The organism is Brucella ciceri (assembly GCF_041930145.1).
Lineage (GTDB): Bacteria > Pseudomonadota > Alphaproteobacteria > Rhizobiales > Rhizobiaceae > Brucella > Brucella intermedia.
The window spans coordinates 399035-454916 of sequence record NZ_JBHEEV010000003.1 but is presented as its reverse complement, the minus strand read 5'-3'; the positions used below and the strand labels follow the sequence as shown (position 1 = coordinate 454916).

Below are 55882 nucleotides of genomic sequence, written 5' to 3'. Positions count from 1 at the left end.
TGAAAACCGGAGCGGAATGTACTTGAAGGTACATGAGCACCGGAAGCGAAAACCGCGCCATTTGCAGGCCGTCAGAGACCGAATATCGACAGACCTTCACGGAGTTGGGCCGCAACGCGGCCATTGTCAACCCCTACTGGTCTTTCGATAACGCCACAGCCACGTCCCGACAACCCCTATCAAGGCCAGAGCAAGACCATACCATGTCGCGGCATATTGCAGATGGTTGTTGGGAAAATCGATGATCGTCACACCGCCGACCGGCAATCCCCCCGGATTGGGCTTGCTGTCGGCGTCGATGAAGAAGGGCACGACCTCATCCAGATTTGGCAGGTCGGCACTTTCCGCCATGGCCGTCCAATCCTTCCAGTAGAAAATATTCTTGGACGGATCATTATCGGGGAGAAAGAAGCCCGGCTTCGCCGACAAGGGATCGCGCGCCAGCCCGGTAACATTCACCGGGCCGTCAATCTGTCCTTCAATGCGCGTTGAAGGGTCTTTCTTCTCATATGGAACGAAGCCGCGATTAATCAGCACAAAACGTCCGTCTTCGAGCATCAGCGGCGTGTAGACATTATAGCCTGCGGCCCCCTCATGGGTGGCCAGAAAATGCCGCTCGCCCTGATGCATGAAAGTGCCGGAGACCCTTACCGGGCGATATTCGACAGAACCTTCCTGCTTGTAGACCTTTTCCATCTCCGACAAGGGCAGTGGTGGCTCGTGAATGCGCTGCTCGGTCGATGCAATCAGCGCTTCCTTCCACTGCAAACGCTCTACCTGCCATGTGCCGAGCGCCAGCAAAATGACGAGCGCTATGGCAGAGGCCATCACAATACCCCAGGGAAAGCGGTGTGACTGCTGTAGTTTGGTCATTTCCCGTCATCCTGCCGGCTGTCTATGCGGCCGGGGGCTGCCTTGTTGCGGTACTGCATATTGATGAGAATGCCCTTTGCCCACCGCATGGCCACGAGGCTGAGAATGATCGCAAGCGGCACCCACAGGATGAAATGCACCCAGAGCGGCGGTCCAAAGTTGACTTCCATCCATAGCGCAAGACCGACAACGATGAAACCGATGATGAGGATGACGAACGCCGCCGGACCGTCGCCGGAATCGGCAAAAGAATAGTCCAACCCGCAAGCCGAGCAGCGCGGAGCAACTTTCAGGAAACCATCGAACAGCTTCCCCTCGCCGCAACGCGGGCAGCGGCCAGCGACGCCGCTCTTGATGGGATCGACCGTGGGATAAGTATTCTGGTCCGGCATCCGATTTCCCCTTGCATCATTCAATAAACAAAAGGCGGCCATGTTGCCAAGGCCGCCTCCAAAACTGCTGATCCTACGGATTAGCCGCCGTGCATCGGCGCGCCCCAGCCACCCCATACGTAGATGGCAAAGAACAGGAACAGCCAGACCACGTCAACGAAGTGCCAGTACCAGGCAGCGGCTTCGAAACCGAAATGCTGCTTCGGCGTGAAGTCACCGCCAATGGCACGCACGAGGCAGACCAAAAGGAAGATCGTGCCGATGAGAACGTGAAAACCATGGAAACCCGTCGCCATGAAGAAGGTCGCGCCGTAGATCGAGTCCTTGAACGCAAACGGAGCGTGAATGTACTCATAGGCCTGCACGAAGGAGAACAGGACACCGAGAGCAACCGTGATCGCCAGACCGGTGATCATGCCCTTGCGGTCATTGTGCAGCAGAGCATGGTGTGCCCATGTCAGCGTCGTGCCCGACAGCAGCAGGATAACGGTGTTGTAAAGCGGCAGATGCAGGGGATCGAGAACCTCGATGCCCTTCGGAGGCCAGACACCACCGGTGAAGGTGGCGCGTGCTACCTGATGCGCTTCGTTCGGAAACAGGCTCGCATCGAAGAACGCCCAGAACCAGGCAACGAAGAACATGACTTCCGAAGCGATGAACATGATCATGCCGTAGCGCAGATGCAGCGATACGACACGGGTATGGTGCCCCTCATGTCCTTCCTTGATCGTATCCGACCACCAGCCGTACATGCAGTAGAGCACAATCGCGAGGCCGATGAAGAAAATCCATGGCGTCACCACGTTGAGGCCAAAGAACGGCAGCTCACCGGCATTGATGTAACGCATCCAGGCAATGCCGCCTACGGCAAGCACGAATGCACCCACGGAGCTCAGGAACGGCCAAGGGCTGGGCGCGATAATATGATAGTCGTGATTTTTCTGATGGACGTCAGCCATGTCTCTCCCCGTAAATCCCCTTAGGGGCTCCTCTCTCGTACCTTCATGCTTAAACCCCGGAAGGGGTTCCAAGCAAGTCTGTCTGTGACAAGCGGTATCTCGTATCAGAATAAAACCGCTTCATTCTTTTGTCTTTGCGGCATTATGCGCCGCGAGAGCGTTTCTCTTCATGAACCCTTCGAAACGCTCGATATTTTCAATTCTTCCCATCTTCCGAAAACCGTTTCACAATTTTCGGAATGCGCACCAGTGTCAGCTTCCGTTGGTTGAAGTTTCGGCCTTGGCATTTGCCACCGGCTTCGGCTTTTCGATCGGAAAGAATGTATAGGATAGCGTGATCGTCTTCACGTCCTTCAGATCGGGATCATTGACGATCTCAGGATCGACAAAGAACACAACCGGCATTTCCATGTCTTCGCCCGGCTTCAGAGTCGTGTCCGTGAAACAGAAGCATTCGACCTTGTTGAAATACGCTCCCGCCCGACCCGGCGCGACATTGAAGCTCGCGCGGCCATAGGTCGGCTCATCGAACAGGTTGCGCGCTTCATACTTGATCATCGTCGTTTCGCCGATGCGAACCGTGACCTCGCGCTGCACGGGCTTGAAATCCCATGGTAGCCCATTGGCTGTGTTGGCATCGAAACGCACCTTGATCGTCTTGTCGAGAATGGTATCGGAATATTGTTCCACGCGCTGCGTCGTGCCGCCATAGCCTGTCACCTGACAGAAAATGCGGTACAGCGGCACGGAGGCATAGGCTGCACCGATCATGCAGACAAAGAAAGACAGGCAAGCAAAAGCAATCGTCGCGTTGGAACGCTGTTGCTTCCTCAACTTTTGATCCTTCTCGCGCAGATCAGGCATATTCCCCTCCAATTTTCCTCCCGGAACAGCCAGTCAGAGAGGCCGCACCAGAATATTGGCTCCCAGTTTCGCAATCGTGCCGACATAGACAAGTAGCACGAACAGCGCCAGAGCGATTGCCAAGCCCCAAGAGCGATTGCGCTGGGCTTTCTTCTGCTGTTCCGTCGGAACGATCAGTTCCAATTCGCTGTCCACCGGCTTCTGTACGGCCTTATCCATTAGAGCACTCCAAAAGCAGCCAGTGCCTTGACCGCAAGTGTTTCAACAAGCAGCACCGCAAACAGTCCCGACAGGTAAAGCAGCGAGAAGCGAAACAGCTTGCGGGCGGCCGCCAGCATTGCAGGCTGCGATCCGGCAGCCCACAGGCGCCATGCATAATAAACGAAAGCCAGTCCGAGCAGCGTGGAAACCGCGCCACAGACAGGACCTGCAAAGCCGAGCACCCAAGGAAGAACGCCGACCGGAGCCATAATGATGGAATAGAACAGCGCCTGACGACGGGTTGAAAGCTCGCCCTTTACGTTCGGCATCATCGGAATACGCGCCGCTTCATAATCAGTAGACGAGAACAGGGACAGCGCCCAGAAATGCGGCGGCGTCCACAGGAAGATAATCATGAACAGGACGACGCTGTCCCAGGTGATTTCGCCGGTCGCAGCGGCCCAGCCGATCATCGGAGGAAATGCGCCAGCAGCACCGCCGATAACGATGTTCTGCGGCGTCGAGCGCTTCAGCCACATCGTATAGATGACGGCATAGAAGAAGATCGTGAACGCCAGCAATGCGCCCGCCAGCCAGTTGACCATGAGGCCGAGCGTGATGACGGAGAATGCGGAAAGCGTCAGCCCGAACGCCAGCACCTGATTGGGTGCTATAACGCCTGCAGGAATGGGGCGGTTACGCGTACGCTTCATCACCGCATCGATATCCGCGTCGTACCACATGTTCAGCGCACCGGATGCACCCGCACCAACCGCGATGCACAAGATGCTGATGGCGGCAAGGACAGGATTCATATGTCCCGGCGCGACCACAAGACCGACCAGCCCGGTGAAGACCACAAGGGACATCACGCGGGGCTTCAAAAGAACAAGGTAATCGCGCGCGGTCGCCTCTGAAAGAACGAGTGCGTCATCGGTACCTGCGTTTTTTTCCACCAGAGACATTTTAACTTAAAAACCTCGAGTTCACCGGTCCGAACCCGCGCCCCTACAGCGCAGACCGCACCATCATAACAATGTCCTCCCGGAAACCGTTCTGTTCCCGCCGGAAATGCCTTGCTTGATGGCCGACTTTGTCAGCTACCGGCGACGGGCGGAACAGAATGCCGCCCGCCCATAGCACATATTGTAAAGAAGGGCGAAGTCTTTTCCCGACTCCGCCCATCGCACGATTACTTGATGCGCGGCAGCTGTTCCCACTGGTGGAACGGAGGCGGCGACGACAGCTGCCATTCCAGCGTGGTTGCGCCCTCGCCCCATGGGTTTGCACCGGCTTCACGCTTCTTCGCGAATGCCTCGAAGACATTGTAGAGGAAGATCAGGACGGCGAAGCCCGAAATATAGGAGCCGTAGGAAGACACCATGTTCCAGCCTGCATAGGCATCCGGATAGTCGATGTAACGGCGCGGCATGCCAGCGAGACCAAGGAAGTGCTGCGGGAAGAAGACCAGGTTCACACCAACGAAGGTGACCCAGAAATGCAGCTTCGCCGTGAACTCATTGTACATGTAGCCGCTCATCTTCGGGAACCAGTAGTACCAGCCCGCGAAGATCGCAAACACCGCACCCAGCGACAGCACGTAATGGAAGTGAGCCACGACGTAGTAGGTGTCATGCAGCGCGCGGTCGAGACCGGCATTGGCGAGCTGAACGCCCGTCACGCCACCGACCGTGAACAGGAAGATGAAGCCGATCGCCCACAGCATCGGTGCGCGGAAGGTGATCGAGCCACCCCACATCGTCGCGATCCAGGAGAAGATCTTGATACCTGTCGGAACCGCGATGACCATCGTGGCGAACACGAAGTAACGCTGCGTGTCGAGCGAAAGGCCGACCGTATACATGTGGTGCGCCCAGACGACGAAACCGACGACACCGATGGCGACCATGGCGTAGGCCATGCCGAGGTAACCGAAGATAGGCTTGCGCGAGAAGGTCGACACGATGTGGCTGACGATGCCGAAGCCCGGCAGGATCAGAATATACACTTCCGGATGCCCGAAGAACCAGAACAGATGCTGGTAGAGGATCGGATCACCGCCGCCATCCGGCGTGAAGAAGGTCGTTCCGAAGTTGCGGTCGGTCAGCAGCATGGTGATGCCGCCTGCCAGAACCGGCAGCGAAAGCAGAAGCAGGAACGCCGTCACCAGCACGGCCCAGGCAAAGAGCGGCATCTTGTGCAGCGTCATGCCCGGTGCGCGCATGTTGAGGATCGTGGTGATGAAGTTGATCGCTCCGAGAATGGACGATGCGCCAGAGATGTGGATTGCCAGGATGGCGAAGTCCACGGCCGGTCCGGGCTGACCCGAAGTCGACAGAGGCGGATACAGCGTCCAGCCGCCGCCAGGACCCCAGCCGCCTGCCGGACCCGGCATGAACAGCGAGATGAGCAGCAGCAGCAGCGCAGGCGGCAGCAGCCAGAACGAAATGTTGTTCATGCGCGGGAAAGCCATGTCCGGCGCGCCGATCATCAGCGGCACCATCCAGTTGGCGAAACCGCCGATCAGCGCAGGCATGACCATGAAGAAAATCATGACCAGGGCATGTGCCGAGGTGAACACGTTGAACATATGCTTGCCGGCATCGAGAGCCGCATCGCCCTCAACACCGTAAACCATCTGTGCCAGACCGTGGAAGATCTGGATGCCCGGCTCCTGGAGTTCGGCGCGCATCGCGATGGACAGCGCGCCGCCGATGATACCGGCGATGATTGCAAAAATCAGGTACAGGGTACCGATGTCTTTATGATTGGTCGAGTATACCCAACGAACCCAGCCGTGAGGCTTGTGGTCGTCGTGGGCACCATGCTCGTGAGCTGCTGTGCCAGCCATGGAATTCGCTCCCGTTTTTCAACAGTCTTGGCGTTCGGGATCAGAGACCCGCCGCAGCCACCTTATCGTTTGCGCCACCTTCGACAGCGGCCTGAAGCGCCTTGTTGGCGCCATTCAGATCCGATCCCGCAGCGGCGATCCAGGTCTGATACTGCTCCTTGGAGACAACGCGCACGGCGATTGGCATGAAGCCGTGATCCTTGCCGCAAAGCTCCGAGCACTGACCGTAGTAAAGGCCTTCCCTGTCCGCCTTGAACCAGGCTTCGTTGATACGGCCCGGGACAGCGTCCATCTTCACGCCGAAGGCCGGGATCGTCCAAGAATGGATGACGTCGGCAGCAGTTACGAGAAGACGAACCGTTTCGCCAACCGGAACCACGACTTCGTTGTCGACGGCGAGAAGACGCGGATAGCGGGACTTGTCTTCCTTGCCGGCGGCGGCGCGATCACCATCCTTCAGAAGGAGGGAATCAAAGCTCACCGGATTATCGACCTGATACTCGTAACCCCAGTACCACTGGTATCCTGTGGCCTTCACCGTCAGCGTCGGATCTTCCGGCGAATATTGCGCCGTCAGAAGCTGGAAAGACGGGACCGCCAGGAACAGAAGAATGATCACGGGCCCGATGGTCCAGATCACTTCAATAGCGGTATTATGGCTGGTTTTGGACGGCTCGGGGTTTGCGCTTGCGCGAAAGCGAAGCACGACCCAAACCAGCAAAAACAGAACCAGCAGGGTAATCGGAATAATGAACCAGAGCGTATAACGCTCAAACCAATGAATCTGTTCGGCAATCCCAGTCGCTGCGTCCTGAAATCTCCATTCCCAGGGACGGGGCTGATCCGCAAAAGCGGCACCAGTCGTCCACAGCACTGCAAGAGCGCCGCCGAAGGCGCCCTTCGTTGTGGCAACAATCTTATCCACCAGAACTCTCTCCCTTTTCGCCCTTTCGAGCTGGACGCCGGACGCTAAAGACGGCCGCATCCCCCGTCGGCGTTCAAACCACACCTTAGCGCACACCGCAAGGAAGGCGAATATGTTCCTGTGCGGCATTTTTGCGCGCAGCCGCGCGAAGAATTGCGAATGTCCCGGATTATTCGGCCTGGCGGAGTTATTCCAGCCCACCATGAAAACTTTGGAAAACCGCACGAAACCCTTAATGAAGCCATGATTTGACAAGACGCTTCCTTTAACGTGCCGCGTGACAATCGATGCAACAGACGGTATCACCGTTGCTATGATGGCCAGGACAGAGAAACGCCGGTCGCGGCGCTTTTCATGGCCAATGCAGCGCGTTAACGTCCCGGTGATTCGATCTGGAGATTTCATGACTTTTCGCATGCTTGCCCGCCGCACGATCAGCCAGCGCCTCGCAACACTAGCAACGGGCGCCAGCATGGCGCTTGCCATTGCTACGCTTCCTTCGCTTGCCCAGCAGGCACCGGCGCAGTTACAAACCCCACAGGAGGCACCGGCTGCGCAGTCGCAGGCGGCTCCGTCCAGCCCGCAGCAGAGCGGCAAGCTCAAGTCGCAGCACGGCGCATGGTCCGTTCTCTGTGACACGCCCGCTGGCGCAAAGACGGAACAGTGTGCGCTGATCCAGAACGTGGTCGCTGCAAAGCGTCCGGAACTCGGCCTTTCGGTTGTCGTTCTCAAGACGGCTGACAACAAGGCCCGCATTCTTCGTGTTCTGGCGCCGCTTGGTGTCCTGCTTCCCAATGGCCTTGGCCTCAATGTCGACGGCAAGGACATCGGTCGCGCCTATTTCGTCCGCTGCTTCGAAGACGGCTGCTACGCCGAGGTGATCCTTGAGGATGATCTTCTCAAGACGTTGCGCTCCGGCAAGGCTGCGACCTTCATCGTCTTCCAGACACCGGAAGAAGGGGTTGGCATTCCCGTCGATCTGAAGGGCTTCGGCGAAGGCTTCGACGCCCTGCCCTGATCACAACTGCGATGACCGGTTGTTCTCAACCGATTTAGGGCTTACATCCTGCAGCAAACACATGCTGCAGGATTTATTTTTATGAAAAGCCTGATCGACAGTTTCGACGCCAGCCGCGATGATATCGAGCGCCTTGTCGCCCAAAGCCTGAAAGGCAGCGACGATGGCGAACTCTTCGTGGAATATCGCGAGGCGGAGGCTCTCGTTTTCGACAATGGTCGCCTCAAGACCGGCTCCTTCAATCAGGATCAGGGATTCGGGTTGCGATCGGTCGCTGGTGAAGCCATCGGCTATGCCCATGCGGGTGATCTGTCTATGGCCGCCTTGCGACGCGCTTCCGATGCGGTTTCCGCAACCCTCAAGGGCTACGGCGGGAGTTATTCGGCGGCGCCTGCTGGCACCAACCGTCATCTTTACACGGACGAAAATCCCATCGGTTCCCCGACATTCGACGCCAAGGTGCAACTGTTGCAGCAGATCGACGCCTATCTGCGCGCCAAGGACCCGAAGGTGAGACAGGTTTCCGTTTCGCTTGCAGGATCGTGGCAGCAGGTCGAAATATTGCGTGCCGATGGTCACTTCGTGCGCGATATACGGCCCATGGTCCGGTTGAGCGTGTCGGTGGTGGCGGGCAATGGCGACCGCCAGGAATCAGGTTCTCATACGGTTGGCGGACGCAAGGGATTTGGCGAATTCGTCACGACTGAAAGCTGGCAGCATGCCGCCGATGAGGCATTGCGGCAGGCGCTCGTCAATCTGGAGGCCATCCCCGCCCCGGCAGGCACATTCGACATCGTTCTGGCAAACGGGTGGCCGGGCGTGATGCTGCATGAAGCGGTTGGTCATGGGCTGGAAGGCGACTTCAATCGCAAGAAGACCTCCGCTTTTGCCGGTCTTCTCGGCCAGCAGGTTGCATCGAAAGGCGTGACCGTGGTCGACGACGGCACGATCGTCGAGCGTCGCGGCTCTCTCACCATCGACGATGAAGGCACGCCGACCAACCGCACCGTGCTGATCGAGGACGGCAAACTCGTCAACTACATGCAGGACCGCCAGAATGCGCGCCTGATGGGCATGGAAACAACCGGCAATGGGCGCCGTGAATCCTATGCTCATGCACCCATGCCACGCATGACCAACACCTACATGCTTTCGGGCGACAAGACGCCTGAGGAGATCATCGCCTCCATGAAGAAAGGCATCTACGCCGTTTCCTTCGGTGGCGGCCAGGTGGATATCACATCCGGCAAATTCGTGTTCGGCTGCACGGAGGCCTACATGATTGAGGACGGCAAGGTCGGCGCGCCGATCAAGGGTGCGATGCTGATCGGCAACGGCCCGGATGCCATGCAGCGTATTTCGATGATCGGCAACGATATGAAACTCGATACCGGCAGCGGCAATTGCGGGAAAGGTGGCCAATGGGTTCCCGTCGGCGTCGGTCAGCCGCATTTGCGCATGGATCAGGTAACGGTGGGCGGCACGGCTGTATAGCCATGCCCTCACGCCGTGCGAGCGCAGATATTTATTAGCTTCATCTTGCTTGCGGATAAGGGCGGTAAAGTGCAGGTTACGGATACGGCTGCATGGCGACTTTCAATGCCGCGCCGATCTGGAGAGAGAAATGCCTCAATCGCCCTACGACTGGACGGGCAAGCGAACGGAGAAGCGTGACCGGCAGAGACGGGTCCTGGTCGTGACAGCCATCGCCATGGGAGCGCTCATCCTCGTCCTTGGCATGGTGGATGGCCTATTGATCCTGCTAGGCTGATATGCTGCCCGTCTACATAATTGATTGCACAGGAATAGAGAGCGCTGACGAACTCTGGCGACGTTATCTTTCCGCCGTTCCTGCGGAAAATCCTGAAGCCTTCGGCTACACACTGGACTCGTTCTGGGACGCAGTGCAATGGCAAGGTCCCGGCTGGCCCGGAGAGTGCGAACTCGTTTTCCAGAATGTCGATGCGCTCGCCAAGTTGAAAACACGCGGCGGTCAACCGTTTCTCGAAGCGTTCATCCGGCTCGCAAACGAAACCGACAGAATAACCATCAGGCTTTCGTAAAAGCCGGTTCTCGTCTTAGACGCCCGGCTCTTCTTCCAGCAAACCGGTTACGAAATCGAACAGGCCCGGGCGGCGGTCGCGGCGAAGACGTTCGGCCTCGATAATCGACTTGATCGCGGCGAAGGAGCGGTCGAGGTCTTCATTGATGACGATGTAATCGTACTTCACCCATTTCTGGATCTCAAAACGGGCATTCTGCAAGCGCGTCTCAATGACATCCGCCGTATCTTCGGCCCGGCGGTTCAGGCGCTGTTGCAGTTCGCGCATGGTCGGCGGCAGGATGAAGATAGAGACCACATCTGCAGGCATCTTTGCCTGCAACTGGTCTGCGCCCTGCCAGTCGATGTCGAAGAGCATGTCCTGACCGTCGGCCAGCGCAATCTCGGCAGTTTCACGGAGCGTGCCGTAGAAATTGCCGTGAACTTCGGCCCATTCGATCAGTTCGTCATTGTCCCGCAGACGCTCGAATTCGCGTATGGTCTTGAAATGGTAGTGGACCCCCTCGATCTCGCTCGGGCGGCGCTGGCGCGTCGTCACACTGATCGACAAGGAGAGGTTCATCTTCTTGTCTTCCAGCAAAAGCCGGGCGATGGTCGACTTTCCCGCCCCCGAGGGCGATGAGATCACCACCATCAAGCCTCTGCGTGCGACGCCATTTTCAACCGAAGAGATGGCCATGATACCTGTTACTCCAGATTTTGTACTTGTTCGCGAAACTGATCCACGACCGCCTTCAGTTCCAGACCGATGGCTGTGATCGACGCCGCGTTCGATTTGGAACACAGTGTATTTGCTTCACGATTAAATTCCTGTGAAAGAAAATCGAGCTTGCGCCCGATGGGGCCGCCGTCAGCAAGAAGTTTGCGGGCGGACGCCACATGCGTTTCCAGCCGGTCAAGTTCTTCCTGAATATCGGCCTTGGTCGCCAGAAACGCCGCTTCCTGATAGAGCCGCGCTTCATCGAGTTCACGCGCGGCATCCAGCAGCAGGGCCACCTGCCCCGCGAGACGGGCCTTGATCGCATCGGTACTGCGCGAGGGGTCACGGCGGGCACTCTCGGTCAGTCGTTCAATAGTATCGACATGCGCGGACAGAATGGTGAAAAGAGCCTTGCCTTCCTGTTTGCGGGCGTCGGCAATTGCCTTGAGCGCCTCTTCAAAGCTCGAGACGATGGCCGCTTCCAGCACGCCGCGTTCATCTTCGTTGTCAGCCACCTGTACCTGATCGATGATGCCACGCAGCGAAAGAATGCCATCGACACTCGCAGGGGCGAGACCGTGCCTGGCCTGCAAATCCGCACCAAGCTTGAGGACCTCGGCGAGCATCGCCTGGTTGATGGTGAAACCGGCCTGAGCCTCACTGCGTTCTACGCTGAGGCTTGCCTGAAAATTCCCGCGTGAAAAATGGCGTGCCAGCATCGAGCGGACTGGGTGTTCCGCCGCTTCCAGACCTTGCGGCAGACGCAGCCGGAGGTCGAGCCCCTTGCCGTTGACGGAACGCACCTCCCAGACAATGCGCACGTCTCCGCCGTCCACGGTGTGCTGCACGGCGTGGCGTGCAAATCCGGTCATGCTTTGGAGCGCCATGCGTTCCATCCCCTCAACTCATGTCCGCAGAGGTGCGGACTTACTCAAAAACTGAACCGAAGCCGGCATCTGCCGCCGGCTTCGGTTAAAACAAACTCACCAGAGGCCGCTCTATTGTCCCGCGCTCTGATCTGGAACGTTGCCGCTATTCCTCTGCTGTTCCACGGAGCGCCACTTGCGAACATTGGCGTTGTGCTCCTGCAACGTCTTTGAGAACACGTGGCCACCGGTTCCGTCGGCGACGAAATAGAGGTCTTCCGTATCCAGCGGGTTGGCAACAGCTTCCAGCGCCGCCCTGCCCGGATTGGCAATCGGCGTCGGCGGCAGACCGTTGATCACATAGGTGTTGTAAGGCGTCGGCTTTTCGATGTCCGACTTGAAGATCGGGCGATCAGACGGCTTGCCGGCCCCACCGAACAGACCATAGATGATGGTCGGATCGGACTGGATGCGCATGCCCTTCTTCAGGCGGTTGACGAAGACCGAGGCCACATGCGGGCGCTCGGACGCGATCCCGGTTTCCTTTTCCACGATGGAAGCCAGCGTCACGAATTCGTTCTTGTCCTTGACCGGCAGGTCGGGATTACGCTTTGCCCAGGCTTCGTCCACGAGCTTCTTCTGGGAAGCGATCATACGGTCGATGATTTCGGAACGCGTCGTGCCGCGGGTGAAATTCAGCGTATCGGTGAAGAGCGAGCCTTCCGGCGGCATGTCCTTCGGCATGTCACCGACAAGAATCGGATCAACCGAAATACGGTCGAAAATCTGCTTCACCGTCAGGCCTTCCGGAATGGTCAGCGGATACATGATGGACTTGCCGCTGATGAGAATATTCATCACATCGCGCATCGTCGCACCGGCAGGGATGGCGTATTCGCCCGCCTTCAGATCATTTTCGTGTCCGAGCGTGCGCATACCATAGCGGAAGATGCGCGCATCGCTGACGATTTCACGGTTTTCGAGACTATTGGAGACTTCAGCAATGCCGGCGCCGCGCTTGACAAGAAATGTGGTCTCGGCAGCAAGAGGCCCCGGAGCATCGAACTGCATCTTGCCGAAATAGAACAAGGCGGACGCGCCGAGCAGAACCAGCACGACGAGCGACAGCATGAAGTTCATGAACACCACGATCTGGCTGCGCGCATGGCGTGAACGCTTGCGCGGCGGCGGCGTTCCCGGTTCGGGGCGCAGAGCTTCAGACGCAGATTTCGGCACGAACGGCTTTGAAGTCGCGTTCGTTTCCTGCGTCGCGCCCGTGGGCTGCTCGTCCGCGGGCGGTGTTCCGGATGGTGCCTCTGAATTCACTCAATCACCTCGGTCCAGAGCCCTGAATAGTTCAACCAAACTATACGAAAAGCTCCGTCTATCTATTTTGGCGCAGCTTCCGACATTTCCGTCGAATGGCCGCCCAGAACGGCTATGCACTTAATTTCGTCAGAGCGGATGAAACTCTTCGAAGTTGCGACCACACTAACCGCTGTTCACGATTTTAAACATCGCATCCGGTTATATTTTGGCAAAAACGCGGAGAAATCCCCGCGTTTTTTGATTCCGAGATTTATTTCAGCAATACCGATCAGGAATATCGGCGCAGGATCAGCGAAGCATTGGTTCCGCCGAACCCGAAGGAGTTCGACAGCGCCACATCGATCTTGCGTTCACGGGCCTTATGTGGAACCAGATCGATCTTCGTGGAGACCGCAGGATTGTCCAGATTGAGCGTCGCAGGCGCGATGTTATCGCGGATGGCAAGCGTCGAGAAAATCGCCTCGGCAGCACCAGCAGCACCCAGCAGGTGACCGATGGACGACTTGGTCGAAGACATCGAAACTTCCGACGCGGCGTCGCCAACCACGCGCTCGACAGCGCCCAGTTCGATGGTATCGGCCATGGTCGAAGTGCCATGCGCATTGATGTAGTCGATCTGGTCCGGGGTGATTCCGGCGCGCTTGATGGCCATTTCCATGCAGCGCTGCGCACCCTCGCCGTTCTCGCTTGGAGCGGTGATGTGGTAAGCATCGCCGGAAAGACCATAACCGATGACTTCGGCATAGATCTTCGCGCCGCGCGCCAAGGCGTGTTCAAGCTCCTCGAGAACCACTACGCCCGCACCTTCACCCATGACAAAGCCATCGCGGTCTTCATCATAAGGACGCGATGCCGCGGTCGGGTCATCATTGCGCTTCGTGGAGAGCGCCTTGCAGGCAGCGAAGCCTGCAAGCGAGATGCGGCTTACCGGGGATTCCGTACCGCCAGCAACCATCACATCCGCATCGCCGAAAGCGATCAGGCGGGCAGCGTCGCCAATGGCGTGCGCGCCGGTCGAGCAGGCGGTGACGACCGCGTGGTTCGGGCCGCGCAGCTTGTGCTTGATGGAAACGTGGCCGGAAGCCAGGTTGATCAGACGGCCGGGAATAAAGAATGGCGAGATGCGTCGCGGACCCTTGTCGCGCAGCGTATAGCCCGCTTCGACGATGCCTTCGATGCCGCCGATGCCGGAACCGATAAGAACGCCGGTGCGAACCTGGTCTTCGTCGCTTTCTGGATGCCAGTCAGCATCGTCCAGCGCCTGATCGGCAGCGCCGACGGCATAGACGATGAAAGGATCAACCTTCCGCTGTTCCTTCGGCTCCATATGGAGGTCGGCATTGAAGGTGCCATTGGTGCCATCGCCAACCGGGACGCGGCAGGCAATCTGGCAGGCCAGATCATCAACTTCAAATTCCGTGATGCGGCGAGCACCGCTTTCACCGGCAATAAGACGCTTCCAGGTCTCTTCGACACCGCTGGCAAGCGGCGACACCAGACCAAGACCGGTGATGACGACACGCCTCATATCCACCCCTTAAAATTCTGTTATGTCACAAGCACCGCGCCCCGCAGGCTTTAACCGGCAGAAAATATGTCCGGGCCTGACTGAAAGGGATGGTGCTCCAATTGTTAAAACCGGAGCCTGCCATATCGAACGTGTTCTTGACCAGCGTTCGGGCAGATTCACAACAGGCCTCGAACGGACCTTTGTGCATGTGCGTTTCGACCGTGAATACGAAAGAAACAGCCAAAGACAAGCAGGGCCGGGATTCGCGAGAACCCCAGCCCAATGCCCAAGTTCAGATTAGGCAGAAGCCTTGTCGATGAACTTCACAGCGTCGCCGACCGTGAGGATCGTTTCGGCAGCGTCGTCAGGAATTTCAACGCCGAATTCTTCTTCGAAAGCCATGACCAGCTCGACCGTGTCGAGGCTGTCTGCGCCGAGGTCATCGATGAAGCTTGCGCCTTCCGTGACCTTGTCGGCATCTACGCCCAGATGTTCAACAACGATTTTCTTGACGCGCTCTGCGGTATCGCTCATGTCGGAACCTCGACCTGTGTGTTTGTTGCTCTGCCTTGGTTAGCGGCATGCAGGATTGTAATCAAGTTATAAGATGTCTGCCAAGTTTCGAGCGAAGCCGCCCGGACAGTCATCCTGTGGATATTCCTTTCGGAACAGGATCGCAGCGCTTCTACTCAGAATGCCGCAATTCTCGATGGGCGCATTACCATGCTTCTTGAGCAAGGCAAAGCGCCTTTTCCTTCTCCACCCCCCGTATTAAGGCATTTTATACCATAATCGAGGGGAGAAGGAGGGTTAGATCATGGCCATGCCACCATTGACGTGCAGGGTCTGGCCGGTCACATAAGCTGCCTCATCGCTTGCCAGATAGACAACGGCAGCAGCAATATCGCCCCCAACACCCATGCGCTTCATGGGGATATTGCTCATGATCGCATCCTTCTGCTTTTCGTTCAGCTTGTCGGTCATGGCCGATTCGATGAAGCCCGGAGCGATGCAGTTCACTGTAACATTGCGGCTTGCGATTTCCTGCGCCAGCGACTTGGAGAAGCCGATCAGCCCTGCCTTCGATGCACAGTAATTCGCCTGACCGGGGTTACCGGTGACGCCGACGATGGAGGTGATGTTGATGATGCGGCCATTGCGGCGGCGCATCATGGGATGGGTCAGTTCACGCGTCAGGTTGAAGACGGACGTCAGGTTGACGTTCAACACGGCATCCCAGTCCTCATCGCTCATGCGAACGAAGAGCCCGTCGCGGGTAATCCCGGCATTGTTGACGAGAATGTCGACGCCGCCCATCTCTTCTTCGGCCTTCTGGCCGAGGGCCTTTACAGCTTCTCGGTCAGACAGATTGGCCGCAAAGATGAAGGTGCGATCGCCAAGTTCAGCGGCAAGCTCTTTCAGCTTTTCCTCACGCGTGCCGTGCAGGCCCACGATTGCGCCCTGCGCATGAAGTGCGCGGGCAATCGCTTCACCGAGGCCGCCGGTTGCGCCGGTTACCAGAGCCTTGCGGCCAGTCAGATCAAACATGCGAAGTCCCTTTTAAGCGTTGAGGGCGGCGAGCGCCGCTTCGATTTCTTCAGCCGAACCGACGGCCACGCCAGCCACATCCTTCGAGATGCGGCGCGCCAGACCGGTCAGAACCTTGCCCGAACCTACTTCATAAAGCGTGGTGACGCCATTGGTCGCAAACCATTCGACAGTTTCACGCCAGCGCACCTGACCCGTGACCTGCTCGACGAGTAGATCGGCAATCTCGTTGGCATCGGTGACGGGCGCTGCGCGCACATTGGCGATAAGCGGAACGATTGGATTGTGCTTTTCGACCGAAGCGAGCGCTTCGCGCATGGCGTCAGCGGCAGGCCCCATCAAAGTCGAATGGAAGGGTGCGGACACCGGCAGCATGATGGCGCGCTTGGCACCTTTTTCGGACGCCAGCCCGGCAGCCAGTTCGACCGCAGCCTTGGAGCCGGAAATAACGAGCTGACCACCGCCATTGTCATTGGCGATCTGGACCGAGCCCGAGGATTTTGCTTCTGCACAGACAGCTTCCACGTCGCCATGTTCCAGACCGATGATGGCCGCCATGGCGCCTTCGCCGACGGGAACGGCTTTCTGCATCGCGTTGCCTCGGATGCGCAGGAGACGTGCCGTATCGGCAAGCGAGAACGTTCCTGCCGCGCAAAGCGCGGAATATTCGCCAAGCGAATGCCCGGCGACGTAGGAAACCTTTTCCTTCAGGGAAAAGCCGCGCGCTTCCATGACCCGCAGCACGGCCATCGAGACCGCCATCAGCGCAGGCTGGGCATTAGCGGTCAGCGTCAGTACGTCTTCCGGTCCCTCGAACATGGTAGCGGAAAGCTTTTCGGCCAGTGCCGCGTCCACTTCCTCGAAAACAGCACGCGCTTCTGCAAACTGCTCTGCCAGAGCCTTGCCCATGCCTACAGCCTGGCTGCCCTGCCCTGGAAAAGTGAATGCTACCGCCATGAAAGCCTCTTTCATCTTTGCAATTAATTGCACAATTTGGCGCGATGTGCCCCAGCGCGGGCAGCAAAGTCAAGTATTTCCCGGTTTTAGTGCCGTTTGCGCCTTGCAAAGCCGGGGAAAAACACGTAATAGCCGCCCGTTCATTGCTCGGCACCAGCTGGGGGCTGAACGGAGGGCCGTTCTCCTAACTAATCATTTAGTGAGGAAACGTTGGAAGCCACAAGTGCTTCTGCCTCCCGTGTCTCCGCTCTCGACCGTCTCAAGTTGCGCGTCCTTTCTTCTCCGGTTTGCCGGATCAAGAGAAGTCGCAGAGGCTTAGCCGCTGGTGTCAGCATGTTGTAACAGAAGAAAGGCAAAGCCAATGGCTCTTTATGAACATGTGCTTCTTGCCCGCCAGGACATTTCCCAGCAGCAGGTCGACGCTCTCGTCGAACAGTACAAGGGTGTCCTCGAAGCTAATGGCGGCAAGGTCGGTAAGGTCGAAAGCTGGGGCCTGCGTCCCCTCACCTACCGCATCAAGAAGAATCGCAAGGCGTATTACACGCTCGTGAACATCGACGCTCCGGCTGCAGCCGTTGCCGAAATGGAACGCCAGATGCGCATCAACGAAGACGTTCTTCGTTTCCTCACCGTTCGCGTTGACGAACATGAAGAAGGCCAGTCGGCCATGCTCACCCGCCGTGACGACCGTCGCGAACGCGATGGTGATGATCGTCCGCGCCGCCGTGAAGGTGGTTTCGACCGTGGCGATCGCGGTGATCGCGGCCCGCGTCGCCCGCGCGACAACGAAGCTGGTGAAGGAGCATAATCATGGTTGATATCAATCAGATCCCGACCCGTCGTCCTTTCCATCGCCGTCGCAAGACGTGCCCGTTCTCCGGCGCGAACGCACCGAAGATCGACTACAAGGACATCAAGCTTCTGCAGCGTTACATTTCCGAACGCGGCAAGATCGTTCCTTCCCGTATTACGGCCGTCAGCCAGAAGAAGCAGCGTGAACTCGCCAAGGCGATCAAGCGCGCCCGTTTCCTCGGCCTGCTGCCTTACGTCGTGAAGTAAGAACACGAATTCGGGAGGTGGTTCGCCTCCTCCCGTTTCCTCCGTTGCGATGGGCGTAGCGGATGTACCAAAAACCCGAGTTGGGGCAGAGTCCTCTAACTGCACGAACCGGCCAGACCGGAGCAGGACAGCGAAACTGATGAAATTCAATGGAACCATTATCGGTATCGGCATATTGGCGGGGCTTGCCTCGGCCTTGATGTCGTCCGGCGTCATCATGCAAGGTGGCGCGATGGCAGCCGCCATGGCCATGGTTCTCTATTTCCTGACTCCGCTTCCCATCTTCGTCGTTGCCCTTGGCTGGGGGTCGAGCGCCGGTATCGTTGCCGCCGCCACAGCCACGGTTGCCGTCGGCGTAGTCGCTGTTCCCATCGCAGCACTCCTGATGGCGTTGACGAGCTTCGTTCCTGCGGCGACGGGAGCATATCTTTCCGGCCTCGCACGGCCAGCGGAAGAACTCGGCGGACCGAAGGATATTCTGGTCTGGTATCCGCTGTCGGACATCATCTTCCGGCTTGCCCTGATGGTGGCGCTCAGCTTCATCGTCATCGGCGCCATTCTTGGGTTCGGCCCGGACATGGCGCGCGAACTCGCTAGCACCCTTATCGACCGGGTTGCCGAAGCGGATCCCCAGTTCACGGCCAGCGAAGACATTCGGGACAATTTGACTGCGCTCCTGATGGTCGCCCTGCCTGCAATCCAGCCGGCAACCTGCCTCGCTATTCTCGTTGGCAATCTTTATCTGGCGCAGCGCCTGATCTCGATGTCGGGTCGCCTGCGCCGTCCGCGTGACGACTGGCCCGCGACGCTGCGCATGCCGCGCCCGGCTTTGCTTGTCTTCGCGGTCGCTCTTGCGGTCGCATTTCTTCCCGGCGGCGCCGGATTGATTGCGACCGTCATCGCCGGCGCTCTCAGCGCAGGCTTCATGATGTCAGGTCTTGCCATCATGCATTTTCGCACACGCGGCAAGGTCTGGCGCCCGGTGGCGCTATGGCTTGCCTACTTTGCGATCATACTTTTCGCATTCCTGCTTTTCATCTTCATGGTTCTCGGACTTTTCGACACTTCGCGCGGCGCGCCGGTTTCGAAAATGCCTGGCGCCGACAGTCAGTAAACCCGATCAGAAACTCGAAAGGAAACTCCAATGGAAGTCATTCTTCTGGAACGCATTGGCCGCCTCGGCCAGATGGGCGAAACCGTCAAGGTCAAGGACGGCTATGCCCGTAACTTCCTGCTCCCGCAGGGCAAGGCTCTTCGTGCCAATGAAGCCAACAAGAAGAAGTTCGAAGGCCAGCGCGCCCAGCTCGAAGCCCAGAACCTGGAACGCAAGAACGAAGCCAGCGCCGTTGCTGAAAAGCTCAATGGCGAAAGCTTCATCGTCGTGCGTTCGGCTGGTGAAACCGGCCAGCTCTACGGTTCCGTTTCGACCCGTGACATTGCCGAAATCATTTCGGCCAACGGCTTCACCCTGCACCGCAACCAGGTTGAACTGAACCACCCGATCAAGACGATCGGCCTGCACGAAGTCTCGATTTCGCTGCATCCGGAAGTTCAGGTTCAGGTAACCGTCAACATCGCCCGTTCGACTGAAGAAGCCGAACGTCAGGCAAAGGGTGAAGACCTGACCTCGATCGAAGCCATCTACGGCATCGAAGAACAGCCTCTGTCGGAAGAAGTTTTCGACGACGAAGACGAAGCTGAAGATCAGGCTTAATTAGCCACCTATTATCCGTGGGGATGCCCGGCCAAGAGTCGCTCATTCCCATCGTGGTAAACTTTATATGATCATGCCCGGCGGCCTTCGCCGGGCATTTTCTCTTTTCAGATCGGTAAAACTCCCTATTCTGTTCATTAGTGTTGGATTGCAGAGGGTGCCGACGGAAACGTCTGCGTTGCTTGGGCTTTCCCAAGGCCGATTGACCGACTGGGATATTGCCTGAAATCTGATGACAGAGCGGCTCTGATACCTTGCACCGCCGCCTGCCATGCAAACGCATGGACGTGCACTCGCTTCAATCCTGGAGAGGAGATGGGGCCGATGTATGGAATGTTGCGTACTGTTCTTTCGCATATGATTAAAACCGGTGACCTGACGGTCACCGATTCGGAGGGGTCGCGATTTCAGTATGGCGACAAGACCGGCACGCCGGTTCATGTTCAGTTCAAGACCAAGCACGCCGAGCGCGCCGTTGCGCTCGACCCGGAACTGAAACTCGCCGAATGCTTCATGGATGGCGAGATCGATTTCCTGGAAGGCGATATCTATACGCTGCTTCAGGTGGTGTTTGAAAATACCGGGCCGACGGCAGCGACCGAGCCGTGGATGAAAGCCGCCGGAAAACTGCGCGTGCTCTTCCGCCGCTTCCAGCAGATGAACACGATTTCGCGTTCGTCGAGCAATATCAAAAGTCACTACGATCTCTCGGGCGAGCTTTACGACCTGTTTCTCGATCCCGACAAGCAGTATTCCTGCGCCTATTTCGATCCGCCGAACGCCACGCTTGCCGAGGCGCAACTCGCCAAGAAACGCCACATCGCCGCCAAGATGCTGGTGAAGGAGGGCGACAGGGTGCTCGATATCGGCTGCGGCTGGGGCGGCATGGGGCTTTATCTGGCTCGCCACCTCAAGGCCAATGTCACAGGCGTAACCTTGTCCGAAGAGCAGCACGCCATCGCCAATCAGCGCGCAAAGGATGAGGGGCTGGCCGACAGGGCGAAATTCGAGCTGACCGATTATCGCAACATCGACGACAAGTTTGACAGGCTTGTTTCGGTGGGCATGTTCGAACATGTCGGCGTGGGGCATTTCGCGGAATATTTCCAGCATGTGGCGCGGCTGATGAAGCCGGATGGTGTTTTTCTGCTGCATGCCATCGGACGCGCCGATGGGCCGGGTGCGACCAATCCATTCATCCGCAAATACATCTTCCCCGGCGGTTATATTCCGGCACTTTCGGAAGTGCTGCCGCATATCGAGAAAGCTGGACTTTATGTCACCGACATAGAAATCCTGCGGCTGCATTACGCCGAAACACTGAAAGCATGGCGAGAGGCGTTCATGGCCAATCGCGACAAGGCCAAGGCGCTTTATGACGAGCGCTTCTGCCGGATGTGGGAATTCTATCTGGCAGCATCGGAAAGCGCGTTCCGCTGGCAGAATATGATGGTGTTCCACATCCAGATCGCCCACAAGCAGGAAGCCGTTCCGCTGACCCGCAACTATATCGAGGCCGAAGAAAAACGCCTCAAACGTCTCGACAGTGCTCCCAAAGGAGCCAATAGCGAGGTGCGGGCGGTCAAGAAAAGCATGAACGCCTGAAACCATTCCCGCCAATCGGAGCGTCGGTCCGCGTCAACAGCGGACTGACAAAACCGAGATCGAAACTGTGGATCAGTGTGAATCATGGTATAGCTTGTCTCTTCCAGCTGGAATCACCCGAAGCTTCGTTGCGTTTGGCATCGCTTGAGGGCTAGCTGGTTGCATCAGGGACAGGATTTGGAATCATGGCGGAAGCGGCGGTACGCAAACTCGACGACGCGCGGGAGCAGAAAGACGCGCTCTATCGCGAAGCACCCCACAATATTGAAGCGGAACAGGCGCTGCTCGGCGCCATTCTGATCAATAATGATGCGTTTTACCGGGTATCGGACTTCCTGAAGCCTACCCATTTCTTCGAGCCGCTGCATCGTCGCATCTATGAGATCACCACCGATCTCATCCGCGTTGGCAAGATGGCCAATCCGGTGACGATGAAGACCTTCCTGCCCACCGAAGGCAAGGTGGGCGATCTCACCATATTCCAGTATGTGACGCGCCTCGCCACCGAAGCCGTCACCATCATCAACGCCGAAGACTATGGTCGTGCGATTTACGATCTGGCGACGCGCCGCGCGCTGATCGGCATCGGCGAAGACATGGTGAACGTTGCCTATGACGCGCCGGTTGACATGGCGCCGCAGGAACAGATCGAAGATGCCGAGCGACGCCTGTTCGAACTGGCGGAGACGGGACGGTATGACGGTGGCTTCCTGCCCTTCAAGGACGCGGTGACGACTGCCGTGGACATGGCCAACGCCGCTTTCATGCGCGATGGCCATCTTTCCGGCGTTTCGACCGGCATTCATTCGCTTGACGCCAAGATGGGCGGCTTGCAACCCTCGGACTTGATCATCCTCGCTGGTCGTCCGGGCATGGGCAAGACCTCGCTTGCCACCAATATCGCCTTCAACATCGCCAACGCCTATGAAGGCGAACAGCAGGCCGACGGCTCGATGAAGGCCGTCAATGGCGGTGTCGTCGGGTTCTTCTCGCTCGAAATGTCGGCGGAACAGCTCGCAACCCGTATCATTTCCGAGCAGACGGAGGTTTCCTCCTCGAAAATCCGCCGCGGTGACATCACCGAAACCGATTTCGAAAAGCTGGTCGCGTGCTCGCAGGTGATGCAGAAAATCCCGCTGTATATCGATCAGACCGGCGGTATCTCGATCGCCCAGCTTGCAGCACGCGCGCGTCGCCTGAAGCGCCAGCGCGGCCTCGACGTTCTCGTCATCGACTATGTGCAGCTGATGACCGGCTCATCGAAAGCTTCCGCACAGAACCGCGTGCAGGAAATCACGGAAATCACTACCGGCCTCAAGGCGCTGGGCAAGGAACTCAACGTTCCCATCATCGCGCTCTCACAGCTCTCCCGTCAGGTGGAAAGCCGCGACGACAAGCGCCCCCAGCTCTCCGACCTTCGTGAATCGGGCTCCATCGAGCAGGACGCCGACGTGGTGCTCTTCGTGTTCCGTGAGGAATATTACGTCAAGAACCTCGAGCCGCGTGACGAGTTCGATCCGAAATACGAGGAATGGAAGCAGCATTTCGAAAAGGTGCGCGGCACCGCCGACGTGATTATCGCCAAGCAGCGTCATGGTCCGACCGGCACCGTCAAACTCGCCTTCCAGTCTGAATTCACGCGATTTGCAGATCTGGCCGAGGGTTCTTATCTGCCGGAGCAGTATGAATAAGTTTTCCCAAGTCAAAGGACGCGTCTGATGGCCAAGGCGCGCGTTCAATTCATCTGCCAGAACTGTGGCACGGTCCATTCGCGCTGGGCGGGCAAGTGCGACTCCTGCGGCGAGTGGAACACGCTTGTCGAGGAAGGCACCAATAGCGGCATCGGCTCCGGACCCGGCGCCATGTTGTCCAAGCGCAAGGGACGCGCCGTGGCGCTGACCTCGCTCTCCGGCGACATAGAAGACGCGCCACGCATCATTTCCGGCATAAGCGAGCTTGACCGCGTGACAGGCGGCGGTTTCGTGCGCGGTTCCGCTCTTCTCATCGGCGGCGATCCTGGGATCGGCAAATCCACCTTGCTGACGCAGGCAGCCGCCGCCCTTTCCAATCGCGGCCATCGCATCGTTTATGTTTCGGGCGAAGAAGCCGTCGCCCAGATCAGGCTGCGCGCGCAGCGTCTGGGTGTGGCATCGTCAGCGGTGGAGCTTGCCGCCGAAACCAATGTCGAGGACATTATCGCCACCATTTCAGACACCAAACGGCCCGATCTCGTCATCATCGATTCGATCCAGACGCTGTGGACCGACATGGCGGATTCCGCACCGGGAACCGTGACGCAGGTGCGTTCCTCCGCGCAGGCGCTGATCCGCTATGCCAAGCAGACGGGCGCCGCTGTGGTGCTTGTGGGCCATGTCACCAAGGAAGGCCAGATCGCCGGGCCTCGTGTGGTAGAACATATGGTCGATGGCGTTCTCTATTTCGAAGGCGAAGGCGGGCATCACTACCGCATCCTGCGCACGGTGAAGAACCGTTTCGGTCCGACCGACGAGATCGGCGTCTTCGAGATGTCCGACGGGGGCCTGCGCGAAGTGTCCAACCCGTCCGAACTCTTCCTTGGTGAGCGCAATGCGAAGGCTCCGGGTGCGGCGGTCTTCGCCGGCATGGAAGGCACGCGTCCGGTCCTGGTGGAAATACAGGCGCTTGTTGCCCCCTCCTCGCTCGGCACCCCCCGCCGTGCGGTCGTCGGCTGGGATGGCGGACGGCTTGCCATGATCCTCGCCGTTCTCGAATCGCATTGCGGCGTTCGTTTCGGCCAGCACGATGTCTACCTGAATGTTGCGGGCGGTTATCGTATCAGCGAGCCTGCTGCGGATATAGCTGTGGCTGCTGCACTTGTTTCATCCATGGCCGGTATTGCCCTTCCGCCAGATTGTGTTTATTTCGGCGAAATCAGCCTTTCCGGTGCTGTTCGTGCGGTAACGCATGCGGTACAGAGGCTCAAGGAAGCGGAGAAACTCGGCTTCCGGCAGGCAGAAGTGCCCGGTGGCAGTGGCGAACTCTGGAAAGATCGCAGCTTCCGCCTCATGGAAACTTCCGCCTTGCCCGATCTTGTTGCGCGCATCGCGGCTTCAGGCTCCGGAAAGAAGCAATAAATCTGGAGTTTTATGACTGGAAGAATCTGTCAACCTTCCGGTGATAAACTTCAGCATCTTTGACTGCCCTGCGCATGGATCATTTTGCGCATAATAACTGAGGACAGGCCAGAATGCCGATAACCATGCTTGATGGAATTCTGCTCGGGATAACGCTGGTTTCAGCCATTCTGGCGATGGTGCGCGGTTTTTCCCGCGAGGTGCTGTCGCTGGTGTCATGGGCTGCGGCTGCCGCTGCAGCTTATCTATTCTACCAACCAGTTCTGCCTTTCGTACAACCGTATATCAACAACGAAACCATCGCGAAGATTGCAGCCGCTGGCGCGGTTTTCCTCGTGGTGTTGATTGTCGTGTCATTGATTACGATGAAGATCGCCGATTTCATCATCGATAGCCGTATCGGTGCACTCGACCGCACGCTTGGCTTTCTGTTTGGCGGTGTACGCGGGGTGCTTCTCGTTGTCGTCGCCATGCTGTTCTTCAACTGGCTCGTCCCGACAAACCAGCCAGCTTGGGTAACGAATGCGAAATCAAAGCCGATGCTCGATTCGTTCGGCCAACAATTGATCGACCTTCTGCCAGCAAATCCCGACCAGATGATTGAAAAATTCAAGCCTCAACAGACTGCTCCCGCTTCCGGCGAGCAGGAAGAAGCGCCGGTTCCGGACGATACGCCTGCACAGCAATAAGCCGTTCCGAGATATGGAGAAGCCGCCAGCCCCGCTGACGGCTTTTTCAATTCCGGAAATAAACATGGTCAATGCAAAACAGCCATATCGACGTTCAGACATTGTCATTTTGCATCCGCGATCATATTTCAGGCGGGAATTTGCGAGATTATTCGTGAGCGTCATGCGATACTGATGTTCATGAGATCATATCGACGCATCGATGAACTCTTCGCTTTTAACAAAAAGCCATCTTGTGATAGAGAGGCGCCTGAAGTCTTTACGCATGTCGTAAATCGGAAAACCGGTTTTCCCTTTTCCGGAACATGCTTTAGTTGCCTCTGCAATCGAAAGGCCTTGCGGCAATGACCAGCCATTCTTCTGAAAATGCCTCCTTCATGCTGGATGAAGATACCCTGCATGAAGAGTGCGGCGTATTTGGCATTCTTGGCCACGAGGACGCTGCCGCGCTGACGGCGCTGGGCCTGCATGCCCTCCAGCATCGCGGGCAGGAAGCCGCCGGCATTGTTTCCTATCACAACCGCCGTTTTCATTCCGAACGCCACATGGGCCTCGTCGGCGATCATTTCACCGACGCGGCAACGCTGAACCGCCTGCCGGGCGACCGCGCCATCGGCCATGTGCGCTATTCCACCACCGGCGAGACGATCCTGCGCAACGTGCAGCCATTGTTCGCGGAACTGGAAGTCGGCGGCATCGCCATTGCCCACAACGGCAACTTCACCAACGGCATTACGCTGCGCAAGCAGTTGATCGCTTCGGGCGCGATCTTCCAGGCGACCTCCGACACCGAAGTCGTGCTGCATATGATTGCCCGCTCGCGCCACTCATCCTCCTCCGACCGTTTCGTCGATGCCATCCGGCAGGTCGAAGGCGGCTATGCCATGCTGGCGCTGACCCGCACAAAACTGATCGCCGCGCGCGATCCCATCGGCATCCGTCCGCTCGTCATGGGCGAGCTTGATGGCAAGCCTATCTTCTGCTCGGAAACCTGCGCCCTCGATATCATCGGTGCGAAATATATTCGCGATGTCGAAAACGGCGAAGTCATCATCTGCGAGATCCAGAAGGACGGCTCCATAACCACGGAATCCATCAAGCCCGAGAACCCGCAGCCGGAACGGCTCTGCCTGTTTGAGTATGTCTATTTCGCCCGCCCCGACTCCGTCGTCGGCGGTCGCAGCGTCTATGTCGCGCGCAAGAACATGGGCATGGAGCTTGCCAAGGAAGCCGGTATCGAAGCCGACGTGATCGTGCCGGTGCCCGATGGTGGCACGCCTGCCGCTCTTGGTTTCGCGCAGGCCAGCGGCATTCCGTTCGAATATGGAATTATCCGCAACCATTATGTGGGCCGCACCTTCATCGAGCCGACGCAGCAAATTCGTGCGCTTGGCGTCAAGCTGAAGCACTCGGCCAATCGCGCCATGATCGAAGGCAAGCGCGTCGTGCTGGTGGATGATTCCATCGTGCGCGGCACCACTTCCGTCAAGATCGTGCAGATGATCCGCGATGCAGGCGCCAAGGAAGTGCATATCCGCGTGGCAAGTCCAATGATTTACCATCCGGATTTCTACGGTATCGACACCCCCCATGCCGATAAGCTGTTGGCAAACCAGCACAAGGACCTCGAATCCATGTGTCGCTATATCGGCGCGGATTCCCTTGCGTTCCTTTCCATCGACGGGTTGTACAAGGCTGTCGGCGGCAAACCACGTGATCCGAAGGCACCTGCCTTTACCGATCACTACTTCACGGGTGAATATCCGACCCGTCTCCTCGATCAGGAAGGCGAGAGCAACGTCCATACGCTGTCTCTCCTCGCCAGCAACGGCTGATCGCAAAATCCTTCCACTCAGGCGGCTCAAAAGGCCGCCTGTTTCTTGTGTTTGAATGACATATGGGGACTAGATGAGTATCGACCTTACGGGCCGCATCGCACTGGTGACAGGCGCATCGCGCGGTATTGGCTATTTTCTTTCGCTCGAACTGGCAAAACGCGGCGCGCATGTCATCGCGGTCGCACGCACGGTCGGCGGACTGGAAGAGCTGGACGATGATATCCGTAAACTCGGAGGCAGCGCCACGCTGGTGCCTCTCGACATTACCGACATGGAAGCCATCGATCGCCTCGGCGGCTCCATTCATGAGCGCTGGGGCAAGCTCGACATAATGGTTGCCAATGCGGGCGTGTTGGGCACGATTTCCCCGATCGGGCACGTCGAAGCCAAGACTTTCGAGAAGGTCATGAACGTCAATGTCACCAGCGTCTGGCGCCTCATCCGTTCCACCGATCCGCTTCTGCGTGCTTCGGATGCGGGACGGGCCATTCTGCTTTCATCCGGCGTGGCGCACACCTGCCGGGCCTTCTGGGGACCTTACGCTGCCTCGAAAGCTGCCGTCGAAGTCATGGCGCGCAGTTGGGCCGAAGAAACGAAGCAGATGAAGCTCAAGGTCAACTCCGTCAATCCGGGAGCGACCCGCACGGCAATGCGTGCGCAGGCCATGCCGGGCGAAGATCCGGAAACATTGCCGACGCCGCAGTCGGTGGCAGAGAAGATCGTCAAGCTTGCCGATCCTGCCCTGGATGTCACCGGCAAGCTCTTCGATGTGCGCCAGGATCGCTTCCTGGACTACCATCTGCCGAGCTGATTTCTTTTTCCGGCCTTGTTTCCCTGCAAGGCCGGTTCTATTTTGTTTATTGACCTACCGCGTCACGATCCGATTGAATCAGATCGGTGATTTTTTGACGTCCACCTTGCCCGAAAACCGTTTCACACTTTTCGGGACACGCGGTAGCCACCTGACGGCTCCTTTTTCAGCGGCCAATTCTCCCACTTTCAGACCCTTCGTCACGCGCGGACCGTCTTCGCGCGCATTCACTTTGCTATTGGAGGACTTATGATTAAAGATCACCAGCGTTTCATCATCATCAGCGGCGGACCGGGATCAGGCAAAAGCACACTGATCGATGCGCTCGAAAAGGGCGGTTTTTCCCGCACCGTTGAAGCCGGACGCGCCATTATCCAGGATCAGGTCGCAATCGGCGGCAGCGCCCTCCCGTGGAGTGATCGCGCACTCTTTGCAGAGTTGATGCTTTGTTGGGAGATGCGCTCTCACGCCATGGCAGAACAACAGGCTGGTACCGTTTTCTTCGACCGCGGCGTTCCCGATGTGATCGGCTATCTGACGCTGTGCGACCTGCCCGTGCCACAGCATATCGAGGAGGCCGCCCGCCGGATCAGATACAACAGTACCGTGTTCCTGGCACCGCCATGGGCCGAAATCTTCGGGCAGGATACGGAACGCAAGCAGGATTTCGATGAAGCCGTGCGTACGTTCGATGCAATGGACAAAACCTACAGGCGGCTCGGATATGAGATCGCGCTCCTCCCGAAATCACCGGTCGAGGAGCGCGTTCGTTTCATCAGACGGGCGTTGCCATCAGTTTTCCTCTGACGACGCGTCCTCTTCGTCGCTGGCCGCCTCAGCAGCCTTTCTGTCAGCAGCTTCACGCCTGTTCCACGCTGCCAGACTGAACGGAAGGAAAGCGAGATAGGCGAGCGCCGTGATGCTCAATGTCTGCCAGGTGAAGCTCATCAGGAACGCGACGTAAACAACCACGAACAGGATCAGCGGCATGACGATATCGCGTCGGACAAGGCTGCCGGCCGATTTGCCGTTATAAACCGGCAGGCGGCTTACCAGCAGAAACGCAATGGCCACGGTATAGACCGCCACACCGAAAGCGAGCGCCCGCGTCGGGGTCAGGCCGAGAAAACCGAGATAAACCGGCAGCAGGACGAGCATTGCGCCTGCAGGTGCGGGCACGCCTATGAAATAGTTGCTTTGCCAGGCCGGGCGGTTCGGGTCTTCCAGCATGACATTGAAACGTGCCAGCCGCAGGCAGCAGGCAATGGCGTAGAGAAGCGCCGCGATCCAGCCGAAGGAACGCGCCTGATCAAGCATGAAGGCATAGAGCACCAGAGCAGGCGCTACGCCGAAATTGACGATGTCGGCGAGCGAATCCATCTGGGCGCCGAACTTGGACGATCCCTTCATCATGCGGGCCACACGCCCGTCGATGCCGTCAAGAAAGGCTGCTACGAGCACCATCACGACGGCAAGCTCGAAACGGTTTTCAAAGGCCAGACGAATACCGGTCAGACCGGCACAGATGGCGAGAACTGTGATGACATTGGGAACGACGATACGCAGGGGTATCTGCGACAGCTTCGGGCCGCGCGATGAATCCACGCGGCCGTTGGGCTCAAAAGGCGGAAAAGGCGCTTCCATCGGCTTAAGCGATCCGCACCACTGGCTCACCGCGTCCGCTGCCATAATCGGCCAGCACGGTTTCACCGGCGACTGCCGTCTGGCCAACCGCGACACGAACGGTCGCATCTGCCGGCAGATAGACATCGACCCGCGATCCGAAGCGGATCAGGCCGAACCGTTCGCCAACGGACAGATCGTCATCCTCGTTCGACCAGCAAACAATGCGCCGGGCAACGAGGCCAGCGATCTGGACAACACCGATCTTGCCATGCGGGCTTTCGATCAGCACGCTATTGCGTTCGTTATCCGTGCTAGCCTTGTCCAGTTCCGCATTGAGGAATTTGCCCGGACGATGCACGACCTTCTCGATCTTGCCGCGCACGGGGGAACGGTTGATATGTACCGAGAACACATTCATGAAAACCGACACGCGCATACGCGGCTCGGCGCCAAGGTCCAGCTCGGCTGGCGGCACTGCGGGGCCGACAAAGGAAACCTTGCCATCGGCGGGACTGATGACCAGATCATCGTCCATTGGCGTCACGCGCTCGGGATCACGATAGAAATAGATGCACCAGACGGTCAGCACCATACCGATCCAGAACAGCGGGTCCCAGAGCCAGCCCAGAATGAGCGAAACCACGAAAAAGCCCGCGATAAACGGATAGCCTTCCCGATGGATCGGCACGAAAGTATTGCGGATAGTGTCAGTAAGGCTCATCGCTCTTCCTTTGAGTTTGGCCGTTATTTACCTCATCCTATCCGGAATCAAAATCCATTTCGCAAATTATTCACGGCTGTTAGGGCACGTGATCGCGCCCTAATATACCGAGCGACCCCGCGAACCGACTATTCCGCCGCCGGGACACCGCGCGTAACGACGCCCAGTTCGTCGCTTTGCCGCACCTGGCGCAGACGTTCTTCCGCCTCATCGGCCTCGCGCTGGCGAGCCCACATGGAAGCATAAAGCCCCTTGTGCTTGAGCAGCATGCGATGCGTGCCTCTTTCGGCGATCAGGCCATCCTTCAGGACGATGATTTCATCAGCGCCGATAACGGTCGACAGGCGATGCGCGATGACAAGCGTGGTGCGCCCCCGGCTGACAATGTCGAGCGCGGACTGGATTTCCTGTTCGGTTGCCGTATCGAGTGCCGAAGTCGCCTCATCGAGGATGAGGATGGGCGGAGCCTTCAGGATCGTGCGGGCAATGGCGACACGCTGTTTCTCACCGCCCGAAAGCTTGAGGCCGCGTTCACCGACCATCGACTTATAGCCCTCCGGCAAATGCTTGATGAAGCTGGAAATCTGCGCGAGTTCTGCCGCCTTTTCCACCTCTTCATTCGTTGCATCGGGGCGGCCATAGCGGATGTTATAGGCTATCGTATCGTTGAACAGCACGGTATCCTGCGGCACCATGCCGATGGCCTTGCGCAGGCTTTCCTGCGCGACATCACGGACATCCTGCCCGTCGATGGAAACCGTTCCTGACTGCACATCGTAGAAGCGGAACAGAAGCCGCGAGATCGTGGATTTGCCCGCACCCGACGGCCCGACAATCGCGACCGTCTTTCCTGCCGGAACTTCAAAACTGATCCCCTTTAGGATCGGGCGGTTCGCATCATAGGCGAAATGCACGTCTTCAAAGCGGATCGCGCCCTTGTCGATCTTCAATGCTGGCGCACCGGGTTTGTCGACGACTTCCTGCTTCACATCGAGAAGGTCGAACATCTGCTCGATATCGGTGAGGCCCTGACGGATTTCACGATAGATAAAGCCGATGAAGTTGAGCGGAATGGACAGTTGCATCAGCATGGCATTGATGAAAACGAAGTCGCCGATGGACTGCGTTCCGGCACGGACTTCCAGAGCGGACATGACCATGACAATTGCCATGCCGACACCGAAGATCACGGCCTGGCCGAAGTTCAGCCAGCCAAGCGAGGTCCAGGTCTGGGTAGCCGCCTTTTCATAACGCGCCATCGAAGCATCGAAGCGCTTGGCTTCCATGTTCTCGTTGCCGAAATATTTGACTGTTTCGAAATTGAGAAGCGAGTCGATCGCCTTGGTGTTGGCCTCCGTATCGGAATCGTTCATTTCCCGGCGGATACTGATGCGCCAGTCGCTCGCCTTGATCGTAAACCAGGTATAAAGCCAGACCGTTGCGGCAACGACAAGGAGATAGGAAATGCCGTAGGCGAAGGCGAAAATAACCGCCGTCAGCGCAAATTCCAGAATGGTAGGCAGCGTGTTGAGGATGGTGAAGCGGACAATCGTTTCAATCCCCTTGGTGCCGCGCTCAATGACGCGCGAAAGCCCGCCCGTGCGTCTTTCCAGATGGAAACGCAGAGACAGCTGGTGCATGTGCACAAAGGTCTTATAGGCCAGCTGGCGCACCGCATATTGGCCGACGCTCGCAAACAAGGCGTCGCGAAGCTGGTTGAGACCGGCCTGTATGATCTTGGCGCCGTTATAAGCCAGCACCAGCATCACCGCACCGACCAGAAACAGCGGAATATAATCCGGCGGGTTCAACTGGCCGGTCAAGGCATTCGTCACCCATTTGAAGAAATAGGGGACGAGGATGAGCACGATCTTGGAAATCACCAGATAGAACGTGGCCCAGACGACGCGCATGCGCAGATCCGGCCTGTCGGACGGCCACATATAGGGCCAGAGATTTCGCAATGTCTTGAACGTCTCGCCGGAATCGGCGGAAACCGTTTTGGGGGAACTCATGGTGCGTTCTTTCAAGTCGGTGGGCTCAAGCGATTTCGTACGAGATGAACTCCGTCATCGCTTTATCTGTTTGTTTGACACATCTTTTCCGAAAACCGGCTCCCGCTTCTCGGGATAGGTTCTAGCCGCAGCATGCGCCTTTGAACGAAGCAAAATGCGTGCGGACAGCGTTCATTTGCTGCCAGTTGACGCTGTAACGCGACGACTGGCGCTCAGGCCGATAATCGATAAGACCGGCCTGCACGAGAACCTTGAGGTGCTGGGAGACCGTCGATTGAGCAAGGTCGAGCTTGCCGACAATATCCTTGCAGCAGCAGGCATCCTCCATCATCAACTGCCGGATAATGCGAATACGGACAGGATGGCCGAGCGCCGCGCAAATGCGCGCCGCGGCTTCATCGTCAATCCCGATCTGCGCGAGATCGGAAACAGCCTCAGCTGAATTCTTGTCGAGAATTATCTTCATCGTATATCGACGATATACGATTATGCTCCAGACTTCAAGTTTTCGAGGCGTTCTTTCTCCAAAAGCGCGGCAATATGAAAACACACTATCGTGACCACCGCCCCCGCCGAAACCGGTTTGAAAACCATGGTCAGTTGGCGTGATCTTCCAACTGGCGCTTCACCTCATCCTCACCCAAAGGTTCCTTCGGCATATTGAAGACCTGCCCTGGCCAGATCAGGTCCGGATTGCGGATCTGCTCGCGATTGGCGAGATAGATAGTCGTGTATCGCGTGCCTTTACCATAGGTGCGCTTGGATATCGTCCAGAGATTATCTCCGCGCCGGATGATGACGGAGCCTTCCACTTTCTGCAGGGGAGCCGCAGCTTCACCATGCACTTCCGAAGGCGTGGTCGTCTGGCCTTCCGTATCGGAAGCAACTGCGGAGATATTCTCGCCAGCTTCGCGGCGGAACGGAACTCGTGCCGTCGCCAGAACGCGGTTGGCGTTGTCGAGCAGGTCGGCGCGAATGATATAGTCACCGACACTGAGCGGCTGTTTGCTCTGCACAAGGAAACGGCCATCCGGCGAAATGAGGCTTGCGCCAAGCAATGTATCGTTGGCGTGGACGATGACGCGATTGCCGCCATTGGCCTTGCCTGCCACGAAAACCGACTGGCCTTCGATCTCCACCGCCTCGATTGCAATCGGCAAAGCCTGCGCGGGCTTGGCTGCCGGCTTGTCGGCCTTGGAGGCAGCTTCGGGAGCGGCCTCCGTATTGTCCTGCGGCTTGGGCGCCGTTTCCGGCTTCGTAATCAGGCGGCTCGCCTGCCCCGGCTCCTCAACCAGCGCCAGCACCTGCCCCGACCTGGTTTCAGGCACCGATACGATGGCAGTCTGCGCGGAGGTGGCGACATTGTTGTCTGCGCCGGTCGAACGCAGGACCAACTGATGGTCTCCCGCCTTCAAGGGCTCATCCAGAACGATGGCGAAATCGCCATTGGGTCCCACCTTGGCCTTACCCACAACAGTCGCGCCTGCCACGACTTCGACATCGGCATTGGGAAGCGCCTTGCCTGCGATCACCACCGAACCATCTGGCTCGACCCGCAGGAGATCGAAAATCGGCGTGTTGTTCTGCTGTTGTGGGGAAGCGGCATGTGCCTGCGCGGCAGGTTCTTGGGTCGGCGTGGCCTGAGGCTTCGCATCGCCTGTCGCGGCCTCGCTCGCGGGCTTCGTCGCCGCGGATCCCTGCGCTTCTGGTGCTTTTGTCTCGGACGGCGCCGCCTGGGGCTGGGCTGGCGCATTGTTCGATGCTGGCGCGGCGACATCGGACTGCGGTGCCTCAACGCGAGATCGTGTCGCATTCCAATAAAGGCCGAGCCCGACGACGATCGCGACGAACCCGATACCGAGCAATCCTAAACTGTTCTTTTGCATTTCGTTTCGAAACCCACGCCAGAGACTTTAATGACGGGTTTATAGCTTTTGGCTTCCCCCCACAAGAAATCTGCACCGAAACAGCAAAAGGTACGAGGCTTTTTATTAGCAGGGTTATTGTTCTACACAGTTTGTCGGCTTCGACTGGTCCGGATCGTCCATAAGGTTATAAAGATCGGCCGTTTCGCCCTTGGTCCACCAGATGTAAACGCCGCCGGCATATTTGGCTCCAGAGCCGGAGATGACATTGGAGGCGATGACGGTTTCGTCTTCCAGCTCCAGTTCCGCAAGCGAAATATCACCGGCGTTGTAGTAGGTTACCGAGACATTTTTCTCGCCGCATTTGTAGAGAACGGAGTTGGTCGTCACTTCGGTGTCGTCCGGCAGCTTGATATTGATTTCGCCCGCCGACGCGGATGACGCGGCAAAGATGAGCCCGAGAAACACAACCCAGTTCTTCATATCCAATCCACTTCCCGATCTGAAACACATACCGATTGAGATATAACAATCTCCACAAATGTCCAACCGCGACCGCCGCCCGCCGCTAATCTTCTTCGCAAAATGAAACCGGAGGCGCTTGACGCTGAAAGACCAAAAGAGCACAAGAAATCATGTCTGAGATTCGATCCATCTGTGTTTATTGCGGCTCGTCTACGGGCCTGAATCCCATCTATCGCGATGCGGGCGTTGCGCTTGGCCGGTCCATTGCCGAACACGGTCTGCGCCTTGTTTATGGCGGCGGCACGCGCGGCATCATGGGCGCGGTTGCGCAAGGCGTGATGGAAGCTGGCGGCGAGGTTACCGGCATCATCCCGACCTTCCTGCTCGACAAGGAAGCAAGCCTTGAAAAGGCCGAACAGCTGACCGAACTTATCGTCGTCGGCGACATGCACGAGCGCAAGCATCTCATGTTCCAGAAATCGGACGCGTTCGTCACGCTGCCCGGCGGCATCGGCACGGTTGAGGAAATCGTGGAAATGATGACCTGGGCGCAGCTTGGCAAGCATCGCAAGCCGATGGTTTTCGCAAACATCAACAATTTCTGGCAGCCGATGCTCTCGCTACTTGAGCATATGATGGCGGAAGGCTTTCTGCACACCGCGCATCAGGTGAAACCGCTGGTCATCGACAAGGCGGAAGATATCGTTCCCGCCATCATCGCCGCCAATGGCAAGGCATATGAAGGCGACCAGAAGATCATCGAAAAGATGTGACGCGGCGGCTTTCACCAGAACATATGAGCATACGGCAGGGGCGGAGCGATCCGCCCTTAATCTTATCCGGGAGAGGTTGATGAAGACCATCGGTCTGATAGGCGGAATGAGTTGGGAAAGCTCGCAGGAATATTATCGGATCATCAATCAGGAAATCCGCGCACGGCTTGGCGGAACGCACTCCGCCAAAAGCCTGATGTGGTCCATGGATTTCGGTGAAATCGAGCGCCTCCAGCATGAAGGCCGATGGGATGAGCTGACCGCGCTCATGATCGAGGCCGCGCAGAACCTTGAACGGGGCGGGGCTGACTTCATCCTGATCTGCACCAACACCATGCACAAGATGGCTGACGACATCGAAAGCGCCACATCGATCCCCCTTGTGCATATCGCGGACCCCACGGCGGAAAAGATCAAGGCTGCAGGCCTCTCAAAAGTCGGGCTCCTCGGCACCGCCTTCACGATGGAACAGGATTTCTATAAGGGCCGTCTTGCGGCCAAACATGGGCTTGAGGTGCTAACGCCCGACGATGCCGACCGCAAGACCGTGCACGACATCATCTATCAGGAGCTGGTGGTTGGCGAAGTGCGCGATGCGTCACGCGAAAAATACCGCGCTGTCATCAATCGTCTGGTTCGGCGCGGGGCGGAAGCCATCATTCTCGGCTGCACCGAAATCATGCTGCTCATCGGCCAGCAGGACAGCTCCGTGCCGGTATTCGACACGACACGATTGCATGCCGAAGCGGCGGTTGATTGGGCTTTGGAGGTCGAATAATTGAGCAACGAATGCTTTGAAGGCTTTGTCTACTTGGATCTCGATAATCCAATGGTGGCCTGGAATGTTGTGCGCGGTTGGTATTGCACTCCAGATCAGTTGCCTGAAGCTGAAAGCTGCTCATTACTGTCTTTTAATATGGCAAATCTTCTGGCGAGTTCGCTTCCCAACCGCCTCCTAAGTGAAATCGCGATAGAGAGAATAAGAAGAGAAAACTACCGAAACCAAGTTTCACGTTTAACGGGGATTTTTGTTTTTGATGACCCCGACAGTGTCGCCCGAACTTGGATCGATAATACTTGGGGTGCACATTTCAAAGATGATTACCTCACAGATGTTGGAGTTAATGCCCATAACTCAAGCAGGCTTGACGCCAACTGGCTAACAAAAATTATGGACCGTGAATGCAGCTTAACCGCTGACTTTGAGGAACATACAAACTCCTATTGGCAAGGAGTTCCTTGCCCAGATAGTGACCCAATCTGGGAGAGGATTGTTAATGGCAGTGCCACGATTTGGGGAACCGAGATCAAAGTCAAAGCGCTTGAGGAAATTAAACGCTACTGGCCAAAATCTCTCAAAACATTGGAATATTCAGCAAATGCAGCTGGATTTGGAAGCTTTGACGGCCTCGTTCTGCCTCTTACCACACAGAAAGGTAAATTTATAAATATAGATTACCACATAAGAATGCACGATGCCAAAAATTGCAACTTTCTAAATAATATGATCTCTTTTTACAGAAAATCTCCCCAAAAAGCTTGCCATCTGAGTTCAAATTCCGAATTTTTCTTACCAGATTTTTCTATGTATAGCTTTTATCGAGAAAGTACCTTGGATTAAACTACTTCTTCACCAGCGTCGCCACCGCTTCGACATGTGGCGACCAGAGAAACTGGTCAATCGGCGTGACTCGCGTAACCCGATAGCCGCCCTTCACCAGAATGGCGAGATCGCGGGCGAGCGTCACCGGATTGCACGAAACCGCGACAACCTTTTCCACCTTCGATTTTGCCAGCTCAAGCGCCTGTTCTTCCGCACCTGCACGCGGCGGATCGAAAACCACGGCGTTATAGGGCAGCAATTCCTTCGGCATCAAAGGACGGCGGAACAGGTCGCGGCGCTCGACCGAGACGGGCTTCAGCCCCTGCACATGGCGTACGCCGCGATCAAGGGCGGCAAGGGCCAGCGCGTCGTTCTCGACCGCATGAACCGCGCTCTTTTCTGCAATCCGCAGCGCAAATGTGCCGACGCCGCAGAACAGGTCAGCGACACGCTTGGACTTGCCGACATGGTCCAGCACGAGTTGCACCATCGCCTCTTCGGCATCCTCCGTTGCCTGCAGGAAGCAACCGGGCGGCACCGGAACCGGCACCTTGCCGAAATGAATGAGCGGCTTTTTCGGCTCGACGATGATTTCACCCTCGTGCGAAAGACGCGCAAAGCCCTTTTTCATGACAAGCGCGGTCAAGGCGCGGCGCTGGCTGTCATCCAGCACGCCGCAGCCGCTCGCCGCGAGATCGAGGCCGGACGCCGTCAGGGTCGCCGCCAGCTTGAACGGCTTGGAACCGGGTGCAATCAACGCTCCCACTTCCCGCAGATCATCAAGCCGCGCAATGATTTCGGGAACAGTTACAGCGCATTCGACTATATCGATGATTTCATGGCTCAAGTGGCGATTGAAGCCAAGCAGCACACCCTTTTCCGTCTTGCGTGCCGCAAAAACAGCGCGGCGCCGTGTGCGCGGCTGACAAGCCACGAGAGGCGCAACTTCCGTGTCGATCCCCCTGCCCTTCAGCGCGGAAACAACCAGTTCGCGCTTCCACAGGCGATAGGGCTCATCCTGCCAATGCTGCAAGGCGCAGCCGCCGCAATCCTCGAAATGCCGGCAGGCAGGCGCCTGACGCTCAGGCGATGTTTCAAGAAGCGCCATAACCGTCGCGCGGTTCTTGTCGCGCGCGACATTGGCCACTTCGCCCGGCAGCGTGAAAGGCACGTAAATCTGCCCGTCGGGAAGGTTGGCAACGCCATCGCCGCCCGCACCAACCGAGCGGATTGTAATTTGCCCAGTACTTGGCGTCGTCATTGGTCTTTCTTTCCTGCCAGGAGATATTCACGATTGCCGTCGCCGCCTTCAATGGGCGACGGGCAAAGGCCGAGCGCGCGCCAGCCGGCTTGCGTCTCCAGCCACAATCTCAGTTCTTCTGCAATGCGTTCACCATCTTTCGGGTCGCGCAGAATGCCGCCCTTGCCGATGGCCTCGCGGCCCGCTTCAAATTGCGGCTTTACGAGAAGCGCGCAAATAGCACCTTTTTGCGCAAAGGCCAATGCCGCAGGCAAGGCGAGTTTCAGCGAGATGAAGCTCACATCCGAAACCACGCAATCGATTTCGCGTCCATCCAGATCGGAAAATTCCAGCGCACGGGCGTTGAGCCCTTCCTTGTTGGTGACACGAGGATCAGCGCGCAACGTCTCGTGCAGCTGGTCGTGGCCCACATCGATGGCGAGAACGTGGTTCGCGCCACGCTCCAGCAAGACTTGTGTGAAGCCGCCTGTCGAAGCACCAATGTCGAGTGCTGTACGCCCTTTCACATCAAGGCCGAAATGGTCGAGCGCTGCAATAAGCTTCAGGGCAGCGCGGGAGACATAAGCGCTTGCCGGATCGTCAACGGCGATGTTTGCGTTACGCAAAACCGTCTGGCCGGGCTTGGTGACTGGCTTGCCGTCCACCTTGACCGTGCCGCGCTGAATTGCATCACGCGCCCGCGAACGCGTTGCAAACAGCCCGAGTTCGACCAGCAGCTGATCGAGCCGCAGGTTCCTGTCGCCTGCTTCTCCGCTCATCGGTCAGGCGCGAAATGGCGCTGCGATGGCCTCGCGGCCAAGGGCTGCAAAAACCGCCTGCACGATCCCCGCCCGGTCGAGACCGGCCTCGGCATACATGGCGTCCGGCTTGCCGTGGTCCTGATAGCTGTCCGGCAAGGTCAGAGCCCGCACCTTGAGGCCACGATCAAGAAGGCCATCCGTGGCGAGGAATTGCAGCACATGCGAGGCAAAGCCGCCGACAGCGCCCTCTTCCACCATCACCAACACTTCATGCTCTCGCGCCAGCCGGCGGATCAGGTCATGATCGAGCGGCTTGGCGAAGCGCGCATCGGCAACCGTGGTCGAAAGACCGGCGGCGCCCAGCTCATCGGCGGCAGCAAGGCATTCCTGCAAGCGCGTTCCAAAGGACAGCAGCGCGACCTTCGTGCCTTCACGCACGATGCGGCCCTTGCCGATCTCAAGCAGTTGCCCGCGTTCCGGCAGGTCGACACCGACACCATCGCCACGCGGATAGCGGAAAGAGATCGGACCTTCGTTATATTCGGCAGCGGTGCGCACCATATGGCGAAGTTCGGCCTCATCCGATGCGGCCATCACCACGAAACCGGGCAGAGCGGAAAGGAAGCCCGTATCGAAGGAACCTGCATGGGTCGGGCCATCTGCCCCAACCAGTCCGGCGCGGTCGATGGGGAAGCGCACCGGCAGATTTTGAATCGAAACGTCATGCACGACCTGATCATAGCCGCGTTGCAGGAACGTCGAGTAAATGGCGCAGAACGGCTTGAAACCTTCGCTGGCAAGACCGGCAGCGAAAGTCACCGCATGTTGTTCGGCAATACCGACATCGAAGGTGCGTTGCGGAAACACCTCGCCAAAAAGATCAAGCCCGGTGCCCGATGGCATGGCGGCGGTGATCGCCACGATTTTGTCGTCGTGGCGGGCTTCTTCGATCAGGCTGGTGCCGAAAATCTTGGTATAGCTCGGCGCATTTGCAGGTGGTTTCGACTGCTGGCCGGTTATGACGTCGAACTTGTTGACGCCGTGATATTTGTCGGCGGCGGCTTCGGCTGGCGGATAACCCTTGCCTTTCTGCGTGACCACGTGGATCAGCACCGGGCCTTCCTGCGTATCACGCACATTTTTCAGGATCGGCAGCAGATGATCCAGATTATGTCCGTCGATGGGGCCGACGTAATAGAAGCCCAACTCTTCAAACAGCGTGCCGCCAGTGAAGAAGGCACGCGCGTATTCCTCCGACTTGCGGGCCTTGTCCTGCAAAAACTTCGGCAGCTTTTTGGCAACCTGCTTGGCGGCCTCGCGGACGCTGCGATAGGTCTTACCGGAGACGAGACGCGCCAGATAGGCGCTCATGGCGCCGGTCGGCGGCGCAATCGACATGTCGTTATCGTTGAGGATGACAATAAGGCGCGCGTCGAGCGCACCGGCATTGTTCATCGCCTCATAGGCCATGCCAGCCGACATGGAACCGTCGCCAATGACCGCAATCACATTGCGCTTTTCGCCCGAAAGATCGGACGCGACCGCCATGCCAAGACCAGCCGAGATCGACGTTGATGAATGCGCCGCGCCAAAGGGATCATATTCGCTTTCGCTGCGCTTTGTGAAACCCGAAAGACCGCCGGTCTGACGCAATGTGCGGATGCGGTCGCGACGCCCGGTCAGTATCTTGTGCGGATAGGCCTGATGGCCAACGTCCCAGATGATACGGTCATGCGGCGTGTCGAAGACATGGTGCAACGCCACCGTCAGCTCCACCACACCCAGCCCCGCTCCCAGATGCCCGCCGGTGGTCGATACCACGTCGATCAGCTCCGCGCGCAATTCCTGCGCGAGTTGAGGCAGATCGGATTCCGGCAATGCGCGCAGGGCTTCCGGGATCGGCGCCTTGTCAAGCAACGGGGTCAGTGGTCGGGACATTAAAACAACCTGTTTCTGGTTCGGTTTTGTTGTCGGTATAGCAGCAACGCGGCAGGATCAAGCAGGCGGGACATCGTGTCCCAAGGCTCCACTCAATTCACTTCATTCAGGCAAAGGTATGAAATCCTGCTCATCACCGGGCACGATATCGAAACGCCCGCTGCGCCATTCTTCCTTGGCCTTCTCTATCCTCTCTCGCGAAGACGATACGAAATTCCACCATACATAGCGCTTCGAACCGAGTGTTGCACCGCCAAATAGCATGATATGCGCACCTTCCGGTCCGGCCTGCACGACAATATCGTCGCCGGGGCGGAATGCCAGCAGGCGGTCGGGCGGAAACACTTCGCCGCCAATGCCGACATTGCCCTGAAGCGTATAGATTGCGCGTTCTTCGGCGACAGGCGGAATCGGGAAACGCCCGTTTGGTTCTATCCGAATATCCGCATAAAGCGTATCGGCGTGCTGGATTACCGGCGACTTCAGCCCCAGCATGGACCCCATGATCAGCCGCCCGGAGAAATCGCTGTCCTCCATAACCGGCAGATCGGGAGCGTTGGTGTGAAAAAACTCCGGGCTGATTTCTTCCAGCGCATCGGGCAGCGCAAGCCAGGTCTGGATGCCGGAAATCGATAACGGCCCCTTGCGTTCCTCTTCCGGCGAACGCTCGGAGTGCACAATGCCGCGACCGGCGGTCATCAGGTTCACATCACCGGGGCGGATGACCATTTCGGTGCCAAGGCTGTCCCTGTGGCGGATATGTCCATCGAACAGATAGGTCACCGTGGAAAGGCCGATATGCGGATGCGGGCGCACATCGAGTGCATCGCCATCGCGCAGAACAGCAGGCCCCATGCGGTCGAAGAAAATGAACGGCCCCACCAGACGGCGCCGCACTGTCGGCAATGCACGCCGCACTTCCAGCCCACCAATATCGCTTGTACGCGGGATGACCAGCGTTTCGATGCTGTCTACCGAAGTCTTGTCGCCAAGAACCGGGTCAGGACACGGAAAGAAACTCATGAAACGCAACTCCAGCCATTAATCCGTAGAGCTTATATAAGAGATGATTTCAGTTTATCGAAAGCGCATTCAAAACAAAACCGCACCGACGAGCGGTGCGGTTCAGTTTCAATGCAAATTCCGTCAGCGTCCGTGCAGCAGCTTGGACAGCGCGCTGGCGTCGGGAACCTGCCCGTTCGTCGTCAGCTTGTCCACCAATCCCGGCAGAACCTGCGACAGCTGGTTCAGAAGCTCCTGCTGGTCGATGCCGGCATGCTCCGCGATTTCACTTAGCGTTTTCTGGCCGATCGCATCGCCAAGCTGCCCTGGCTCGATTGGATGGTTGGAACCCTGGCCGACCCAGGAATCCACCTTTTCGCCTAGGCCAGCCTGTTTCAGTTGATCGAGAAGACCGCCAAGTCCGCCACCCAGAGGCCCCGGCGCTGTAGGAGCCGCGGAAGCATTTCCTGCGGCCGCGCCGCCGAGCAGGCCACCAAGCCCGCCAAGGATACCACCGAGCAAGCCGCCGCCTGCCTGCGACTGATCCGGCACAGGTTGCGCTGGAGCATCCGCCGTATCGTCGCTATGGCCCTTCAGCATCTTGCCGATCAGCAGGGCGCCGAGCGCAATCAGAACCGGCTTCGCCAGGCTTCCGCCGGGGATAGGCGAATTGCCCGAGTTGTCGTCATAACTTCCCATCACACGATACTCCCTGTTATCCGATGCCAATTGTGCATTCGGTAAGATAAAGGTAAATGGGTTTCCCATTTTGACAAGCATTATACCTTGCAAATTTTGCAGCAGTGTGAAAATTTCCTAAGTGCGTGATGCAAAAGTGTATTTACGCATCGGGAGATATTAGATGTCTGTTATAAGCTGGATAATACTAGGCTTGATTGCCGGCTTCATCGGCAGCAAGATCGTCAATAAAAGCGGCCAGGGCCTGTTTCTGGATATTGCTCTCGGCATTGTCGGCGCCATCGTCGGCGGTGTGATCTCGTCTCAGCTTTTTGGACGTGGCGTCACCGGCGCATTCGATCCGATCAGCCTCGTCATTGCGATAATCGGCTCGATAATCGTGTTGTGGGTGTACCACGCAATTACCGGCAAGCGTTCCATCGGTTGATGTGATAGTTACAGATTTCAGGCTCCGGCTCGCCCGGAGCCTTTTTATCGTGTTCGATCTGACCGGATCAGATCGGCGTTTGCCGAAAGACCTGCAAATCAATGAGCTTTCTGGAACCTTACATTGCCGCATACGGCGCGCTTGCTCTTTTCATAATCGTATATTTTGAATCCTTTGGCGCCCCTCTGCCCGGCGAGAGCGCGCTCATAGCAAGCTCATTGCTGGCCCTGCATGGAACTCTCAACATCGAAACCGTGCTGATCGCGGTATTTGTCGGCGCCGTGCTTGGCGACAGCACGGGATACCTGATCGGCCGCTTTGGCGGCCGACGACTGATCCTCAGATACGGACACCTCGTCAAACTCACGCCGGAACGGCTGGATCAGTTCGAGAAACTTTTCGAAAGCAAGGGAATCTATGTGGTGGCGACGGCGCGTTTCGTCGTGCTTCTGCGGCAGCTCAATGGGATCGTTGCAGGTTCCATGAAAATGGACCCGCTGCATTTTCTGGCAGCGAATATTATTGGTGCTGCTGGATGGACGCTGGCCTGGGGCCTTGGCCCCTATCTGCTGAGCGGCGTTCTGGCGCCTTATGTCGCCCATCTCAAGACCCTGTTCTGACCGGAATTATCCGGTCAGTTCAATTCAGGCCGATCTATTCCGGGTCAAGCGGCTCGGTGCCGAGCGGCTGGCCATCACGGCCAATGCGGATTTTCTCCACCTTGTCCTCGGCGGATTTCAGAAGCGTGTCGCAATGTTTCTTCAGGGCTTCGCCGCGCTCATAGATGCGAATGGATTCCTCCAGCGGCACGTCACCCCGCTCCAGATCGTCGACGATCTTCTCGAGCTGCTTCAGCGCATCCTCGAAGCTCATTACCGCAATGTCGGCGTTGGACGGTTCGGTTACCATGATTCATCCTTTCAACAGCCGCGTAATATGCGTAGACGCGGACTGCGACAAGCCCTCAAGATCATATCCACCCTCAAGCACACTCACTAGCCGGTGATCGCAGAACCTTTCTGCCCGCTCCATGAGTTTGCCTGTCGCCCAATCAAAATCCGCTTCGTCAAGATTGAGCTCGGCCAGCGGATCGCGAAAATGGGCATCGAAGCCCGCCGAAATAAGGATCAAATCTGGCCGGAAATTGTCCAGGGCAGGTAATACACGACTATTAAATGCCTCGCGAAATTCGCGGCTTCCGGTATCGGGAGACAGTGGCGCATTGAAGATATTGCCGACGCCGGTTTCATCCTTCGCCCCCGTGCCGGGATATAAGGGAAACTGATGCGTCGAACAGAACAGGACGCTTGGATCGTCCTTGAAAATATCCTGCGTCCCGTTGCCGTGATGCACATCCCAATCAACGATGGCGATGCGCTCGGCACCGTGGCGGCGCTGCGCATGGCGGGCCGCAATCGCAATATTGTTGAAAAGGCAAAAGCCCATAGCCGTGGAGCGCTCGGCATGATGTCCGGGCGGGCGGGCAGCAACGAAGACATTATTTGCAGCGCCGGAAAACACGTCATCGACCGCCGCCGTTGCCGCACCGATAGCCGTCAGCGCGGCATCCAGGCTTTTGGGACTGACATAGGTATCGCCGTCGAGCTTGACTACAGGGGGGGCAGCTTCCTCGTCCGAAGCGGGCTCCGGTATTCCGGCGCGAATGGCTTCCAGATGTTCTTCCGGATGCGTAAGCAGCACAGACGCCTCGTCGCCGCGCGGCGCTTCCATCCGATCGAGCCGGTAGAAATCCGGCCCTTCCAGCTCACTCATCAGCGCCCGAATTCGATCCGGGCGCTCGGGATGGCCGGGCGGGGTCAGGTGTTCGAGATAGATAGGATGCCAGTAAAGCCGTGTCGTCATAGATTCACTATAGCATCTCACAGGCACATGACCATGACGGCCATGCGCCTGATCTGTCTTAAAAAGTCAGATGATTTCGGTGCGGGCGATGTGAATGCCGAAACCTTCAAGGCCGACATAATGGCGCTCGCGCGATGCCAGAAGTACAATCGACGTGATGCCGAGGTCTTTCAATATCTGTGCACCGAGTCCGATCTGACGCCACTCTTCCTCGCGGGCAACCGCTTCGGCATGGCTTTCATGGTCGCTGGGAATCGCATCGCGGGCGCGGGTGTCATGGTGATCGGAACGCACCCCGACAGAGCCTTCGCGCAGATAAACCAGCACGCCGCGGCCTTCCTTCGCCATCTTTTCCATGATGGCCTCGAGATTGCTGCCGCCCTTGCCGAACACATCGTTCAGCACGTCTTCGCGGTGAAGACGAACCGGCACTTCCTCGCCGTCACGAATATCGCCGAACACCACTGCCACATGCTGCATCGGTTCCCACGGCAATTCGTAAGTGTAGGCGTGGGCTGCACCCGCGCAAGTCTTGACCGGCGCATCGCCAACGCGCTTGACCAGCGTTTCCTTGCGCTGGCGATAGGCGATGAGATCGGCCACCGTGACCCGATGCAGCGCATGTTTTTCGGCAAAGGCCTTCACATCCGGGCCGCGCATGACGGAACCGTCATCGTTGACCAGTTCGCAGATCACGCCGATGGGTGGGAGATTTGCAAGCTTGCAGAGGTCGACGGCGGCTTCCGTATGACCGGACCGCATCAGGACGCCGCCCTCGCGGGCAACCAGCGGGAAAATATGGCCGGGACGCACGAAATCAGAAGCGCCGGCATTGGGATTGGCCAGATTGCGCACGGTCAGCGTGCGGTCTTCCGCCGAAATGCCGGTCGTGGTGCCATGGCGATAGTCGACCGTCACGGTGAACGCTGTCGTGTGGGCGGATTCGTTTTCAGCCACCATGGGCGCGAGGTTCAGGCGCTTGGCTTCCTCGCGGGTCATCGGCGTGCAGACGATGCCGGATGTGTGGCGGACGATGAAGGCCATCTTTTCGGGCGTACAATGCACGGCGGCGACAATCAGGTCGCCTTCATTCTCGCGCCCGTCATCATCCATGACCACCACGATCTCGCCGCGTTCGAAAGCGCGAAGCGCATCCACAACCTGCTTCTGATTATAGCTCATTTCGACCTCTATATGTCAGACAACCAACGGGCCCAATCGTCGGTCAGATATGGCCTGTAAGGCCGAATTCAATCAAACGCGGCCAGTCTGGCCCCAAATTAGTCAGACGCGGCCAGTCTGGCCCCAATTTATTCAGACGCGGCCAGTCTGGCCGCGATGGCGCAGATAATGGTCGGCAATCGCGCAAGCCACCATCGCCTCGCCGATCGGCACGGCGCGAATGCCCACGCATGGATCGTGACGGCCCTTTGTCATCACATCCACTTCCTTGCCATCCTTGTCGACAGAGCGGCGCGGGGTCAGGATCGACGAGGTCGGCTTGACCGCGAAACGCGCCACGACCGGCGCACCTGTAGCAATCCCGCCAAGAATGCCGCCTGCATGATTGGACAGGAACAGCGGCTTGCCGTCATTGCCCATGCGCATTTCGTCCGCGTTTTCCTCGCCAGTGAGACGGGCCGCCTCGAAACCGTTGCCGATTTCCACACCCTTCACGGCGTTGATCGACATCAGGAGGCTTGCGATATCCTGATCGAGCTTGCCATAGATGGGCGCGCCGATGCCCGCCGGCACGCCTTCCGCGACGATTTCGATGACTGCGCCAACGGACGATCCGTTCTTGCGAATGCCGTCGAGATAGTCGGCGAAAATCTCCACCGAACCTGCATCCGGCGAAAAGAATGGATTGTTATCCACTTCGGCCCAGTTCCAGCGACGGCGGTCGATGCCATGCACGCCCATTGCAACCAGTGCGCCCTTCACCTCGAGCCCGGGCACGATCTTGCGCGCAATCGCACCGGCTGCAACACGAGCCGCCGTTTCACGCGCCGATGAACGTCCGCCTCCGCGATAGTCGCGAATACCGTATTTGACGTCATAGGTGTAATCGGCGTGGCCCGGCCGGTACTGGCGGGCGATCTCGCCATAGTCCTTCGAGCGCTGATCGGTGTTCTCGATCATCATCGAGATGGGCGTTCCGGTCGTCGTCATGGTGACGCCGTCGTCGCCCAGAAGGACTCCGGAAAGCACGCGCACCTGATCGGGTTCGCGGCGCTGCGTCGTATACTTGGACTGGCCGGGCTTACGCTTGTCGAGATAGGCCTGAATTTCCGCTTCCGTGAACGTGATGCCGGGCGGGCAGCCGTCAACAACGCAACCGAGCGCCAGACCGTGGCTTTCGCCCCAGGTGGTTACGCGGAACAGATGACCGAAACTATTGTGAGACATGCGCGACGCCTGAATAAATTGTCCTTGTCCGGAGCAGGCCAAGGAGAGAGCAGCTACTTTACGCGCCGGTTTTATTGGGCTTTTTGACGGCGGTCAAATCAAGCTCCCCGGTGACGCAAAATTTCCTTCTGGAGATCGATATCCGGCATTTTTTTTGACACATTCCGCACGCTACATTGTGGGATAGACGGTGCGGCGCGCCAGAACTATCAAAGCGCATCGCGCTTTAAACCCATTATCCTGCATGTCGTTATCGGAAAACCGATTTCCACTTTTCCGCGGCGTGCTCAAATCGCGACAATCGTGTCGAATCGGTCAGGCGACAACCCAACCCGAGGCACAACCAAAGGAACGGAAAGTCATGCATTATCTGGTCGGATTAATTCTCATCGTTGCTTCGCTGTTCTCGACGGTGGCGATGGCGGACGATGCCGAAGGCAAGATCACCGGTATCAACAAGGACAGCGAAACCATAACGCTGGATGACGGCCAGACATACAAGCTGCCTGGCGAGTTCGATTACAGCGCGATCAACAAGGGCATGAAGGTCCTCATCATCTATGATGTGGTCGACAGCACGCGCTTCATCACCGACATTCAGGAAGCGCCGTAAGCCCGAAACCGTCTCCTATAGAAAAATGAGCGGCTCATAAGCCGCTCTTTTCATTTGGGCTGGAACCACCCGCTTCTGACAACACGCGCCCATTCGGCACGACGGTTGTTCTCCGCCATCTGGACCATCCGTGCCGTATCGTAGGGAACATTGCGCAGGGTTATCTGCCAGCCAGACCCGGTCTGCTCGATGACAGCATAGGACGCATTGGGGTTGCCAGTCTGGACAATATGTGGAACCGGGTGATCGTCGTCGTAACCGGGACAACCCACGCTTCCCGGATTGACCAGCATTCGCCCGTCCCCAAGACGAACAACCCGCGGCGTGTGCGTATGGCCGCAAAGGATGAGAGAGGCCGCTATGTCATCGGCCTCTGCCTCAATATCCTCTCGGCTCCGCAGAACGACATCGCCATTGGCGGTAACGTTCTCCATCCAGTAGGTGGTATCGCTCGATGGGGTTCCGTGGCAGATGAATATGCGTCCATCGGCCAGAGAGCGCGATGCAGGCATTGCGCGCAGCCATTCGATGTGCCGGTCATCAAGCTGTTCGCGTGCGACCCGATCCGAAGCGCCCATCTCCGCGAGCGACTTTTCCACAAGCCAGCGATCATGATTGCCGCGAATGCAGATCATTTCTCGCGCCATCAGCATATCTGCTGTCTCACGCGCGGCTAAGGGACCGCTCAGATGATCGCCGAGATTGACGATCGTCTCGATTTGCAAAGCATCGATATCGGCCAGCACCGCAGCCAGCGCATCGCTGCTACCGTGAATATCCGATATGACCGCGAAACGTTCGAAGGGCATGTAACGCCTCCATCGCTGGCAAAATTCTGTTCGCGGTCACTATAGACTGATTTACGGGATCAAACCCATTCCAGCTTGCCGTTTTCGAACTTCAAGATCTTGTCCTGCGGGATGGATAGATTTGCCGCAGCGTGGCCGTCCATGTCGCCGTAAAGGTAAAACAGCGTGCGGATGCAGCCGCCATGCGTCACGCAGACGGTCGGCCACTCCACGGCCTCCACCCAGCGCCCGATACGGCGCGACAGACCCATATAGCTTTCGGCGGTTGCGCCGGGCGGCACAAAATTCCACTTGTCACGGGCGCGCGCTTCCAGAAGATCTTCGCGCTCCCTGGCAATGTCCTTCATCATGAAGCCCTGCCAGTCGCCGAAATTGACTTCCATCAGTTGAGGGTCGGTGCGGTAATCATAAGGGTCGAGCCCCATGCGCAACCGGATGCGTTCCATCGTCTCGCGGGTGCGACGCAGAGGGCTTGCCACGAAGTCGAAGCCCGCGCCGTCGCCGATCAGCGACTTCAGCATATCGCCATTGCGATCCGCCTGTGTGCGGCCATGCGCATTGATATCGATGTCGAGCTGTCCCTGAATGCGCTGCGAAACATTCCAGTCTGTCTCGCCGTGACGTGAAAAGTAGATGATTTCCCGAGCCACAGCTCCACCCCAATATGCCGTCAGTCAATGTCTGGATAGCTTTCCCGAACCGGGAAAGAAAAAGAAAAATCCGGAGAAGCGGTCAACTTTTCGGGATTTCGTATTCGCTGCTTCAGTCTTTCACGACCGAAATGTCCGGAGCGTCGACCGCCTTCATGCCGATGACATGATAGCCGCTGTCCGCATGGTGGACTTCGCCCGTCACCGAACGTGACAGGTCGGAAAGGAAATAGAGGCCGACATCGCCCACTTCCTCGATGGTGACGGTACGGCGCAGCGGCGCGTTGTACTCGTTCCACTTGAGGATATAGCGGAAGTCGCCGATGCCAGATGCGGCAAGCGTCTTGATCGGACCGGCCGAAATCGCATTGACGCGAATGTTCTGCGGTCCGAGATCGACCGCCAGATATTTCACGCTTGCTTCGAGAGCAGCCTTGGCCACGCCCATGACGTTATAGTTCGGCATGACCTTTTCGGCGCCGTAATAGGTCAGCGTCAGGATCGAACCGCCATCGGCCATCAGTTTTTCCGCCCGGCGCGAAATCGCCGTCAGGGAATAGACCGAAATCAGCATCGTATTGGTAAAATTGGCTTCCGACGTATCGACATAGCGGCCCGTCAGCTCATCCTTGTCGGAAAAGCCGATGGCGTGCACGACGAAGTCGAGCTTGCCCCACTTCTTTTCAAGCGTCTCGAAAACAGCGTCGATGCTGGCAGCATCCGCCACATCGCAATGTCCGGCAACGAATGCGCCAAGCTCTTCAGCCAGAGGCTCGACACGCTTCTTCAATGCATCGCCCTGATAGGTGAATGCGAGCTCTGCGCCTGCATCACGAGCGGCCTTCGCAATACCCCATGCGATGGAGCGGTTGTTGGCGACGCCCAGAATCAATCCACGCTTGCCCTGCAACAAACCTGACTGTGCGGTCATTAGGGGTCCTCATTGAAAACAATTAACTAGTTGCCCTATCGCACAGCCTCGGCTCTCCTTCAAGCAATTGCAGTGAAAAAGCCGGGCATTGTCACTTTACTGCCGCAAAGAGACAACACCCGGCTTCAAACGATTGAAGACCTGTTCAGGCTTGTTTGCGTTTTTGCAGGAATTCTTCGAGTTCCCTGTCGCCACCTTCCGGCAGCATGATCCGCACATGCACGTAAAGATCGCCACGTCCGGCAGCTTTGAGCGGAAGGCCCTTTTCCTTCAGGCGCAGAACGCGGTCCGAACTCGACCATGCCGGTATTTTCACCGCAATCCGGCCGTCGAGGGTCTCCACTTCCTGCTTGCCGCCAAGGACGGCGTCGGCAAGCTCGACCGGGAGATCCACGTGCACGTCACGCCCCTCCAGGCGAAACCGGGGATGCGCCTTGAAGTGAATCGTTACCAGCGCATCGCCAGCCGTTCCGCCCACCGATGCCTCGCCCTGCCCTTTCAGGCGAATGGTCTGACCGTCCTCGACATATTTCGGCAGCTTGATCTTGAGATGCTTGCCGTTCGGGAAAACCGCCTCGACCTTTTCAGCACCGGCGGCCTGTTCCAGCGTGATATCGATGGATGCCGAAAGATCGGCTCCCTTCGCCGGGCCGCGCTGCCGTGCGCCGCCTGCGCGGGCACCGCCACCGAAAGCTCCGCCGAAAAGATCGTTCAGGATATCTTCGGCGCCACCGAAGCCGCCGCCCTGCTGAAAGCCGCCGGGACCGGAGCGAAATTCAAAATGGCTGTTGCCGCCGCCCTGCCGGAAGCCGGCGAACGGGTCGCCATGGGCGCCGCCGAAGCCCTGCCCGCCTGTAAAGCCCTGGAAAGCGGGCTTGCCCTCGGCGTCGATCTCGCCGCGGTCGAATTGCCCGCGCTTGTCCTTGTCGCCCAGAATTTCGTAGGCCTGATTCAGTTCTGCAAAACGCTCCTGCGCCTTCGGATCATCCTTGTTCTGATCCGGGTGGTGCTTTTTGGCCAGTTTGCGAAAAGCCGATTTTATTTCTTCGGGCTTCGCCGTTTTGGCGACGCCCAGCACGCTATAGGGATCGCGCATATAGTTCCTCTTTCAGGAAATAATTGTGAGATAAACAAGATTCGTTGCCCACAATATGCGCATCTGACCGGCAAAGTTCCAGTCAGGTCAGGCTTTTCTTTTCAGATCGGCGCGAAAGAAGTTACCGTCCATTGACCGCCGCGCTCCATGCAGGTTTCACCGCGATAGATGGAAACACCGTCAAAAGCTTCACGCGAGGTTTCGAACTCGCGGCAGAGCTGATTGTTCTTGTTGTTCTCGGCAATCGTGGTGATGGTGCCCTGGCTGCCCGTATCGGGATTGGCCCACGGAACGGGCTTCTTTCCCCATTGCGTGAAGTTGAGCGCGGAAACGACGTTCTTTATGGCGGACTGATCGGAAAGCTTGCCGGTATCGGTCTCGACCGGCTGCGATTGCTTCACAGATCCGGTGATCGTGGAAGAATCAGGAACAGCCTTTTCGATGCTCACCCCACCCATGGCGCAACCGGCAAGCGAGAAGAGGCATAGGCCGATCGCAGCCTTGCGCAGCACCTTGGCGCCACGGCACGGGCTCCAGAAATTTACTTTATGGCGAAGCGTCTCGACGGCCAACGCTATTCCCTTGTTCTACACGCTAAAGATGCAGGGATTATGGGTGAACTTGAGTTAACAAGCGGTGTGCCGGAAAGGTAAACAAATCGGAATCGGAGCACAACGCCCAACTCCATACTTTATGGGGCCGGCAAATGATGCCCCCAATTCTCTGCGTCCTTCAGGCCAGCTATCGCTCATCCAACAGCCAGCGACCTTCCGGAGAAAGAAGAACGCGGTGCGTTGACCGTCGTTGTGCGGGTAGCATAACCGTTCCGGCCTGCCTGCTTTACCTTGTAGAGCGCAAGATCGGCCCGCGCAAAAACATCGAGGTCACTCCTCTCATCACCCGGTTCTTCGCTCGCAATGCCGATGCTGACCGTCAAGATGAGTTTCCGCCCGTTGAAAACAAGCGGCGTATGGTTGACTGCGCCGACGATTTCACGGGCGATTTCCGTCGCCTCATGCTCATGCATCCCGGGCAGCAGAATCGAGAACTCATCGCCTCCAAAGCGCGCCAGCACACCGCGGCGATTGAGGATATCGACCCCGACATCGGCGAAATGCACAAGCGCCTGATCGCCCAGCGCATGGCCATATGTGTCGTTCCAATGTTTGAAATTGTCGATATCGATCAGCATGACGGTATAGGCGACCCCGTCTTCACTGAATGCGAGTTCGGCTCTCGCCAGCCTTTTCATGAAATGGCGGCGGTTCGGGAGCCCGGTGAGTTCGTCGGTCTCCGCGACCCTTGCCATATCGCCGTGCAGGCGATTCATCGCCATAACGATGAAACCGAAGTTCCAGATCATGCCGCTATAGATCACACAGACCAGCGCATAACTTTCGATGGAAAAATAAAGCGACTGGTCGAACTCTCCCGCCCATGCGGCGATGTTCAGCGACGTCTCGATGGCATGCCCGATGATGCCCAGCAGAAAGGCGATGATGGCGATCCGGCCGCCGAGACCGAGGCTCTTTTGCCGCGCCAGGTAGAATACCGTCATCGCCATGGGCACCGACTGGCCCACCGCATAGGCGATGTTCCGCCCCTGCCAGCTCGCATGAAACGCGGCCATGACGGCGAAACTTGCGAGCGATATTCCCACCGCCATCCGCCAGCCGCCTTTCTGGCCGTAGAAGTAACGGGCGCCGATAAAGGCCAGGCAGAAGCCATAGATGATGATGGTGTTGCCGATAACGGCGGGCCAGAACGCACCCTCATTGCCTTGCAGCGAAAGAACAAAGCCGCCAACCAGCAGGAGCGTCGTCGAAAGCAGCCAGAGCCTGGCCGGTCGGAATTTGCGGTAAGAGAAGGCGATGGCGGTCCAGATGATGCAGACCGTCAGCGAATTTAAGAAAATTACGATGTAAAGCGTCAGGAAATCGAGTTTTGGCATAGCCCCTACCTTGAACGGGCGCCCTACTAGAAGTTCCCCCTCAAGTAAAGCGCCCCTGCGACGACGCATCCCGGCAAGGCCATGGACAAAGAGGCGGTTATCGAAGAAGCTCCGTCCCGACCCGCACCATTGGGGTGTCTCCGGCGGGGATTCTCTTGCAGGATGATCCGCGCATTTCCGACAGGCTGTTGAAAATCCAAAATGACAAACGCAAGCGACGACTTCACCGAATCCTCCCAGCCGTTCAAGCTCTTTGCCGACTGGCTGGCCGACGCCAAACAAAGCGAACCGAACGATCCCAATGCGGTGGCGCTGGCGACGGTTGACCCGGATGGCCTGCCCAATGTGCGCATGGTGCTGCTGAAGGATTTTGACGAGCAGGGTTTCGTCTTCTACACCAATTATGAAAGCACCAAGGGCAAGGAAATCCTGTCGGCGGAAAAAGCCGCCATGTGCTTCCATTGGAAGACATTGCGCCGTCAGGTGCGCGTGCGTGGACCGGTGGAGAAAGTCAGCGACGCCGAAGCCGATGCCTATTACGCCTCGCGCCCGCGCGGCAGCCGCATCGGCGCATGGGCATCCAAGCAGTCACGTCCGCTGGAAAGCCGTTTCGCGCTGGAAAAGGCGGTTGCGGAATATACGGCCAAATATGCCATCGGCGATATTCCTCGCCCGTCCTACTGGTCGGGTTTCCGTATCCGCCCCGTCTCGATTGAATTCTGGCATGACCGTGCCTTCCGCCTGCATGACCGCGTGCTTTTCACACGGCCCTCGCCGGAGGGCGACTGGAACAAGGATCGGCTCTATCCGTAACTGATAACAAGAAGGCCACTGAAAACAGTGGCCTTTCTTTTTATACCAGCGGCTTGACCGCCACCCAGAGGCTTCCGAGAACAAGCCCGAGGAAAATCAGCCAGCCGACGATATTGTTGGACTTGAACAGTTTCAGGCACTGGTCGGGATTGTCGATATCGAGCACGATGATCTGGCGATAGAGATGCACGCCCGCGGCAAGCAATCCGGCAAGGGCTGGCATCGGCACCTGCGCTACGGCGAAAGCCGCCGCAAAGAAGCCGATCGCACCACCATAAAGCACCATCAGCGCCGTCTTGGTATGCTTGCCAAAAAGACGCGCCGTGGAACGCACGCCCACCAGCGCGTCATCTTCCTTGTCCTGATGCGCGTAGATCGTGTCATAGCCGATCGTCCACAGGATGGCGCCGATATAGAGAAGCACCGGTGCAAGGCTCAGCGAGCCTTCCACCGCAGCCCAGCCCATGAGTGCGCCCCATGAGAAAGCAAGACCAAGCACGAATTGCGGCCAGTCGGTGATGCGCTTCATGAAGGGATAGGCAGCGACGATCAGAAGCGAGAAAATACCAAGCCCGATGGAAAACCAGTTGAACTGCAGAACGACCACGAGGCCGACGAGCGCCTGCAAAACCAGAAACAGCTTGGCCTGACCGCGTGTTACCTGTCCGGAGGGCAGAGGACGCGAGCGGGTACGGTCCACCTTGTCGTCAATATCCTGATCGACCAGATCGTTATAAGTGCAGCCGGAACCGCGCATCGCGATGGCGCCGACCAGAAACAGAAACAGATGCCAGAATGACGGCAACACGGCCCATGCACCATTGCCGGGCTTGGCGCCCGCTCCTGCCACGAGCGCAGCCGACCACCAGCACGGCCAGAGAAGGAGCTGCCAGCCGATGGGACGGTCCCAGCGGGCAAGCTGCGCGTAGGGCCACAGCCAATGCGGCAGGACACGATATACCCAATGGCCGGAAGGAGCATCCTTCACCCGTCCGCGCGCATCGCGGGACTGGATGCCAGAATTGACCTGTGGGTTAGTTTGCGGATGCTGCATGGTCGTCTGCTTTCTCGAAACTGAACGACTCTACCCGCTTTTTCTGGAAAAATCGCGAGCCTGCCCTTGCCCGCGTGTGCGATGGGCAATAGAGAGCCGGGTAGTTAAGTGTTTACTTACCTCAAGCGCAGGGAGCAAGGCATGAAAGTTCTGTTGATCGGTTCCGGTGGACGCGAGCACGCCCTGGCATGGAAACTTGCCGCCTCTCCCTTGCTCGAAAAGCTCTATTGCGCACCCGGTAATCCCGGCATTGCGACAGTTGCGGAACTGGTCGACATCAGCGCCGATGACCACAAGGCGCTGATCGCCTTCGCCAAGGACAAGAAGATCGATCTCGTTGTCGTGGGGCCGGAAGCGCCGCTCGTGGCTGGCCTCTCCGACGAAATGCGCACTGAGGGTATCCGCGTGTTCGGTCCCTCCAAGGCTGCGGCGCAGCTTGAGGGCTCGAAGGGCTTCACCAAGGATCTCTGCGCGCGCTTCGATATTCCAACAGGCGCCTATGGTCGCTTCAACAATGCGCCCAAGGCCAAGGCCTATATCCGCCAGCAGGGTGCGCCGATCGTTGTGAAGGCCGACGGGCTTGCCGCAGGCAAGGGCGTGGTTGTAGCCATGACACTCGATGAAGCGCTTGACGCGGTGGACGCGTGCTTCGAGGGCGCATTCGGCTCCGCCGG

Annotated in this window: 60 protein-coding genes (1 of these 60 only partly in view); 23 read left to right on the top strand and 37 right to left on the bottom strand. The window is 57.8% G+C overall.

The genetic code is table 11. The features are described 5' to 3' along the window. Positions 1 to 126: 126 nt before the first annotated feature. The 8 genes from JNC63_RS08525 to coxB all read right to left on the bottom strand — a co-directional run bounded on the left by JNC63_RS08525 (position 127) and on the right by coxB (position 7065). Complete coding sequence (locus JNC63_RS08525) at positions 127 to 873, bottom strand: SURF1 family protein (RefSeq protein ID WP_006470689.1); 747 nt, start codon at positions 871 to 873, stop codon at positions 127 to 129. Then, positions 870 to 1265 carry a DUF983 domain-containing protein gene (locus JNC63_RS08520; protein WP_006470688.1) on the bottom strand — a complete coding sequence of 132 codons (396 nt, stop codon included), beginning with the start codon at positions 1263 to 1265 and terminating at the stop codon, positions 870 to 872. Before JNC63_RS08520 ends, JNC63_RS08525 begins: the two co-directional genes overlap by 4 nt. Positions 1266 to 1345: 80 nt before the next feature. Beyond that, a complete protein-coding gene (locus tag JNC63_RS08515; protein WP_006470687.1) occupies positions 1346 to 2224 on the bottom strand; it encodes a cytochrome c oxidase subunit 3 in 879 nt (292 codons plus the stop codon). Positions 2225 to 2476: 252 nt separating this feature from the next. Continuing rightward, positions 2477 to 3088, bottom strand: coding sequence for a cytochrome c oxidase assembly protein (locus JNC63_RS08510; RefSeq protein WP_006470686.1), 612 nt, complete (start codon positions 3086 to 3088; stop codon positions 2477 to 2479). A gap of 33 nt (positions 3089 to 3121) precedes the next feature. Next, positions 3122 to 3307 carry a cytochrome c oxidase system small membrane protein gene (locus JNC63_RS08505; RefSeq protein ID WP_006466233.1) on the bottom strand — a complete coding sequence of 62 codons (186 nt, stop codon included), beginning with the start codon at positions 3305 to 3307 and terminating at the stop codon, positions 3122 to 3124. Further along, complete coding sequence (locus JNC63_RS08500) at positions 3307 to 4254, bottom strand: heme o synthase (protein ID WP_006470685.1); 948 nt, start codon at positions 4252 to 4254, stop codon at positions 3307 to 3309. The genes JNC63_RS08505 and JNC63_RS08500 overlap by 1 nt, the downstream gene beginning before the upstream one ends. A 227-nt stretch (positions 4255 to 4481) precedes the next feature. Beyond that, entirely contained in the window at positions 4482 to 6140 is a 1659-nt protein-coding gene (gene ctaD / locus JNC63_RS08495; RefSeq protein ID WP_006466231.1) for a cytochrome c oxidase subunit I, read from the bottom strand. Between the two features lie 40 nt (positions 6141 to 6180). Next, positions 6181 to 7065: a cytochrome c oxidase subunit II gene (coxB, locus tag JNC63_RS08490; protein ID WP_025091927.1), complete on the bottom strand. Its 885-nt coding sequence runs from the start codon at positions 7063 to 7065 to the stop codon at positions 6181 to 6183. A gap of 403 nt (positions 7066 to 7468) precedes the next feature. On the opposite strand from coxB, the gene JNC63_RS08485 reads away from it, so the two are divergent. The 4 genes from JNC63_RS08485 to JNC63_RS08470 all read left to right on the top strand — a co-directional run bounded on the left by JNC63_RS08485 (position 7469) and on the right by JNC63_RS08470 (position 10146). After that, positions 7469 to 8083, top strand: a complete 615-nt coding sequence (locus JNC63_RS08485; protein WP_006470683.1) for an invasion associated locus B family protein — start codon at positions 7469 to 7471, stop codon at positions 8081 to 8083. An 81-nt stretch (positions 8084 to 8164) separates the two neighbouring features. Next, positions 8165 to 9577 (top strand): metalloprotease TldD, encoded by a 1413-nt coding sequence (gene tldD / locus JNC63_RS08480; protein WP_006470682.1) that lies wholly within the window; start codon positions 8165 to 8167, stop codon positions 9575 to 9577. 130 nt (positions 9578 to 9707) lie between these two features. Next, entirely contained in the window at positions 9708 to 9854 is a 147-nt protein-coding gene (locus tag JNC63_RS08475; protein ID WP_006466228.1) for a hypothetical protein, read from the top strand. 1 nt (position 9855) lies between these two features. After that, a complete protein-coding gene (locus tag JNC63_RS08470; RefSeq protein WP_006470681.1) occupies positions 9856 to 10146 on the top strand; it encodes a barstar family protein in 291 nt (96 codons plus the stop codon). A 15-nt stretch (positions 10147 to 10161) separates the two neighbouring features. Here the strand turns inward: JNC63_RS08470 and gmk are convergent, their stop codons facing one another. The 7 genes from gmk to fabD all read right to left on the bottom strand — a co-directional run bounded on the left by gmk (position 10162) and on the right by fabD (position 17055). After that, entirely contained in the window at positions 10162 to 10824 is a 663-nt protein-coding gene (gmk, locus tag JNC63_RS08465; RefSeq protein ID WP_006466226.1) for a guanylate kinase, read from the bottom strand. Positions 10825 to 10832: 8 nt separating this feature from the next. Continuing rightward, on the bottom strand, positions 10833 to 11732 hold the full coding sequence (locus JNC63_RS08460) for a YicC/YloC family endoribonuclease (RefSeq protein WP_006470680.1): 900 nt from the start codon (positions 11730 to 11732) through the stop codon (positions 10833 to 10835). A 111-nt stretch (positions 11733 to 11843) separates the two neighbouring features. Beyond that, on the bottom strand, positions 11844 to 13037 hold the full coding sequence (mltG, locus tag JNC63_RS08455) for an endolytic transglycosylase MltG (RefSeq protein WP_006470679.1): 1194 nt from the start codon (positions 13035 to 13037) through the stop codon (positions 11844 to 11846). 271 nt (positions 13038 to 13308) lie between these two features. Then, on the bottom strand, positions 13309 to 14568 hold the full coding sequence (fabF, locus tag JNC63_RS08450; protein WP_006470678.1) for a beta-ketoacyl-ACP synthase II: 1260 nt from the start codon (positions 14566 to 14568) through the stop codon (positions 13309 to 13311). A gap of 279 nt (positions 14569 to 14847) precedes the next feature. Beyond that, positions 14848 to 15084, bottom strand: coding sequence for an acyl carrier protein (locus JNC63_RS08445; protein ID WP_002963616.1), 237 nt, complete (start codon positions 15082 to 15084; stop codon positions 14848 to 14850). 276 nt (positions 15085 to 15360) lie between these two features. Beyond that, positions 15361 to 16098, bottom strand: coding sequence for a 3-oxoacyl-[acyl-carrier-protein] reductase (gene fabG, locus JNC63_RS08440; RefSeq protein ID WP_006470677.1), 738 nt, complete (start codon positions 16096 to 16098; stop codon positions 15361 to 15363). A 12-nt stretch (positions 16099 to 16110) separates the two neighbouring features. Continuing rightward, positions 16111 to 17055: an ACP S-malonyltransferase gene (fabD, locus tag JNC63_RS08435; RefSeq protein ID WP_022567581.1), complete on the bottom strand. Its 945-nt coding sequence runs from the start codon at positions 17053 to 17055 to the stop codon at positions 16111 to 16113. Between the two features lie 361 nt (positions 17056 to 17416). Between fabD and rpsF the strand changes: the two genes are divergently transcribed. The 11 genes from rpsF (at position 17417) to JNC63_RS08380 (ending at position 28691) form a co-directional block, all read left to right on the top strand. Beyond that, a complete protein-coding gene (gene rpsF, locus JNC63_RS08430; RefSeq protein WP_006470675.1) occupies positions 17417 to 17863 on the top strand; it encodes a 30S ribosomal protein S6 in 447 nt (148 codons plus the stop codon). A 2-nt stretch (positions 17864 to 17865) separates the two neighbouring features. Further along, positions 17866 to 18114 (top strand): 30S ribosomal protein S18, encoded by a 249-nt coding sequence (rpsR, locus tag JNC63_RS08425; RefSeq protein ID WP_006466219.1) that lies wholly within the window; start codon positions 17866 to 17868, stop codon positions 18112 to 18114. Positions 18115 to 18253: 139 nt separating this feature from the next. Continuing rightward, on the top strand, positions 18254 to 19228 hold the full coding sequence (locus JNC63_RS08420) for a DUF2232 domain-containing protein (protein WP_006470674.1): 975 nt from the start codon (positions 18254 to 18256) through the stop codon (positions 19226 to 19228). A gap of 30 nt (positions 19229 to 19258) precedes the next feature. Then, positions 19259 to 19828, top strand: a complete 570-nt coding sequence (gene rplI, locus JNC63_RS08415; protein WP_006470673.1) for a 50S ribosomal protein L9 — start codon at positions 19259 to 19261, stop codon at positions 19826 to 19828. Positions 19829 to 20152: 324 nt separating this feature from the next. Further along, positions 20153 to 21433, top strand: coding sequence for a cyclopropane fatty acid synthase (locus tag JNC63_RS08410; RefSeq protein WP_006470672.1), 1281 nt, complete (start codon positions 20153 to 20155; stop codon positions 21431 to 21433). 185 nt (positions 21434 to 21618) lie between these two features. After that, complete coding sequence (locus JNC63_RS08405; protein WP_006466216.1) at positions 21619 to 23124, top strand: replicative DNA helicase; 1506 nt, start codon at positions 21619 to 21621, stop codon at positions 23122 to 23124. A 27-nt stretch (positions 23125 to 23151) separates the two neighbouring features. After that, entirely contained in the window at positions 23152 to 24546 is a 1395-nt protein-coding gene (gene radA / locus JNC63_RS08400; RefSeq protein WP_006466215.1) for a DNA repair protein RadA, read from the top strand. A gap of 113 nt (positions 24547 to 24659) precedes the next feature. Then, the gene (locus JNC63_RS08395; RefSeq protein WP_006466214.1) at positions 24660 to 25235 is read left to right on the top strand and encodes a CvpA family protein; all 576 of its coding nucleotides are present in this window, start codon (positions 24660 to 24662) and stop codon (positions 25233 to 25235) included. A 344-nt stretch (positions 25236 to 25579) separates the two neighbouring features. Further along, positions 25580 to 27070, top strand: a complete 1491-nt coding sequence (gene purF / locus JNC63_RS08390) for an amidophosphoribosyltransferase (RefSeq protein ID WP_025091916.1) — start codon at positions 25580 to 25582, stop codon at positions 27068 to 27070. 73 nt (positions 27071 to 27143) lie between these two features. Then, entirely contained in the window at positions 27144 to 27884 is a 741-nt protein-coding gene (locus JNC63_RS08385) for an SDR family NAD(P)-dependent oxidoreductase (protein ID WP_006466212.1), read from the top strand. A 249-nt stretch (positions 27885 to 28133) separates the two neighbouring features. Then, a complete protein-coding gene (locus JNC63_RS08380; protein WP_006466211.1) occupies positions 28134 to 28691 on the top strand; it encodes an AAA family ATPase in 558 nt (185 codons plus the stop codon). Here the strand turns inward: JNC63_RS08380 and pssA are convergent. The 6 genes from pssA to JNC63_RS08350 all read right to left on the bottom strand — a co-directional run bounded on the left by pssA (position 28677) and on the right by JNC63_RS08350 (position 34594). Further along, complete coding sequence (gene pssA / locus JNC63_RS08375) at positions 28677 to 29528, bottom strand: CDP-diacylglycerol--serine O-phosphatidyltransferase (protein ID WP_006470670.1); 852 nt, start codon at positions 29526 to 29528, stop codon at positions 28677 to 28679. The two genes, JNC63_RS08380 and pssA, sit on opposite strands and share 15 nt — an antisense overlap. Before the next feature lie 4 nt (positions 29529 to 29532). Beyond that, on the bottom strand, positions 29533 to 30231 hold the full coding sequence (locus JNC63_RS08370) for a phosphatidylserine decarboxylase (RefSeq protein WP_006466209.1): 699 nt from the start codon (positions 30229 to 30231) through the stop codon (positions 29533 to 29535). Positions 30232 to 30359: 128 nt separating this feature from the next. Continuing rightward, a complete protein-coding gene (locus JNC63_RS08365; RefSeq protein WP_039852303.1) occupies positions 30360 to 32246 on the bottom strand; it encodes an ABCB family ABC transporter ATP-binding protein/permease in 1887 nt (628 codons plus the stop codon). A 121-nt stretch (positions 32247 to 32367) separates the two neighbouring features. Then, positions 32368 to 32712 carry an ArsR/SmtB family transcription factor gene (locus tag JNC63_RS08360; protein WP_006470669.1) on the bottom strand — a complete coding sequence of 115 codons (345 nt, stop codon included), beginning with the start codon at positions 32710 to 32712 and terminating at the stop codon, positions 32368 to 32370. A gap of 130 nt (positions 32713 to 32842) precedes the next feature. Next, positions 32843 to 34132: an Ig-like domain-containing protein gene (locus JNC63_RS08355; RefSeq protein ID WP_036564722.1), complete on the bottom strand. Its 1290-nt coding sequence runs from the start codon at positions 34130 to 34132 to the stop codon at positions 32843 to 32845. A gap of 114 nt (positions 34133 to 34246) precedes the next feature. Continuing rightward, positions 34247 to 34594, bottom strand: coding sequence for an MliC family protein (locus JNC63_RS08350; RefSeq protein WP_006470667.1), 348 nt, complete (start codon positions 34592 to 34594; stop codon positions 34247 to 34249). Between the two features lie 152 nt (positions 34595 to 34746). Between JNC63_RS08350 and JNC63_RS08345 the strand changes: the two genes are divergently transcribed. The 3 genes from JNC63_RS08345 to JNC63_RS08335 all read left to right on the top strand — a co-directional run bounded on the left by JNC63_RS08345 (position 34747) and on the right by JNC63_RS08335 (position 36970). Further along, complete coding sequence (locus JNC63_RS08345) at positions 34747 to 35349, top strand: LOG family protein (RefSeq protein WP_006466204.1); 603 nt, start codon at positions 34747 to 34749, stop codon at positions 35347 to 35349. A gap of 79 nt (positions 35350 to 35428) precedes the next feature. Further along, positions 35429 to 36127 (top strand): aspartate/glutamate racemase family protein, encoded by a 699-nt coding sequence (locus JNC63_RS08340; protein ID WP_006470666.1) that lies wholly within the window; start codon positions 35429 to 35431, stop codon positions 36125 to 36127. Continuing rightward, positions 36128 to 36970 (top strand): DUF2441 domain-containing protein, encoded by an 843-nt coding sequence (locus tag JNC63_RS08335; RefSeq protein WP_006466202.1) that lies wholly within the window; start codon positions 36128 to 36130, stop codon positions 36968 to 36970. Between the two features lies 1 nt (position 36971). Here the strand turns inward: JNC63_RS08335 and JNC63_RS08330 are convergent, their stop codons facing one another. The 5 genes from JNC63_RS08330 to JNC63_RS08310 all read right to left on the bottom strand — a co-directional run bounded on the left by JNC63_RS08330 (position 36972) and on the right by JNC63_RS08310 (position 42592). Continuing rightward, positions 36972 to 38213 (bottom strand): class I SAM-dependent RNA methyltransferase, encoded by a 1242-nt coding sequence (locus JNC63_RS08330; RefSeq protein ID WP_006466201.1) that lies wholly within the window; start codon positions 38211 to 38213, stop codon positions 36972 to 36974. Then, positions 38210 to 38971, bottom strand: a complete 762-nt coding sequence (locus JNC63_RS08325; RefSeq protein ID WP_006466200.1) for a TlyA family RNA methyltransferase — start codon at positions 38969 to 38971, stop codon at positions 38210 to 38212. The genes JNC63_RS08330 and JNC63_RS08325 overlap by 4 nt, the downstream gene beginning before the upstream one ends. A 3-nt stretch (positions 38972 to 38974) precedes the next feature. Next, positions 38975 to 40891, bottom strand: coding sequence for a 1-deoxy-D-xylulose-5-phosphate synthase (gene dxs / locus JNC63_RS08320; RefSeq protein WP_006466199.1), 1917 nt, complete (start codon positions 40889 to 40891; stop codon positions 38975 to 38977). A 102-nt stretch (positions 40892 to 40993) separates the two neighbouring features. Next, entirely contained in the window at positions 40994 to 41914 is a 921-nt protein-coding gene (locus JNC63_RS08315; protein ID WP_063619986.1) for a pirin family protein, read from the bottom strand. 123 nt (positions 41915 to 42037) lie between these two features. Continuing rightward, positions 42038 to 42592 carry a YidB family protein gene (locus tag JNC63_RS08310; protein ID WP_006470664.1) on the bottom strand — a complete coding sequence of 185 codons (555 nt, stop codon included), beginning with the start codon at positions 42590 to 42592 and terminating at the stop codon, positions 42038 to 42040. Positions 42593 to 42755: 163 nt separating this feature from the next. Between JNC63_RS08310 and JNC63_RS08305 the strand changes: the two genes are divergently transcribed. Both JNC63_RS08305 and JNC63_RS08300 read left to right on the top strand, forming a co-directional pair. Then, positions 42756 to 43019 carry a GlsB/YeaQ/YmgE family stress response membrane protein gene (locus JNC63_RS08305; protein WP_006466196.1) on the top strand — a complete coding sequence of 88 codons (264 nt, stop codon included), beginning with the start codon at positions 42756 to 42758 and terminating at the stop codon, positions 43017 to 43019. Between the two features lie 101 nt (positions 43020 to 43120). Further along, positions 43121 to 43639, top strand: coding sequence for a DedA family protein (locus JNC63_RS08300; protein WP_006466195.1), 519 nt, complete (start codon positions 43121 to 43123; stop codon positions 43637 to 43639). Positions 43640 to 43673: 34 nt separating this feature from the next. Here JNC63_RS08300 and JNC63_RS08295 read toward each other — a convergent pair whose 3' ends face one another. The 4 genes from JNC63_RS08295 to aroC form a co-directional block, all read right to left on the bottom strand. Next, positions 43674 to 43928, bottom strand: coding sequence for an exodeoxyribonuclease VII small subunit (locus JNC63_RS08295; protein WP_006466194.1), 255 nt, complete (start codon positions 43926 to 43928; stop codon positions 43674 to 43676). Positions 43929 to 43931: 3 nt separating this feature from the next. Continuing rightward, positions 43932 to 44882 (bottom strand): histone deacetylase family protein, encoded by a 951-nt coding sequence (locus JNC63_RS08290; RefSeq protein ID WP_006470663.1) that lies wholly within the window; start codon positions 44880 to 44882, stop codon positions 43932 to 43934. A gap of 66 nt (positions 44883 to 44948) precedes the next feature. After that, positions 44949 to 46064, bottom strand: coding sequence for a 3,4-dihydroxy-2-butanone-4-phosphate synthase (ribB, locus tag JNC63_RS08285; protein WP_006466192.1), 1116 nt, complete (start codon positions 46062 to 46064; stop codon positions 44949 to 44951). A 132-nt stretch (positions 46065 to 46196) separates the two neighbouring features. After that, positions 46197 to 47291: a chorismate synthase gene (gene aroC, locus JNC63_RS08280; RefSeq protein ID WP_006470662.1), complete on the bottom strand. Its 1095-nt coding sequence runs from the start codon at positions 47289 to 47291 to the stop codon at positions 46197 to 46199. 361 nt (positions 47292 to 47652) lie between these two features. Between aroC and JNC63_RS08275 the strand changes: the two genes are divergently transcribed. Then, positions 47653 to 47904 (top strand): DUF1344 domain-containing protein, encoded by a 252-nt coding sequence (locus tag JNC63_RS08275; RefSeq protein ID WP_006470661.1) that lies wholly within the window; start codon positions 47653 to 47655, stop codon positions 47902 to 47904. Between the two features lie 50 nt (positions 47905 to 47954). On the opposite strand, the gene JNC63_RS08270 is transcribed toward JNC63_RS08275, so the two are convergent. The 6 genes from JNC63_RS08270 to JNC63_RS08245 form a co-directional block, all read right to left on the bottom strand. Further along, positions 47955 to 48713 carry a metallophosphoesterase family protein gene (locus JNC63_RS08270; RefSeq protein WP_006470660.1) on the bottom strand — a complete coding sequence of 253 codons (759 nt, stop codon included), beginning with the start codon at positions 48711 to 48713 and terminating at the stop codon, positions 47955 to 47957. A 59-nt stretch (positions 48714 to 48772) separates the two neighbouring features. Further along, a complete protein-coding gene (locus JNC63_RS08265) occupies positions 48773 to 49363 on the bottom strand; it encodes a histidine phosphatase family protein (protein WP_006470659.1) in 591 nt (196 codons plus the stop codon). Between the two features lie 112 nt (positions 49364 to 49475). Next, positions 49476 to 50294: an enoyl-ACP reductase FabI gene (gene fabI / locus JNC63_RS08260; RefSeq protein ID WP_006466187.1), complete on the bottom strand. Its 819-nt coding sequence runs from the start codon at positions 50292 to 50294 to the stop codon at positions 49476 to 49478. Positions 50295 to 50439: 145 nt separating this feature from the next. Continuing rightward, positions 50440 to 51390, bottom strand: a complete 951-nt coding sequence (locus JNC63_RS08255; RefSeq protein ID WP_006466186.1) for a DnaJ C-terminal domain-containing protein — start codon at positions 51388 to 51390, stop codon at positions 50440 to 50442. A gap of 101 nt (positions 51391 to 51491) precedes the next feature. After that, complete coding sequence (locus JNC63_RS08250) at positions 51492 to 51902, bottom strand: RT0821/Lpp0805 family surface protein (protein WP_244629904.1); 411 nt, start codon at positions 51900 to 51902, stop codon at positions 51492 to 51494. Positions 51903 to 52138: 236 nt separating this feature from the next. Continuing rightward, positions 52139 to 53341, bottom strand: coding sequence for a GGDEF domain-containing protein (locus JNC63_RS08245; RefSeq protein WP_006470658.1), 1203 nt, complete (start codon positions 53339 to 53341; stop codon positions 52139 to 52141). Positions 53342 to 53542: 201 nt separating this feature from the next. Here JNC63_RS08245 and pdxH point away from each other — a divergent pair, with 201 nt between their 5' ends. After that, positions 53543 to 54154 carry a pyridoxamine 5'-phosphate oxidase gene (gene pdxH, locus JNC63_RS08240; protein WP_006466183.1) on the top strand — a complete coding sequence of 204 codons (612 nt, stop codon included), beginning with the start codon at positions 53543 to 53545 and terminating at the stop codon, positions 54152 to 54154. A gap of 40 nt (positions 54155 to 54194) precedes the next feature. Here the strand turns inward: pdxH and ubiA are convergent, their stop codons facing one another. Then, positions 54195 to 55208, bottom strand: a complete 1014-nt coding sequence (gene ubiA, locus JNC63_RS08235) for a 4-hydroxybenzoate octaprenyltransferase (protein WP_006470657.1) — start codon at positions 55206 to 55208, stop codon at positions 54195 to 54197. A gap of 141 nt (positions 55209 to 55349) precedes the next feature. On the opposite strand from ubiA, the gene purD reads away from it, so the two are divergent. Further along, positions 55350 to 55882 carry the beginning of a phosphoribosylamine--glycine ligase gene (gene purD, locus JNC63_RS08230; RefSeq protein WP_006470656.1) on the top strand. It continues 751 nt past the right edge of the window, so only the first 533 of its 1284 coding nucleotides appear in the window; its start codon is at positions 55350 to 55352; its stop codon lies off the right edge, out of view.

Bases quoted from the DNA above. Each gene is read 5' to 3' on its own strand.
- JNC63_RS08255 (WP_006466186.1), bottom strand. From the start codon at position 51,390: ATGCGCGATCCCTATAGCGTGCTGGGCGTCGCCAAAACGGCGAAGCCC.
- JNC63_RS08385 (WP_006466212.1), top strand. From the start codon at position 27,144: ATGAGTATCGACCTTACGGGCCGCATCGCACTGGTGACAGGCGCATCG.
- JNC63_RS08520 (WP_006470688.1), bottom strand. From the start codon at position 1,265: ATGCCGGACCAGAATACTTATCCCACGGTCGATCCCATCAAGAGCGGC.
- JNC63_RS08300 (WP_006466195.1), top strand. From the start codon at position 43,121: ATGAGCTTTCTGGAACCTTACATTGCCGCATACGGCGCGCTTGCTCTT.
- rpsF (WP_006470675.1), top strand. From the start codon at position 17,417: ATGGCTCTTTATGAACATGTGCTTCTTGCCCGCCAGGACATTTCCCAG.
- JNC63_RS08420 (WP_006470674.1), top strand. From the start codon at position 18,254: ATGAAATTCAATGGAACCATTATCGGTATCGGCATATTGGCGGGGCTT.
- radA (WP_006466215.1), top strand. From the start codon at position 23,152: ATGGCCAAGGCGCGCGTTCAATTCATCTGCCAGAACTGTGGCACGGTC.
- rplI (WP_006470673.1), top strand. From the start codon at position 19,259: ATGGAAGTCATTCTTCTGGAACGCATTGGCCGCCTCGGCCAGATGGGC.
- JNC63_RS08445 (WP_002963616.1), bottom strand. From the start codon at position 15,084: ATGAGCGATACCGCAGAGCGCGTCAAGAAAATCGTTGTTGAACATCTG.
- JNC63_RS08525 (WP_006470689.1), bottom strand. From the start codon at position 873: ATGACCAAACTACAGCAGTCACACCGCTTTCCCTGGGGTATTGTGATG.
- ctaD (WP_006466231.1), bottom strand. From the start codon at position 6,140: ATGGCTGGCACAGCAGCTCACGAGCATGGTGCCCACGACGACCACAAG.
- JNC63_RS08345 (WP_006466204.1), top strand. From the start codon at position 34,747: ATGTCTGAGATTCGATCCATCTGTGTTTATTGCGGCTCGTCTACGGGC.
- fabG (WP_006470677.1), bottom strand. From the start codon at position 16,098: ATGTTTGATCTGACTGGCCGCAAGGCTCTGGTAACCGGCGCAACCGGC.
- JNC63_RS08315 (WP_063619986.1), bottom strand. From the start codon at position 41,914: ATGAGTTTCTTTCCGTGTCCTGACCCGGTTCTTGGCGACAAGACTTCG.
- JNC63_RS08500 (WP_006470685.1), bottom strand. From the start codon at position 4,254: ATGTCTCTGGTGGAAAAAAACGCAGGTACCGATGACGCACTCGTTCTT.
- JNC63_RS08355 (WP_036564722.1), bottom strand. From the start codon at position 34,132: ATGCAAAAGAACAGTTTAGGATTGCTCGGTATCGGGTTCGTCGCGATC.
- gmk (WP_006466226.1), bottom strand. From the start codon at position 10,824: ATGGCCATCTCTTCGGTTGAAAATGGCGTCGCACGCAGAGGCTTGATG.
- JNC63_RS08245 (WP_006470658.1), bottom strand. From the start codon at position 53,341: ATGCCAAAACTCGATTTCCTGACGCTTTACATCGTAATTTTCTTAAAT.
- JNC63_RS08360 (WP_006470669.1), bottom strand. From the start codon at position 32,712: ATGAAGATAATTCTCGACAAGAATTCAGCTGAGGCTGTTTCCGATCTC.
- JNC63_RS08395 (WP_006466214.1), top strand. From the start codon at position 24,660: ATGCCGATAACCATGCTTGATGGAATTCTGCTCGGGATAACGCTGGTT.
- JNC63_RS08510 (WP_006470686.1), bottom strand. From the start codon at position 3,088: ATGCCTGATCTGCGCGAGAAGGATCAAAAGTTGAGGAAGCAACAGCGT.
- JNC63_RS08295 (WP_006466194.1), bottom strand. From the start codon at position 43,928: ATGGTAACCGAACCGTCCAACGCCGACATTGCGGTAATGAGCTTCGAG.
- JNC63_RS08325 (WP_006466200.1), bottom strand. From the start codon at position 38,971: ATGAGCGGAGAAGCAGGCGACAGGAACCTGCGGCTCGATCAGCTGCTG.
- purF (WP_025091916.1), top strand. From the start codon at position 25,580: ATGACCAGCCATTCTTCTGAAAATGCCTCCTTCATGCTGGATGAAGAT.
- JNC63_RS08515 (WP_006470687.1), bottom strand. From the start codon at position 2,224: ATGGCTGACGTCCATCAGAAAAATCACGACTATCATATTATCGCGCCC.
- JNC63_RS08305 (WP_006466196.1), top strand. From the start codon at position 42,756: ATGTCTGTTATAAGCTGGATAATACTAGGCTTGATTGCCGGCTTCATC.
- JNC63_RS08350 (WP_006470667.1), bottom strand. From the start codon at position 34,594: ATGAAGAACTGGGTTGTGTTTCTCGGGCTCATCTTTGCCGCGTCATCC.
- rpsR (WP_006466219.1), top strand. From the start codon at position 17,866: ATGGTTGATATCAATCAGATCCCGACCCGTCGTCCTTTCCATCGCCGT.
- JNC63_RS08380 (WP_006466211.1), top strand. From the start codon at position 28,134: ATGATTAAAGATCACCAGCGTTTCATCATCATCAGCGGCGGACCGGGA.
- JNC63_RS08310 (WP_006470664.1), bottom strand. From the start codon at position 42,592: ATGGGAAGTTATGACGACAACTCGGGCAATTCGCCTATCCCCGGCGGA.
- JNC63_RS08330 (WP_006466201.1), bottom strand. From the start codon at position 38,213: ATGACGACGCCAAGTACTGGGCAAATTACAATCCGCTCGGTTGGTGCG.
- fabD (WP_022567581.1), bottom strand. From the start codon at position 17,055: ATGGCGGTAGCATTCACTTTTCCAGGGCAGGGCAGCCAGGCTGTAGGC.
- JNC63_RS08485 (WP_006470683.1), top strand. From the start codon at position 7,469: ATGACTTTTCGCATGCTTGCCCGCCGCACGATCAGCCAGCGCCTCGCA.
- ribB (WP_006466192.1), bottom strand. From the start codon at position 46,064: ATGAGCTATAATCAGAAGCAGGTTGTGGATGCGCTTCGCGCTTTCGAA.
- JNC63_RS08505 (WP_006466233.1), bottom strand. From the start codon at position 3,307: ATGGATAAGGCCGTACAGAAGCCGGTGGACAGCGAATTGGAACTGATC.
- aroC (WP_006470662.1), bottom strand. From the start codon at position 47,291: ATGTCTCACAATAGTTTCGGTCATCTGTTCCGCGTAACCACCTGGGGC.
- JNC63_RS08470 (WP_006470681.1), top strand. From the start codon at position 9,856: ATGCTGCCCGTCTACATAATTGATTGCACAGGAATAGAGAGCGCTGAC.
- pdxH (WP_006466183.1), top strand. From the start codon at position 53,543: ATGACAAACGCAAGCGACGACTTCACCGAATCCTCCCAGCCGTTCAAG.
- JNC63_RS08290 (WP_006470663.1), bottom strand. From the start codon at position 44,882: ATGACGACACGGCTTTACTGGCATCCTATCTATCTCGAACACCTGACC.
- JNC63_RS08270 (WP_006470660.1), bottom strand. From the start codon at position 48,713: ATGCCCTTCGAACGTTTCGCGGTCATATCGGATATTCACGGTAGCAGC.
- JNC63_RS08410 (WP_006470672.1), top strand. From the start codon at position 20,153: ATGTATGGAATGTTGCGTACTGTTCTTTCGCATATGATTAAAACCGGT.
- JNC63_RS08370 (WP_006466209.1), bottom strand. From the start codon at position 30,231: ATGAGCCTTACTGACACTATCCGCAATACTTTCGTGCCGATCCATCGG.
- dxs (WP_006466199.1), bottom strand. From the start codon at position 40,891: ATGTCCCGACCACTGACCCCGTTGCTTGACAAGGCGCCGATCCCGGAA.
- JNC63_RS08405 (WP_006466216.1), top strand. From the start codon at position 21,619: ATGGCGGAAGCGGCGGTACGCAAACTCGACGACGCGCGGGAGCAGAAA.
- ubiA (WP_006470657.1), bottom strand. From the start codon at position 55,208: ATGCAGCATCCGCAAACTAACCCACAGGTCAATTCTGGCATCCAGTCC.
- fabF (WP_006470678.1), bottom strand. From the start codon at position 14,568: ATGAGGCGTGTCGTCATCACCGGTCTTGGTCTGGTGTCGCCGCTTGCC.
- pssA (WP_006470670.1), bottom strand. From the start codon at position 29,528: ATGGAAGCGCCTTTTCCGCCTTTTGAGCCCAACGGCCGCGTGGATTCA.
- fabI (WP_006466187.1), bottom strand. From the start codon at position 50,294: ATGACCGCACAGTCAGGTTTGTTGCAGGGCAAGCGTGGATTGATTCTG.
- JNC63_RS08275 (WP_006470661.1), top strand. From the start codon at position 47,653: ATGCATTATCTGGTCGGATTAATTCTCATCGTTGCTTCGCTGTTCTCG.
- tldD (WP_006470682.1), top strand. From the start codon at position 8,165: ATGAAAAGCCTGATCGACAGTTTCGACGCCAGCCGCGATGATATCGAG.
- JNC63_RS08460 (WP_006470680.1), bottom strand. From the start codon at position 11,732: ATGGCGCTCCAAAGCATGACCGGATTTGCACGCCACGCCGTGCAGCAC.
- JNC63_RS08475 (WP_006466228.1), top strand. From the start codon at position 9,708: ATGCCTCAATCGCCCTACGACTGGACGGGCAAGCGAACGGAGAAGCGT.
- JNC63_RS08340 (WP_006470666.1), top strand. From the start codon at position 35,429: ATGAAGACCATCGGTCTGATAGGCGGAATGAGTTGGGAAAGCTCGCAG.
- JNC63_RS08365 (WP_039852303.1), bottom strand. From the start codon at position 32,246: ATGAGTTCCCCCAAAACGGTTTCCGCCGATTCCGGCGAGACGTTCAAG.